The sequence below is a fragment of the Rhodococcus sp. P3_B8 genome, from assembly GCF_056402775.1.
Window position 1 is genome coordinate 56,512 of sequence record NZ_JBFUGT010000028.1, and the last position, 49,278, is coordinate 105,789.

Genomic DNA, 49,278 nt, shown 5'->3' on the forward strand with positions numbered 1-49,278 from the left:
GCGGGCGAACGGATCATGGACGTCGACGCGCCCGGATTCCGCGGCGCGTCGCTCGCCGGCGCCATCATCGGAGTGGTGCTGTTCCTCGGCGTCGCCGGAGTCAGCTTCACGTACCGCAAGCGCGGCGAGGATCTCGCCGAGATGCGAAGAGAAACGAAAGCGAAGGACGGACAGGTGGGCGACGGGCCGCCGACCGGACCGTCACCTGCCACGCCCTAGCGAATTCACCACACGAGCACGGGCTTGATCACCGTGCCCGCGGCCTGATCGGCGACGGCGCGGTTGATGTCGTCGAATCGATACTCGGTGACGAGACGGTCATACGGGAACTTCCCGTCCGCGTGCAGCGCCAGCAACTGCGGAATGAACTGCTGCACCGAAGAATCGCCCTCGACGCAGCCGCGGAGGGTCTTGCCGCTCAGCATCAGATCCTGAATGTTCACCGCCACTTCGGGTGCGCCGAGGCCGACGACCACCGCGCTGCCGCGCGCCCGCAGGGACGACAACGCCTGGCCGATGACGGCGGGGATCCCCGTGGTGTCCAGGATGTGGGTGGCGCCCCCACCGGTCGCCGCACGGATCGCGGCGACCACGTCCTGCGATCCGGGATCGATCGCAACCGCGCCGAACTCTTCCGCGAGCGCACGGCGTGCGGGGACCGGATCGACTGCGAGAAGCGTTGCGACGCCGGATGATCGGGCCGCGAGCAGGGCGGCGAACCCGACGCTGCCCGCGCCGAAGACGACCACACTCGATTCGCTGACCGGCCGGAGCACGTTCAGTACCGCGCCCGCACCCGTCTGGAAACCGCAGCCGAGCGGCGCCGCGGCGGTCAGGTCGACGGACTTGTCCACGACCACGACGTTGTCGGCAGTCGCGAGAACGTGTTCGGCGAAGCTGGACTGGCCGAAGAAGGCGGCGCGCACGGGTTCGCCGTTCTGGGTGACGGTGGCCGAACCGTCCGCGCGCCTGCCCGAACTGTTCAGCCGGTGCGCATCGACGCAGTATGCCGGACCAGCGCTTCGGCATTGGTCGCAGTTACCGCAGTGGCGGTAGCTGAGAATCACGTGATCACCGGGCGTCACCCCATTCACACGTGACCCGACGTGCACGACGATTCCGGCACCTTCGTGCCCGAGGACGGCGGGGCCGAGGGTGTGGGGGAGGGCCGCCTTGGTGAAGAGGTCCGTGTGGCACAGGCCGGTGGCGACGATGCGCACCAGTACCTCGTCCGCGCGGGGTTCGTCGAGTTCGACCGTCTCCAGCGTGAACGGGGAATCGGGTCCGCGTGAGAGCGCTGCTGTGACCTGCATTGGAACTCAGTCTCTTTCGAGCAGGAAGTAGTAGTGCCTGCCGTCGTCGAGGACCAGTGCGGACTTGCCGTTCATGATGCCCATCACAGTGGAGTCGTCCACCTTCTTGAAGTGATCGAAGATGGGTGCGCCGTCGTACACCATGGTCGCGGTGACCTCGCCTCGGAACTCGATGTTCCACAGGCTGGCTTCGCCGTTGCCGGCCTTGACGTCGGAATAGAGGTTGCCGTCCGCGTCACGGCAGATCAACGGCTTCGCATCCTCGAGGGAGTGGAACGTCTTTCCGTGCCAGCGGCTCGCGAACAGCTTCTCGTGGAGGCGGTGGCCGGTGGCGAAGTCGTCGCCCTTCCAGCTGCCGAGGATGTCTTCGGCCCTGACGGTGTCGAGCGCCGCCCACACGGTGTCGAGTTCGTCGGGGGAGACGCCGCTCTCGCGCCCCCGGAGCTCGTGGAACGTGCTGCGGGCCTGATCGATGTCCATGAAGAGTTCCTTGGGGTGAGGGGTGTGAGGTTTACGAACCAAACTGTTCGTCAACCGCGCACGCTACGCCGAACCAGATGGTTCGGCAACGGGCAATTTAGGATGTCGGAATGCGAACAGCGGGAGAAGCCACGCGAGAACGGATCCTCGCCGCGGCCAAGGGGGAGTTCGCTCACCACGGAGTCGCCGGGGCCCGGATCAACCGCATCGCAGAGACGGCCCGAGCGAGCAAGGACCGTCTGTACGCGTACTTCGACAGCAAGGAAGCGCTGTTCGACGCCGTCATCGCGCAGTGGATCGCCGAGACGACCGAGCAGACGGCGCTGCGGGGAGACGATCTGCCGGGCTACGCGGGCCGGTTGTTCGACGACTACGTGGCGCACCCCGAGAACGCGAGGCTGCAGAAGTGGGCCGACCTGGAGATGCGCGAGCAGATCGCCGACAGCGATGCGCGGACCCTCGCGCTGCGGCCCAAGATCGCCGAGATCCGGCGAGGGCAGCAGGAGGGGTTCGTCGATCCGTCGTGGAACGCGGGCGAGCTGCTGCTCGTGATCACCGACATCGCCCTGTCGCTGGCCACCGCGCGTGGTGGACGCAAGCCGGAGGGGAAGTCGGGGGAGCGCACGGTGGCACAGCGGCGGCAGAGCGCTGTCGAGGCGGTTCGTCGTCTGATCGGGGCGCCTCCGACATCGGAAGCGCCGAGACGTGGGTGAGTGCTCGTGCCCCTTACCCGGCATGTGCCGGGTAAGGGGAGAGTGCCCCCAGTAGGGCTCGAACCTACGACCTGCGGATTAAAAGTCCGTAGCTCTACCAACTGAGCTATAGGGGCGCGGGGCCAGAGTCTAGTGCGCAGACGGTGACCGAGAAAACAGGGCCCCCGGCACGGCGCGCCGCGCGGGGGTGAAATGCGTCGGCTCGGGTGCGCACCCCCTGCAGCGCACCCGTTGGTGTGTTTTCGGCAGCGGTCCGGTTTCAACTCCATAAAGGTCTTCGGGTTGGTTTCTGAGAAGTTTCCATGATCTACAGACTGCTCTGTCGGTTCTTTCAAAACGGGGATACTGTTATGTATGGCTCCACGCTCGTCCCGGAAGGGCGAAAAGCGGGGTTACTACATCTGGGAGAGGGATTCACCGTCATGGCACGTCAGCAGGAGCGTGCGCGACGCACTCGCGCTGCGCTGGTGGAGTCGGCCGCGATCGAGTTCGCGAAGCGCGGCTATGCGGCGGCGTCGGTCAACACGATCCTCGAGGGCTCGAACGCCACCAAGGGGGCGATGTACTTCCACTTCCAATCGAAGGAGGAACTCGCCCGTGCCGTCCTTCAATCCGGAGTGGAGCAATTCACCGCCCTGACCGACAGGTGGACGAGTCGCACGGACATCGGGCCGTTCGAAGCCCTCCACGGTTTCGTGATCGACCTGGCGAAGCTCTTCCATTCCAGCGTCATCGTGCGGGCCGAGTTCCGGCTGATCGTCGAACCCGAGTTCTATCCGGACGTGCAGTCCGGCGGCTCGCAGGTGTGGGGGCGCGCCGCGCACGAGTTCGCGATCCGCGCTCAGCGCGACGGTCTGCTGCGCGCCGACGCCGACCCCGAGAAGTTCACCCGGGTCCTGGCGGCGTCTCTCGCCGGCCAGCGGTACATGTCCGACATGACGGCACTGGAGGGTGACCTCGGCGAGCGGTTCGCGGAATCGCTCGAAGTGATCCTCGAAGCGATGGCTTCACCCGAATGGTGGGAGAAGTTCGCGAGGGAAGGATGGCCGGATTCCGGTTCGGAACTGCCCGATTCGTAGTCTGACCTGGCGATTTGGGAAATTCTCGATCCGTGTCCTAAGCTATCCAAGCTCCCAACGGAACGCCGTTGAGGTACTGGTTCGGAGAAATCCGGCGGGCCCCCTTCGTCTAGCGGCCTAGGACGCCGCCCTTTCAAGGCGGTAGCGCGGGTTCGAATCCCGTAGGGGGTACGTTTGACCGGTGTCGAGCATGCGGTATGGTTCGACGGCAGTAAAAGTGACACGCAGTAACGCTTTACACTTGTAAAGCACAGCAGGACAAGCAAGGCCCTGTGGCGCAGTTGGTTAGCGCGCCGCCCTGTCACGGCGGAGGTCGCGGGTTCGAGTCCCGTCAGGGTCGCAAGTGTGTTGCCGATACCGAGTATCGGCAACACAATGCGATAGGCATTCGGTTCGGGTGCCGTCCGGCCAGGTAGCTCAGTTGGTACGAGCGTCCGCCTGAAAAGCGGAAGGTCGCCGGTTCGATCCCGGCCCTGGCCACCACGATTCACCGAAGCTCCGTTGTCGAGAACGTCGACAGCGGAGTTTTTTCGTTGTCCCTTATGGCTAGGGCGCGATCCGCAGTGTGTCGACGAGGCCGTCGCTGAGAACGAACTCGTACTTCAGTTCCACCGGGCTTCCGGGGAAATTACCGTCCACCGTGGTGGTGACCACGTAGCTGTCGTCGGCGACCGTCTCCGTTCCGGTCACCTCGACCGTGTAGGTGAACTTCGATTCGAGGTCCCTGCGCCATTGCCGGATGCCGTCGCGCCCTCGGACGGTCCGGCCTTCGTCGGTCACGGCCCCGTTTTCGGTGAAGCAGGCTGTGAGCGCATCGAGATCTCCTGCGTCGGCTGCCCGAAAGTAGCGCGAGACGATCTCGGGTGTCGTGGTGGTACTCATGGGGTTCTCCCTGTCCCTGCCGGGTGAGGCAGTACGGCGTGTATAGCAACGCTATAGAAGTAGCATAGCGGTGTGACAACGAGGAGTGTGGCCGGTAACGCCCGGGACCGTCTGCTGAAGGCGGCGGCCGAACTGCTCGACGAGGCCAAAGGTAAGCCCGTGTCCACCCGGGCCGTCTGCGACCTCGCCGGCGTCCAGGCCCCGACGCTGTACCACCACTTCGGTAGCAAACAGGGCCTGTTCGACGCGGTCGTGGAGTACGGGTTCGGCCAGTACATCCGGGGCACGAATCGGCGAGAGGACGACCCGGTCGACGATCTGCGGCACGGCTGGGACGATCACGTCCGCTACGGGCTCGACAATCCCTCGTTCTACGTTCTGTTGTACGGCCGGATCGCCCCGGGGGAGCCGTGTGCGGTGACCTCCGTCGCCGCGGCGAAGCTCCTCGAGTTGCTGACCGAGATCGCGCAGCAGGGCCGCCTGCGGGTGACGCCGGCAGTCGCCGCCGGACAATTCGTGGCGGCGAACGTCGGCATGACCCTGCACCTCATCGCTCAGCCGGAGGGCCGGGCCGACCTCTCCCTGTCACGGGAACTGCGGGACAACGTGATCGCCGGGCTGATCCGGCCGGCACCCGACGCTGTGAGGTCGGAGGCCTCCCGAGAGGTGGTCGAGAAGGCGGACGCGCTCGCACGCGCCCTCGACGCCGACGCGGGGCGGTCCGGGTTGAGCGCCGGCGAACTCCTCGTGCTGCGGGAATGGCTCGACAAGCTGGCGGCAGCCACCTAGCCCTCCGAGCGCCGCCGAAGTGTGCCGAGGATCTCGCGGTAGTGCAGGTGAGCCATGAAATGGCCACCGGTGCGGATGTTCAGCGTGGCACCGGGAATTCGGCGGGCGAGCGCGGGCGGCCAGTGCGTGGGCACGAGTTCGTCGTCGCTTCCACCCCAGACGTCGACCGGCACGGTCAGATCCTCGGGCGCGAACCCCCACGGCCGCATCCACGCGCGGTAGTCCTCCACCATCCCGGGCGCCGTCCGGAGTGCCTCACCGGACATGAGCGAGAAATTCCGGACGGGCTCGGAGCGGAGAACGGCCGCGTCCGCAGCACCGAGGTCGCGGGCACCGAGCCGCCGGAACAGCCGCGGAGCACGCAGCGCGACGGCACCCATGACACGAAAGCAGCTCCGCGCCACCAGAGGGGCGTGCTGGGACAGCCGGGTGAACGCGCGGTCCCCGGCGGGAAGCTGGGCGAACACCCCGGATTCGGTGAGGGGCAGGGCACCCGCGATCACCGCGACACTGGTCACGCGCGACGCGACCCTAGAGCCCACCGCGAGCGCGTACTGTCCGCCCATCGACCACCCCATGACACCGAAACGGCCGACACCGAGGTGATTCGCGAGGTCTTCGACGTCCCGGGCCCAGTCGAGGACCGTCCGGCCCGGCTGCGGATCCGACAGTCCGATCCCGGGACGGTCGGGGGACAGGAGACGGATGCCCGCGTCGCGAGCACTCCGGTCGGCGGGCGCGACGTCGAGGCGGCCGGCGAGTCCGCCGTGCGCGTTCACGACGGTGAATCCACCGGGGTCGCCGTACTCCGCGAAACCCATCAGGCGTCCGTCGCGCAGCCGGATCACACGATCCTCGGGTCCGACATGAACTCTGGGCACGGGAAACCTCCGGCGGTCGAGGCGAGTCTATCCGGGGGAGGCCTCACGCAATCCGGACATCGTGACGACCGGAACCGGTGCCGTCGCCGGACGACACCGAGGTGACTGTCGCTAGGCTGACGTCCATGAGCAGTGCTGAAGAGCCGCTGACAGCGGGCCGCGACGGACTACTGTCGTTGCTTCGCAACGGGCAGCTGCCCTCGCGGGGGGCCAAGGCCCCGCAGCGGGAGCGTTACCAGCGGATCGTCGCCGCGGCGATGGAACTCGCCTCCGAGGGCGGGTACGACGCCGTGCAGATGCGGGCCATCGCCGATCGGGCCGGAGTCGCGCTGGGCACCGTGTACCGCTACTTCCCGTCGAAGAACCACATGCTGGTGATGGGCCTGTTGATGGTGTTCGAGGGGATGCGGTCCCGGTTCGAGGACGTCGCGATCCCGGGGGACACGCCGTCCGAGCGGATCCTGTTCGTCCTCCGGAAGAACACGGAAGTCCTCGAGAAGGACCGGCCCCGATACGAGGCGCTGGTGCGGGCGTTCATGTTCGCGGACGCGTCGGCTTCGGCCGAACTGGATGCGTTCGGCGCCCTGATGACCGAGATGTTCGCCAAGACCATCGGCGTCGAGCAGATCTCCGACGACCAGCTGAACGCCATCCGCGTGATCGGCGACGTCTGGATGTCGAGCCTGGTGTCCTGGGTCGCCGGCCGCATCTCGGTGGACGAGGTGATGGCTCACCTCGGGCTCGCGGTCCGTCTCGTGTTCCGGCGCCTCGGCGGCTAGTTCGCGAGCTCAGCGGAACGACTGCCGGATCACCGGTTCTCGCCGCTCGAGGATGGTGGCGGTGTGCTGGCGCACCATGGCGTCGAGGTGCTCACCCTGCGGTGCGAGCCAGAAGTCGCCCCGATCGATGCCTGCGAAGACCAACTCGGCGAACGTGTCGGTGTCGAGTCCGTCGGTGCCCAGCAGTTCGCGCATCTGGGCGACCATCCGGTCGACGGCCGGATGGGAGATTGCCCCGAACGGGTTGTCGAACACGGACGTGACGACGGGCCCCGGCGCGAGCACGCTCGCGGACACGGGGGCGCCCACCATGCTCAACTCCATCTGCAGGCACTCGGTGATCGCGACGACCGCGAATTTCGATGCGCTGTACGGCGACATCATCGGACCGGGCGCGAATCCACCGACCGACGCCGTGTTGACGACGCGGCCGCCGCCCTGGTCGATCATGCGCGGAACGAACGCCCGGATCCCATTGACGACACCCGTGACGTTGACACCGAGGGCGGCGTCCCAGTCGGATTCGCCGAGTTGCCACAGGAACCCGGCGCGCATGATTCCGGCGTTGTTGAACAGCAGGTCCACCCGGCCGAACGAGTCGAACGCGAGATCGGCCAGGGCGTGGACGGACCCGGAGTCCGCTACGTCCGTTGCGCAGGTGAGGGCGGCTCCGCCCAGGTCCGCGGCCAGACGGTCCAGTGCGGCCGTGTCGATGTCGGCGAGCACCACGGTCATACCGCGGGCGTGCGCGTGCCGGGCGATTCCCGCCCCGATTCCCGAGGCCGCGCCGGTGACGACGACAACCTGCTTCTCACGTGTTTCCGGTTCCGTCACGGCTCGACCGTAGGGCCGTAGCCGGCCGAGTCGGCCCGGGTTTCTCTCTCAGCGGGAGGTATTCACGTGCCGCGACGCCACAGCGGTTCGAGGTCCGGGCCCTCCTCGCCCTGCTGTTGCGCGCCCCGGAAACGTGCCGCGAAGACGATCCAGCCGATGGCGGCCATGAGCAGGAAGCTGACCAGCCGGTAGACGACGATCGCGGATACCGCTTCGGCACCGGTCATTCCGCTGGCGGTCAGTGCGGGGACGAGCACCGCGTCCATGACACCGAGTCCTGCGGGCAGGAGCGGGATGGCCGACCCCGCGGCGTTGCCCGCCGCGTACGCGACGGCGAGTCCGGCGAACCCGGGATGTGCGCCGACCGCGTAGCACGCGAAGGCGAGGCACGAGGCGTCGGCGATCCAGTTGAACAGCGACCACCCGAACGCGCGGGCCGTGTCGCGGCGATCCATCCGGACGGCGCTCATCTGGTTCACGATGTGCTTCCACTGGCGAACACCGTTCAGGGGAGGCTTCTTTCGAAGTCTGTTGAATCCGCGCAGCGCGGTGATGCCGACACCCTCGAGGGCGTCGGGTCGCGATGCGGCGTACTGGGCCACCACCAGGAACGCGCACAGGCCGCCGAACGTGAAGATCAGCGAGAACGGGTTGGTCTTCGCCCCGACGAGCAGTGCGCCCGCCAGTCCGACGAGCGCCAGGCCGATCGCCTGGAGGACGCCGGCCATCACCAGTTGCCACGTCGCGACCACCGGTGAGGCACCCCAGAGGCGCGTCTGCCGGTACGTGAACGTCGTCGCCAGAACGGGGCCGCCGGGCAGTGTCACGCTCATCGAATTGGAGGCGAACGTCACCGCGAGGGACTGCCGCTGTCTGACGTGCACATCCGCGACCCCCAGCAGGCAGCGCTGGACGCGGGCGAAACTGGACATCGACGCCAGCGACGCCACGACGGCGGCGGCCACCCATCCCCAGTGGAGGTCGCCGAGGTTCTGGACGCTCTCCGAGAGGTCCGGCCAGATGAGGACGATCTCCACCGTGAGCACGACGACGAGGAGGCCGCCGATCACCCATTCGACACGACGCCTGCGGGGCGTCGGGCGGGCGTCTTCGGCGTCAGTCATACGCGTCCATTACACATGGCCGGTGATCACACCGTGTATCCGCCGTCGACGTCGAGCTTCTGTCCGGTGACGAACCCGGCCCGGTCGCTCGCGAGGAAACAGACCGCCTCGGCGACATCGACGGCGGTGCCGAATCGGCGTAACGGTATCCGGCTCGTGGCGGCGTCGAGTGCGCGCTGATCGAGTTCTTCGGAGCTGATCAGCCGCTCGGCCATGCCGTCGGTGAGCATTCCCGGGCCGACCGAGTTGAAGCGGACGCCGTAGCGGCCCTCCTCGGCGGCGAATCCTTTGACCAGCTGTTCGATCGCGCCCTTCGTGCCAGGCGACAGTCCGTCGCGCACCGGGAATCGGCTGGTGGCCGCGGTCGTGACCGCGACGACGGATCCGGACGCCTCCCGCAGCGCGGGCAGGGCGGCCTTGACGACGGTGAAGAAGGCGACGGCCTCCTGTTCGAGGTGTTCGGCGTAGTCCCGGGGAGCGACCTCGGACAGGTGGATCATCGGAATGTGCGGTCCCGCGGCGTGAACGAGGATGCCGATGCCGCCGAAGTGCTCGACGGTCTGCTTGACGACACTCGCGACGCGGGGCTGGTCGGTGAGGTCGGCGGAGAACGCCTGCGCTCCGACGCCGCGGCCTTCCAGTTCGCCGACGAGGTCCGCGGCGACGTCGGCATTGGATCGGTAGGTGATGGCCACGTCGTGGCCGAGGGCTGCGAGTTGCCGTGCGATGGCGGAGCCGATGCCGCCGGTGCCGCCCGTGACGAGTGCGGCGCAACGACGTCGGGGGGTGCTGGTGGCGGGTGTCGCCATGAGGAACTCCAAGCGTGTGAGGGACGAGCGTCCCTAACCTAGCAACTGCTTGGTTTCGGTGTGCGGGGAAACGGTTCACCCCGGCCGAGCGCAGCCTAGCCTGGCTATCCGACCAGGCCTTTTCGCCTTAGCCTGAACGCATGTCAGCAGAGAACGCCGAGCGGGCCGAGCCCTCGGGGCATCCCGACGAGCCGCACGCGCCCAGTCTGGCGAGCCGCCTCAACTGGTTGCGGGCCGGTGTCCTCGGCGCCGACGACGGCATCGTGTCGACCGCCGGGCTGGTGGTCGGCGTGGCCGCGGCAACCACCGAGCGAGCGGCAATATTCACCGCCGGATTCGCGGGTCTCGCGGCCGGCGCGGTGTCGATGGCGCTGGGCGAATACGTCTCGGTGAGCACCCAGCGCGACACCGAACGCGCGCTGCTGTCGAAAGAACGGCGCGAACTCACCGAGACCCCCGACGCCGAATTCGAGGAACTCGTCGCGATGTACGAGGCCAAGGGGCTGAGTGACGACACCGCCCGGACGGTCGCGCGCGAACTCACCGATCACGATGCGTTCGCCGCCCACGTGGACGTCGAACTGGGCATCGACCCGGACGATCTGACCAGCCCCTGGCAGGCCGCCGGGTCCTCGGCGCTGTCCTTCACGCTCGGCGCCCTGATCCCGTTGCTGGCGATTCTCCTACCGCCTGTGCACCTGCGCATTCCGGTGGCGTTCGTCGCGGTGCTGGTCGCGCTGGCGCTCACGGGCACCGTGAGCGCGGCTCTCGGCGGCGCACAGCGCACCCGGGCAGTGCTCCGCGTCGTGCTGGGCGGGGCACTCGCGATGATCGTCACGTACGGAATCGGCCAGCTGGTGGGGACGAGCATCGCCTAGCTTCGGGCGACAGTCACTCGCTCCGGCAGATCATGACCGGACATTTCGCGTGGTGGAGCAGATTCTGGCTCGTCGAGCCCATCAATGCGCCGAGCCACGGTCCCCGGCCGTGGCTGCCGACGACGATCAGCTGAGCGTCCCCCGCATGCCGCAGGAGGACGTCGGCTGCGGCGCCCTGCTCGGCCACCCTGGTCACAGACACGTCCGGGTATCGTTCCGATTCGCCCGCGAGGGCCTCGGAGAGCAGCGCCTCCTCTTCCTGCTTCACGGCATCCCAGTCGACGAGCATGCCGGTGCCGCCCGCGCCGAGCGTGGGGGAGCCCTGCCACGTGTGGACGGCGGTCAGCGGCGCCTCGAAGAACGACGCGTACTCGAATGCGTGGGCCACCGCGTCGCGGCTGAGGTCGCTTCCGTCGACCCCGACGACCACCGGACGCTGGTCGGGTGTGGTGACTTCACCCCGGAGAACGGTCACCGGGCAGGGTGCGCGGTTGACGACGTGCAGCGCCGTCGAGCCGAGCAGCACCGATCGGATCGCTCCCGTTCCCGTGGATCCGAGCACGATCAACCGCGCCCAGTCGGCGGCCTCGAGCAGTGCGGTGCCCGCCGGACCGGGACTGATGGTCGTCTCGATTTCCAGACCGGGGAACTTCGGTCCCAGCAGCCGCTTCGCCGTCCCGATGATGGCCTCACCGTCCTCACGCAGCTGACTGAGGAACTGCGACTCCAGCATGATCGCAGCGGGGCTGTACAGCGGACCGTCCTGTGGCAGTGCGTGCACGAGCGACAGCGTGGCACCCCACTTCGACGCGACTGCGGCGCCCCACAGGGCGGCGGCGGTGGAGGCGTCGGATCCGTCCAGGCCGACGACGACGGAATGACTGGCGGGTGTGCTCACGTCTGGCTCCCTTCGCTCACGCTGTTGGGTACTCCCCGACTGTGCCCTACTTCCAGACTTTTCGGGCCGCCTTCCTCGCGGTCTTCCACTCGGGTTTCACCAGCGGCGTCAGGGTGTCGCCGCGATCGAGCTCACGTTGCAAGAGCATTCCGAGGCCCAGGCTCGACTCGGCGGAGTGCTGATCCTCCGCGACCATCGCGAGGATGTGGTCCCGTGCGACGACCGCGTCCTGGTACTCGCCGAGCACGTCCTGAAAGCCCTTGAACTTCGTCTGAGCGCGGTCGGAGGCTTTCGGTGCCAGCGACCTCGTCGCCTCGATCGCATAGCGCATTCGCTTGGCGCGCTTGCGCGCTCGGTGCGTCAGTTCATCGCGCTCGGCCCGGGTGGTCGCGGCCGCCGTCTTCCGCACGCGCTTACGGACGGACTTCGACAAGGTGCGCAGGGATTTCGTCACGGCCTTCTTCGACGGGCCGCCGTCCCCGGACGCCTCGACGGCGACGAGGAATGTGTCGAGCCCGGCGAGCAGGTCGAGGTAGCGCTGGGAGTTGAGGGCGGCCAGGGCCGCGGGCCGGGCCGTCGCGGCGAGTCCCGAGAAGTATTCGTCGAGGCGCGCCCGCACGACCTCGCGATCGGGTATTTCCTCGGCGCCGCCCAGCCGATCCACGAGCCGGCTCCACTGCACCTCGGTGTCCCGCGCCGAGCCGAGGGCCTGACCGACCCAGCGGAGTTCGACGATCAACTCGTCGACCGTTTCCTGGTCACGCAGGCTGGACCCGTACACCTGGAGGACACTCCGGATGCGCCGGGCCGAGACCCGGAGGTCGTGGACGGACTCCTCGAGGTTGCGCCGCACGCCGAGGTCGGCCGTCACGAGAGAATCCTTCTGCGCCGCCAGATACTCCAGTAGCAGTGTCCGGGGAGTGGACCCCTTCTTCCTGCGCGCGGGGCGCGGGGTGCCGGTCACCGCGTCGCCGAGCGCCCGCCGCAACTTCGACGGCGCGTCCGACCGGGCTATCCCGGCGTCCGTCAGCCGGGAGTCGATGGCGTCGAACAGGTTTCGGTCTCCGGCCCCGAGCTCCACTTCGATCTCGCGCCACACCCGCTCGTCGGATCCGGTCCCCGTCTCGGGGACGGCGGCGATCACGACGTCCGAGACGACCTCGGCGAGCGTCGTCCCCGCCGCGTCCACGAGCCGCTGCCGTTCGCGGTCGGTGCTGATGAGCGCAACCGGGTTCAGGGCGGCGCCGCGGGTGACGGCCGTGAGCAGTTCCGCGAATTCCCGGGGCACTTCCGTCTCGGGGAGCTCGGCGTCGGGCGCCAGCTGCAGCTCGGTCCGCTCGTCCGCACCTGCCGGGATCTTCAGGTGCCAGCCGGCGTCGTCGCCGCCCWCCCGGCGGCGGAGGGTGATTCCGGCGCGGAGCAGCAGGAGTTCGCCCGTGTCGTAGTACAGGGCGGACAGCTGGATCGAGTCGAGCAGAGGTTCGCCGTCCACACCGGGCAGTCCCGAGAGGCTGGGTATCTGCTGCTCCGAACCGGCCTCGTACTTGCGTTCCACTTCGGAGACGGACGTCGCGGTACTCATGTCACCATCCTTCCGGCTGAGCGGGCCGGGGGAAAGAATCCGAGGTCAGCTCGGCCAGTCGAGGCTCCGGACGCTCGCGAAGCGTCGCGTGACGCCGGAGTAGGGGTCGACGAACTCGACGGACCGGGCCAGCAGCCGCAGCGGCGTCGAATAGTCGTCGGCGGCAACGTCGTAGAAGTCGGGATAGAAGTTGTCGCCGTGGATCGGGATACCCAGCGAACTCATGTGCAGCCGTAACTGGTGCGTCTTGCCGGTGTGCGGCAGCAGCCGGTACCGGGCCGCGTCGCCGTGGACCTCGAGGAGTTCGATGCGGCTCTCGCTGTTGGCGGGACCGTCCACCTCGTACGCCTTCAGGACGCCCCGCTCCTTGACGATTCGACTGCGGACGGTGGCGGGTAGCGGGAGATCGGGGTCGTAACGCGCGACCGCCTCGTATTCCTTGACCACCCGGCGCTGGTCGAACAGCGACTGGTAGTCGCGCCGGACCTCCCGCCGCACCGTGAAGATCAGCACCCCGGCGGTCAACCGGTCGAGCCGGTGCGCGGGTGTCAGTTCCGGGAGGTCGAGGTCTCGGCGCAACCGGACCAGCGCCGACTCGGCGATGTACGCGCCGCGCGGGGTGCTGGCCAGGAAGTGAGGCTTGTCCACGACGAGGAGATCCTCGTCGCGGTGCAGGATCTCGATCTCGAACGGGACCCGCTTCTCGACCGGCGGATCCCGGTACAGGTACACGAATCTGCGGGGGGCGAACGGGGTGTCCTCGGTGATCGGCTGCCCGCGCTCGTCGACGACTTCCGCTGTGGCGACCTTCTCGCGGAGGCGGGTCTCGTCGTGCGGAAAACGTGCGACCAGGTACTCGAGCACGGTGGGCCACGCGCCGTCGTCCGGCATCCTCAGCCGCGTCGGGTTGAGGCCGTCGCGGACGGGAAGCGGGGCGTCGGGCACCTCGTCACGGTAGTCGACAGGCTGCGGAAATCCGCCGTTGACCGCCGGGGGACTCGAGGTTACTATCCGGTAAGTTTGTGACGCGGGCCACCCTGACTGGCCGCTGAGGCGCGTCATCGGGATTTCACGGGGGTTCGAAGTGATCGTGCGTCGATGGGCGTTTCGACCGGGTGCGGTGGCAGTCGCTCTGGCGATGGGGGTGGGGCTCGCGGTGGTGCCCACGGTGACGGCGTCGGCGGATCCGACGGGTGGGGCGGCCGGGGCCGCGTGGAACGCGGCGGTCGACGCGCCGCCCGAGTACCCGGTGATCGCGATCGACTGGGATGTCCCCATCACCATGAGCGACGGAACGGTGCTGAAGGCCAACGTCTATCGCCCCGCGGACGCCTCCGGCACGCCGATCGACACCAGGATGCCGTCGGTTCTCAATGTCACGCCGTACACGAAGCTGGTCGGCAACGTCGTCGATTCCGTGTTCGCGGTGCCGGGACTCGAGGACACCGTCGTCGACCTGGTGAACTCGTTCGATCTCGCCGGAACCCCGTTCGACGGTGTCGGCGAAGCGGCGAAGGTGCTCACCGGTGGCGGCATGCGCGTCTTCGGCATCAACCGCGACCTCGTCCGGAACGGGTACACCCAGGTGGTGGTCGATGCGCGGGGCACCGGCTTCTCCCAGGGGGAATGGCAGGCGCTCGGTCCGCTCGAGCAACAGGACTCCGTCGAGATCATCGACTGGATGAGCAAGCAGGGATGGTCCGACGGCACGGTCGGCATGGCGGGGGTGTCCTATTCGGGAATCAACTCGCTGCAGGCCGCGGGGCATCAGCCGCCGGCGTTGAAGGCCATCTTCCCGACCGAACCGGGCAACGATCTGCTCCGCGACATCGTCGGAACGGGCGGTGGTCTCGGCGTGGGATTCATGCCGCTGTGGCTGTCGCTGGTCAACGGTCTCAAGTTCGTTCCCGACGTCCAGGCCATCGCGCAGGGACGCTTCGACCAGCAGTGGCTGCAGGATCGGTTGCGGGATCCGCTGACACTGTTTCCCGCACTGATCGAGGCCATGACCGCGCCGGACATCAACGGTCTCGACCCCGGCACGCTGCGGGTGGCGCAGGACGGCCAGTTCTACGAGGAGCGGAAGGCGCAGGCCGCGAACATCGAGGTGCCGACGATGCTCTACGGCGCGTGGCACGACATCTTCACGAACAGCGAGCCGCGGGTCTACAACGACATCCCACTGCCTGCCGGTGAGAAGCAGCTGATCATGAGCGACGCCTACCACATCTCGTTCGGTGGCGGCTTCGGTGAACAGGGTGCGCCGCCACGACTCGACGTCCTCGAACGCGCCTGGTTCGACAAGTGGCTGAAGGGCATCGACAACGGCATCGACGAGTACGGCCCGGTCACGCTGTACCAGCAGGGCAACGGCTGGACCACCACCGATCAGTTTCCGCGGGCCGGTGTCGACTACCAGCGGATGTACCTGTCGGGTGCCCCCAGTGGCACCGCCGGGCACGCCGCCCACGACGGCAGCCTGGTGTCGGCGAAACCCGGCGACGCAGCACGACTCACCGTCGCACCCGGCCTTCGTGGGCTCTGTTCCCGCGACGGAGCACAGGGCACCGCAGGCGCGGCCGTCGTCTTCGGATCGGTGTGCAGCAAGGACTCCCGGTTCGCCGAGGCCGAGGGACTGACGTTCACCAGCGCCCCCGTCGCGCAGCCGACCGAGCTGTCGGGTCCGGTCAATCTGCACCTCGAAACGGTGCTCGACGCCCCGGACGGATTCTGGGCGGTGACACTGAACGACGTCGCACCGGACGGCACGTCGACCCCGCTCACCAATGGTGCGCTCACCGCTTCCATGCGGGCCGTGGACGATTCGAAGAGCACCAAGTCGGCGAACGGAGACTACACCGAACCGCACCACTATCTGACGGTGGACGCGCGTCAGCCGCTGGTGCCGGGTGAAGTGACGCCAGTGGACATCAACTTCGTGCCCACCGACGCCGTCCTCGCGCCGGGGCACCGGCTGCGCGTCGACGTGTACGCGGGCAGCGTCCCCCGGTACCTGCCGCTCGGACCGATTCTGGCCGACAGCCAACTGAAGCCGCAGCACGTCGCGTTGTCCCCGGATCGGCCGAGTTTCCTCAATCTGCCGCTGGTCGGAGCGCAGGCGTGGTGAAACGTTCACGCCAACTCCCGAGATCCGTAGGGTTGACGCCATGACCAAGTGGACAGCTTCGGACATCGTCGATCAGAGCGGCCGCACGTTCGTCGTCACGGGCGCCAACAGTGGTCTGGGGGAGGTGGCCGCGCGGGCCCTGGGCAAGGCGGGGGCGCACGTCGTGCTGGCCTGCCGTAACACCCACAAGGGGGAGGTCGTCGCACGGTCGATCGGTGACAACGCCGAGGTGCGCCGCCTCGATCTGTCCGCCCTCGCCTCGGTGCGCGAGTTCGCCGCCGGCGTCGAGTCCGTCGACGTGCTCGTGAACAACGCCGGCGTGATGGCGGTTCCGCAGCGCACGACCGCCGACGGATTCGAAATGCAGATCGGCACAAACCATCTCGGGCACTTCGCGTTGACCGGCCTGCTGCTCGACAAGATCACCGATCGGGTCGCCACGATGTCGAGTGCGGCACATCAGGCGGGAACGGTTCACCTCGACGACCTCAACTGGGAACGCCGCAAGTACAACCGCTGGAGCGCCTACGGGCAGTCGAAACTCGCGAATCTGCTGTTCACGTACGAATTGCAGCGCAGGCTGTCCGCGGCGGGGTCACCCGTCAAAGCGGTGGCCGCGCACCCCGGTTACGCATCGACCAATCTGCAGGCCCACACCGAGTCGGTGCAGGACAAGCTGATGGCCGTCGGCAACCGGATCTTCGCGCAGTCGGCGGAGATGGGGGCGCTGCCGATGCTGTACGCGGCAACGGCATCCGACGTGATCGGTGGCAGCTACATCGGGCCGGACGGCCTGTTCGAGCAGCGTGGCCATCCGAAGGTGGTGGGCTCCAACAAGAAGTCGCGGGACGAGCACACCGCGCGGGCGCTGTGGGCGCTGTCGGAGGACCTGACGGGCGTCGAGTTCACGTTCGGGTGACGCGACGCCCGTCAGGGTTGCTCAGTCTTCGGTGACCTCGAGGGTGACGTCGATGTTGCCGCGGGTGGCGTTGGAGTAGGGGCACACCTGGTGTGCCTTCTCGGTCAACTCGAGCGCCTCGGCGCGGGGCAGGTGGGGCAGGGAAACCTCGAGAGTGACGGCGAGACCGAATCCGCCGCTGTCCGTCGGGCCGATGCCGACGCGGGCGCCGACGGCCGAGTCGGCGACGTTCGCCTTCGCCTGACGGCCGACCAACTGGAGCGCGGAGTGGAAGCAGGCCGCGTATCCGGCGGCGAACAGCTGCTCGGGGTTGGTGCCGTCGCCGGACCCGCCCATCTCGGTGGGGATCGCGAGGTTCAGGTCGAGCTTGCCGTCGGACGTGCGAGCGTGGCCGTTGCGGCCTTCTCCGGTCGCGAGGGCTTCGGCGGTGTAGACGATCTTCATGGTTACTTCTCTCCTGTAGGGGTGGTGAAGCTGTGAAGTGACTCGGTGAGCCGCGACAGGGTGTCCCGGAGGGCGACGAGTTCGTCGATCTCCATTCCCGTCGAGTCGGCGAGTTCGGCGGGGATGCCCTCCGCGGCGGCGCGGAGGGCCGCACCCTTCTCGGTGAGATGGATCCCGACCCGGCGCTCGTCGGCCGAGGAGCGCCGGCGTTCGACCAGGCCCAGGGTTTCGAGCCGCTTGAGCAGTGGAGACAGCGTGCCGGTGTCGAGGTCGAGGGCGTCGCAGATCTCACGTACTCCGCGGCCGTCCCGTTCCCAGAGCACCAACAGCACGAGGTACTGCGGGTAGGTCACTCCCAGCGAGTCGAGCATCGACCGGTATCTCGCCGTCATGGCCCGGGAAGCCGAGTACAGGGCGAAGCACACCTGGCGGTCGAGGGTGAGGTTGTCGGTCACCACTGAATAGTTGCACACAACTAGGTTGTGCACAACCAAGAACTGGAATCGGTGATTGCGCTTACACTGTTGGCCAGTGACACGGGGTGCTGCCCGGCGACGAGCCGGACGGCTGAGAACAGACCCGTCGAACCTGAACTGGGTAATGCCGGCGAAGGGATGTCGCGGAGACGCCCGTATGCGCTCATCCGATGTCTCGTCGCCGACCGAACGGAAGGTGACAGCATGCAGCTCGACAAGCAGATCGTCCTGGTGACCGGCGGTGGGCGGGGCCTCGGCGCCGCCATCGTGCGGTCGTTCGCGGCGCAGAACGCGCGGGTGATCGTGAACTACCGGAACAGCCGGGACGCGGCCGAAGAACTCGCGGCCTCCCTGGGCGCGGACCGTGCGGTCGCGCTCCGGGCCGACGTCACCGATGCCGGACAGGTGGCCGCCCTGTTCTCCGCGGCGGCGGAGCACTTCGGCTCCCCGGTGACCACGGTGATCAACAACGCGCTCGCCGACTTCTCCTTCAACGGCGACGCACGCGACAAGGCGGACGTCATCACGTGGGAGTCCTTCGACTCGCAGCTGCGTGGCAGCGTGAAGGCGACGCTGCACACGACGCAGGCCGCGCTGCCGGGCATGCGTTCGCTCGGGTTCGGCCGGATCGTGAACATCGGCACCAACCTGTTCCAGAACCCCGTCGTCCCGTACCACGACTACACGGCCGCCAAGGCCGCCGCGCTGTCGCTGACCCGCACCCTCGCCGCCGACCTCGGTCCCGACGGCATCACCGTCAACATGGTCTCGGGCGGGCTGCTCCGCACCACCGACGCGAGCGCCGCCACTCCCGACGAGGTATTCGACCTCATCGCGGCGAGCACCCCGCTGCAGCGCGTCACCACCCCGGACGAATTCGCCGACGCGGTGCTGTTCTTCGCGTCCCCGTGGTCGCGGTCGGTGACCGGCCAGAACCTCGTCGTCGACGGCGGACTGGTCAAGGACTGACATGACCGACGTCCGGCAACTGCACTTCAACGCATTCCTCTACAGCTGCGGGCACCACGGCGCCGCGTGGCGGCACCCCTCGTCCCAGGTGGAGCGACTCTGCGACATCGCCTACTACGAGGAGTTGGCGCAGACCGCGGAGCGGGGCTGCCTCGACGCGGTGTTCTTCGCGGACGGGCATTCGGTGCGCGACCCCGCGTCCGGAGGCATGTGGTTCCTGGAACCGCTCACCGCGCTGTCCGCGATGGCGCGGGCGACGGAGCGGGTCGGACTGGTGACGACGGTGTCCACCACGTTCTACACACCGTTCCACGCCGCCCGGATGCTGGCGTCGCTCGACCACATCAGCGGCGGCCGCGCCGGCTGGAACGTGGTGACGTCGATGTTCGACGCCGAAGCGCGCAACCACGGGCTCGAGGAGATGCCGCCGCACGACGAACGCTATTCGCGTGCCGCAGAATTCGTCGACGTGGCACTCGCCCTGTGGGATTCGTGGGCGCCCGACGCGCTCGTGCTCGACCGGGACGGCATCTTCGCGGACCCGGCCAAGGTGAAGCCGGTCGAGCATCGGGGAAAGCATTTCCTCGTGGACGGTCCGCTGAACGTGCCGCACTCGCCGCAGGGTCGTCCCGTGCTGTTCCAGGCGGGCGCGTCCGATCAGGGCCGCGACCTGGCCGCCCGGTGCGCCGAGGGCATCTACGCCGTCGCCTACGACCTCACGGCCGCGCAGAGCTACTACGACGACGTGAAGCGGCGCATCCGCGCGGCGGGCCGCGACGCCGACGCGGTGACCGTGATGCCCGGTCTCGTGACCTATGTCGGTTCGACCACCGAGGAGGCCCGGCGGAAGAAGGCGGAACTCGACGCGCTCCTGCCCGTCGAACAGTCTCTGGCGCAGTTGTCGATGTTCGTCCAGCAGGACTGCAGTGTCTGGGAACTGGACGCTCCCGTTCCCGCGCTGCCGCCGCTGTCGGAGTTCACCGGGCCGCAGGGCCGGTACGACACGATCCTGCGGATCATCGAGAAGGACCGTCCCACCGTGCGGTCGCTGCTGGGCACGTTGGCGGCCGGCGGTGGCCACTGCACCATGATCGGAACCCCGGAATCGATCGCCGACGAGATCGAAACGTGGTTCCGCCGCGGCGGGGCCGACGGCTTCAACCTGATGCCGCCGCTCTACCCGAACGGCCTCGCAGACTTCGTCGACGAGGTGATCCCCGTCCTGCAGAAGCGTGGGCTGTTCCGCGCGGAGTATGAGACAGAGACTCTGCGCGACCATCTCCGGGGGCGCCCGTAGTTGCCACCACAAAGAACACAACCTTCTCTAAGTACGCAACAGTGACTGTGAGCGTCCCTCCCCCCGACACTGGCTGTTATCGCGATCACACCACGACGCGAGTTCGGACGAGGAGTGGCAATGCTGGTAGCACTCGGCTTTCTGATGGTGGCCGTGTTCATGTTCTTGATCATGTCCAAACGGGCCACTCCCGTGGTCGGGTTGATCGCCGTCCCAGTCGCATTCGGGATCGCGGCCGGAGCGGGCCTCGGCATCGGCGACATGATCACCGACGGAATCAAGGCGCTGGCACCGACGGCCGCGTTGCTGTTCTTCGCGATCATCTTCTTCGGAATCATGATCGACGTCGGCCTGTTCGACCCGCTGGTGAAACTCATCCTCCGGCTCGTCCGCAACGACCCCATGCGGCTCGTCGTCGGCACCGCGGTGCTCGCGATGGTGGTGTCGCTGGACGGTGACGGATCCACGACATTCATCATTGTGACGTCCGCGCTGTTGCCGCTGTACATGAAGCTGAAGGTCAGCCCCGTGGTCCTCACGGTGGTCGCCGGCCTGGCGAACGGCGCGATGAACATCGTCCCCTGGGGCGGACCGACGGTCCGAGCCGCCGCTGCGCTGGGTATCTCGCCGTCGGACGTGTTCGTCCCGATGATCCCGTCACTGGTGGTCGGACTGCTCGTCGTGCTGCTGTTCGCCGTGCAACTGGGCTACAGCGAACGCCGCCGCATCGGCACGCTCGAACTCACCGACGAGCGCCTCCTCGTCTCCGCGGGCTCCGGCCTCCGGCGGTCCGCGACCGGCTCCGGCTCCGGTGGCAACGGTGACGCACCCCGAACCGGTGGCGGCTCCGGCGACGCCGGATCGGACGACGGCCAGGGCTTCGTCGACGGTCTCGACCCCGAGCGGCCCACGCTGCGCCCGAAGCTGCTGTGGTTCAACGCGCTCGTGACCGTGGCGCTCCTCGTCGTGCTCGTGATGGACGTACTGCCGATTCCGGTCCTGTTCATGGTGGCCGCATCGATCGCGCTGACGGTGAACTTCCCGCGGGTCAAGGAACAGCAGGAAGCGATCACCCGCCACTCGTCGAGCATCGTCTCCGTGGTCGCGATGGTGTTCGCCGCGGCCGTGCTCACCGGCGTATTCCAGGGCACCGGAATGGTCGAGGCCATGGCGCAGTGGCTGCTCGAAATCATCCCGGCCTCGCTCGGACCGCACCTGGCCGTCATCACGGGCATCCTGAGCCTGCCGTTCACGTTCTTCATGAGCAACGACGCCTTCTACTTCGGCATCATGCCCGTGCTCGCCGAGACGGCGGCCACGTACGGCATCGAGCCGGTCGAGATGGCCCGCGCATCCATCACCGGCCAGACGTTCCACATGCAGAGCCCGCTCGTCCCGGCCATCCTCCTGCTCGTGACCCTGGCGGGTGTCCCGCTGGCGGACCATCACAAGAAGGTGCTGTGGCGCGCGGCGCTGGTGTCGCTGTCGATGCTGGTGATCGGTGTGGTCCTCGGACAGATCCCCTGGTGACCTAGTCCTCGGTGTCGGTGGCGGGCCCCTCAGGGGTCGCGCCGCCTTCGCCGCTCCAGTCGGCGCCCGAACTCTTGTCGTCCTCGGCCGGATCGGACACCACGTCCTTGTCCGCGCCCGGGGCGCCGCTGTCGGTGGTCGTGGTCTTCGGTCCGGATGCATCCTTCGGTGTCATGTCCGACGGATACCCCGACAGCGGGGTGCTCCAATCAGGCGGACCCGGGTCAGCAGTTCGAAAACTCCGTCGGGGATTGGCAGGTGAACAATACTTCGACGTAGTGTTCCCCGGGTTATCGACGATGAAGGAGTGGAACTGTGGCGCGCAAAGTTGTTGTCGAACGCATCGACGACATCGACGGAACTCCGATCAAGAACGGTAAGGGGGAGACCATTCCGTTCTCTGTCGACGGCGTCGACTACGAGATCGATCTGAAGGTCAAGAACGCCAGGGAATTCCACAAGACTCTCGACTACTACATCGAGCATGCAACGCGGGTCGGTGGAAGGAAGCGTCGGTCGACTCCTGCAGTGGCACCGTCGCAGGGGCGTAGCCAGGCGAAGGAAATTCGAGAATGGGCGACGTCGCAGGGCTACGAGTTGTCCACGCGTGGACGTATTCCTGCCGAGATCGAGGAAGCGTACAACGCCGCTCACTGAGTCCACGATGCCGCGGGTGGTCGCCTGGTCCGTCGTCAGTACCGGCGCGCTGCGTGAAATGACATGGAGCTCATCGCTACTCGCGTGACCGGGCGTCCCGGAGCGGGTGCGTGGACGACCATGCCGTTTCCCGCGTAGATCGCCGCGTGCCCGCCCCMGTAGAAGAGGACGACGTCGCCGGGCTGCAGGTCGCACTCGTCCACGGCGGTCCCGTGTCGGAGTTGCTCGTAGGTGGTGCGCGGAACCGATATGCCGGCCTGTTTGTATGCCCATTGAACGAGGCCGGAGCTGTCGAAGGCGCGGTGGTCACCGGCGCCGCGGGTGCACGGGATTCCGATTCTGGACGCGGCGGCGTGCAGTGCATGGCGTCCCGGCCGTACCGGAGGCGGGCGGAACGTGTGAACCAGGTGATATCCGTGGTTCCCGGTGTGTGGGTTCATGCCGTCGTTGCTCCAGTGCACTCGGTGGTGTCGCGTCGTGGGGGACGCCCGTCTACAGAGTGGTCCCGGTGCGGTCCGGACGCATCGGCCGAACTACCCGGGTACGTGCCTGTCTTCTCTGCCTCTGCCGCCCGGACTCGACGGCTGCCGGGTAAACCATTCGATCTGGTCGGTTTGGTACTCGCGAGTAGTGCACACCGCTCGTAACGTCGAGGAGTAATTGTCAGGTCAAAGGGAGTGGTCCGCTACATCCCGTGGACTGGGATGAAGGAGCGGACGATGACGATCCGAGAATCGGCGAACTGTGCTTTCGGTGTCGCACGCTTGGCGTTCGATGCGGGAGCTGCCCTCCTGTCCGTTGCCGTGGCGGTACCCGTTGCCTTCGCCGCGGGCGAGGCGCGATCGATGGCACACGCGGCACGGGGCGACATCACGCCGGCCACCGGGCCGTCGGACAGCGAGCATGTGCACGACCTGGGAACCGTCGTCGAACTGATCTAGCCGGCGACCCGCTCGTCACCCGGTGCCGGAGTGAGCTCCGGTCATCAGGGCGGCGAGGTCGTCCGGTTCGAGGAACGACGGGGGCGGCGGCGGCCCCCAGGCGTACAGACCTTGCAGGCCGTGCAGCACTTCCGGGCTCCAGAGTTCGTCCTTGGGGACGGTGTCCATGTCGGAGTAGTACTCGGAGAAGTTCCCCGCCGGGTCCTTGAGGTACCAGAAGAAGTTCGCACCGGCGTAGTGCCGTCCGAGACCCCAGATGTGGCGTTCGGGGTTGTTCTCCAGCATCGTGTGGGCGCCGCGGCCGACCTCGTCGATGTCGTCGACCTGCCAGCTGGTGTGATGCATGAAGCTCACCGGTGCGGCCATGACGAGGACGTTGTGGTGCTCGACGGAGCAGCGCAGGAACGCGGCCTTGTCACCCATGTAGTCGCTGACCTTGAATCCGAGACCGTCGGTGAAGAACTTCATCGTCGTCTGGAGGTCGGTGGACCCGAGCACCGCGTGCCCGAGTTTGCGGGGGCGCACCGGCTCGGTGCGGGTGAGGAACGGGGCCCGTCCCCAGCGGTCGATGCGCCCGGGCCCGTTGTAGGGGGTGGCCGCGACGGCGGGTTCGATGACGATCCGGGACCGGACCTGCACCCGCACCCGGGTGCCGGTGACCGGTTCCACGGCACTGACGGACGTGCCGTCCTGACGGGTCGCGACACCGAGCCCGGCCAGCCGCGCACTGATGGAGGCGATGTCGTCGGGGTCGTCGGCGGCGACCGTCAACTCGACCAGTCGACGCGCGGGCGCGTGGACGATCTCGAGTTGTTCGCCGCCGTTGCGGGTGGCGAACACCCCGCCTTCGCGGTGTTCGAGTCCGAATTCGACGTAGTAGGAGATGGTCTCGTCGACGTTGGGGACGCCGAGGGTGACCTTGCCCAGTCCGTGCAGTGCCATGATCGCGTCCTCTACTTCGCGCCGGGATCGGCGACGAAACACTGATGAAGTGTGCCGATGCCGTCGATCCAGCTGTCGAGCTTGTCACCGGCCTGCAGGAACCGCTGCGGATCGCGGCCGACGCCGACACCGGCCGGGGTGCCGGTGAAGATCACATCCCCGGGGTAGAGGGTGACGGTGCGGGAGAGGGCGGCGACCAGCTTCGAGACCGGGAAGATCAGGTCGCGGGTGCGGCCCTTCTGCACTTGTTCGCCGTCGACGGTGCAGCCGAGTTCGAGGTCGTCGGGGTCGGCGAACTCGTCCGGGGTCACCAGCCACGGACCTTGCGGGGAGAACCCGGCGAAGGACTTGCCGAGACCGAATTGCGGTGCGGGACCGCGTAGCTGGGAGACGCGTTCGGAGATGTCCTGTCCGGCGGTGAGACCGGCGATGTGGGACCAGGCGTCGGCCTCGTCGATGTTGCTTGTTTCGCGGCCGATGACAACGACGAGTTCGATCTCCCAGTCGACGTTGCCGCCGGCGGGAATCACGACGTCGGTGTCGGGGCCGGTGAAGCTGGACGCGTACTTGGTGAACACGGGCGGCAGGTGCGTGGGGGAGTCGAAGCCGGATTCGGCGGCGTGCGCGTGGTAGTTCAGCCCGACCGCGAACACCTGGCGGGGAGCCGGCGACGGTGCCCGGAGAAGGGACCGGTCGATCGGGACGCTGTTCCCCGTCAGCGCGTGGGTGTCCTGTTCCGCCACCCATCCGGTGATGTCGTCCCAAGCCTGGTAGACGGCGGGTAGTTCGGGGCCGAACCGGTCGCGGGAGGCGTGGGCGAGGTCGACGGCTCGTTCGGAACCCTCGTCTCCGAAGACGAGAGCGGCACGGTTGTCGATGTTGGCGATACGCATGAAAGTGGTTCTCCTGGAGCGTTGTCTGTGGTGTGGTCAGAGGTCTGCGTTGACGGTGGCGGGCGTGGGCCTCGTATCGGAAGGGCCGGGGGTTACCTGCCTCGGTCCTCGCGGGGACGGCAGGGCCACGAAGGCGACGGCGCACAGCACCGTCAGCGCGGCGACGAGGTAGAGGACTGCGGTGTAGCTTCCTGTTCGGTCCACCACGGCACCGACCCACAGGGGCGCGATGCCGCCGCCGAGGACGAACGCCATGTAGGGGCCTGCATAAGCTTTTCCGAAGGCGGCGAGCCCGAAGTAGCGGGACGTGAAGTAGCCCACCATATCCAGCTCGGCGCCGAGCATGCACCCCAGCGTGAAGGCCAGGACGGGGGCGAACCCGACTCCGCCGACCGCGAACAGCACGACGCCGGTGGCACACAGCACGCAGAGCGAGGCCGCGACCGCGGTCGGCCGGAGGACGTCGATGAGCAGTCCGATCACCAGTCGGCTCAGGATGACCGCGAGTCCCATGATCGATGCGATCGATGCCGCACCGCCGACACTCATCCCGTACTGCCGAAGCATCGGGACCAGGTAGGGGATGAGGCCGGTGAAGGCGACCGACATCAGGCCGAATGTGAGGACCAACCGCCAGTAGAGGGGGTTCCGGCGGATGGTGGCGAAGTCGTCACCGTCGTCGGCCGCCAGTCCGGGCGTGCCCAGCGTGCTTACGCTTCGGGGTGCGACCTTCAGGAGGAAGAGGGTGGGGAGGGTTCCGGCGAGCGCGATGCAGGCCAACGTGAGGTAGCCGAGCCGCCATCCTTCGAGTTCGATGACGCGGCCGATGGCGACCGGAATGATGGCGCCGGAGAGTCCCATCCCCATCATCGTGATGCCGAGCGCGAGGCCCCTGGCGCGGTCGAACCAGCTGCTCACCGCCCGGGTGAAGGCAATCGGTCCGGAACTTGCACCGAAGAATCCGATCAACGCCATCGCTGTCATGTAGGCCGGCACCGAGTGCACGACCGTTCCCAGTGCGGCGAATCCGGTTGCCAGGCACAGTGCTCCGGCAATCGTCGGGGCCTTCACTCCGAACTTGTCGACGGCGTAGCCGACGACGGGGGCGGCGAGCGCCATCCCGAAGGTCAGCAAGGTGATGGACAGCCCGTACATCGCAGCGCTGAGGCCGATCTCCCTTCCGAGATCGCTGGTGAACAGACCCGCCGAGTAGATGGCGAGCCCGGATACCCCAGTGCCGACACCCACGGCGGCCGCTGACAGAGTCGGCCACCCGCGCCGGAATTCGTCCCCGCGTGACATGGTCAATGCCTTGCTCCTTTGTTGCGGTGGTGATGACCATCACTGTTCCTGTTCTCGGGTTATCCGGGAAGCGGCAGTTCGTGATGGTGGGAATTCGTGCGGCGAATACACCCTGTTCGGGCGGGGTATGCGCCCACGAGTGCTAGCGGCCGGCGCGTCTTCCCAGAATCCGTCGTTGCGATGCCGCCGCCGCTTTCACGAGAGCGGACGGATCACACCCGAGCACGACTCCGCCGCGCTTGACGAATCGGCCGCCGATGAGCACCGAATCGACATTGCCCTCGTGGGCGGCGAGAACCACCGATGCCACCGGATCGAGTACGGGCACCAGGTTCAGGTCCGTTGCACGCACCAGGACGATATCGGCCTGCTTGCCGGGAGTGAGCGAGCCGATCCGGTCGTCGAGTCCGATCGCTCTCGCCCCCTCGATGGTGGCGAATGCCAGCACATCTTGCAGGAACAGCTGCGCACGGTCGGCCGCGACGGAGCTGTGCCCGCCGCCCATCCACGAACGGTGATAGCCGAAGAGCATTCGCATCTGCGTGAACATGTCTCCGCTGCATTTGGTCTCGGTATCCCCGCTGAGGCTCGGTCGTACACCCGCGGCGAGCATCCGGTCGAGCGGGATGTCGCCGATGCCTTGCGAGTTGAGTTCGCAGTGCACGCCGATCGACACGGTGGCACCGGCATCGGCGATCATCGCGAGTTCGGCGTCGGAGGAGCGGCAACAGTGCACGAACGTCAGGTCGTCGGCGAGGAGGCCCGCCTCGTCGTACTGGGCCACGGCGTGGACCGGTTCGTTGTGCGGGTACGCACCGGCATGCACCGACGTGCGGATGCCCAGGTCGCGCGCGAGGGCGAGGTCGGCCTGCCACACGCCGGGCGCCGCCATCTCGGGGCCCCTGGCCGCCATGGCCAACGTCACGAGTCCGCCCGGGTCGGAGAAGTGCTGCTTCTGCAGCCGTTCGATGTCGGCCGGGTGGGTGAGCATGCTGTTCTCGGTCCACCGGCCGTTGCCCTGCAGTGGCCATCCGTGGCCGAAGACGGCACGGATACCCGCCTCGCGCAGACCGGTGACCGCAGCGTCGGAATGCTCGGGTGAATTCTGGATGTGGGACCAATCGAAGAGGGTGGTCGTCCCGGCGCTCGACGCCGACACCGCGCCGAGGAGGTTTCCGATCCTGACGTCCTCGGGCTCGTACGCCGCTCCGATTCCCCTGAGCATTTCGTCGAAGTACTGGAGGGGATCGAGTTCGGCGTATCCGTGCCGCATGACGCTCTGCCAGGTATGGCGGTGAGTGTCGACGAATCCGGGAAGCGCGATCATTCCGTCGACGTCGACGACCTCGACGTCCGGCTCGACGTCGATCCGTGTGTCGATTCCTGCGATCAGATCGTCGCTGATCAAGATGTCGGCTCGGTCGAAGTTTCCGATGGCCGGATCGACGCTGACGACCGTTGCGCCCCGGAGCAGGGTGCGGCGTGGTGTGGCATGACTCGGGTCCATGAGTGTCCTGTTCGGAGAGAGGCAGAGTGTCTGCCTCAGTCTCATTTTCCCGCGGTTATTTGGGAACGCCGGGTTGCCTATAGTTTGTATCCATGAGCTCGATACAGCGGATCTCCGGCCATCGCGCCAAGCTGGACCTCAACCTCATCGTGTCTCTGGACGCGCTTCTGCGCGAGCGAAGCGTGAGCCGCGCGGCGATCGAAGTCGGTCTGAGTCAGCCGGCAATGAGTGCGGCGCTCGCGCGGCTTCGGAGGTACTTCGGCGACCCGCTACTGGCCCGGGTCGGCAACTCGTATCAGCTCACGCCGCTCGCCCGCAGCCTGGTCGAGCGCACGACGGTGGCGATCTCGGCGGTCGATCGAGTGCTCGACGCCGAGCCGGGTATCGAGATCGAACGGTCCAGCCGCGAGTTCACCCTGATCATGTCCGACTACATGCTCGCCGCCGTCGGGGACACGATCACCCGCGATCTGCTGGCGCAGGCTCCGCACCTGCGCATCAACTTCGTCCAGTTGCGACCGGAGATCGTCGACCGTGCATCGGACAGCCTCCGTACCGCTGATGCCCTGGTCGTACCCCGCGGCTTCGTCAGCGACCTGCCCTCGGTCGACCTCTTCTCCGACCGGTGGGTCTGTGTGGTGGCCGAGGACAACGAGCACATCGGGGACGCCGTACGGCTGGACCAGCTCACCGAATACCCGTGGGCTGTGTTTCAGACGCACCCCCACGCCGCGACGACACCGTTGCATCAGGTCCGGGCGCAGGGGGTCGAACCGTATGTGCAGGTTGTCGGCGAAAATTATCTGGCTCTGCCGTATTTCGTCGCCCACACCGATCGGATCGCGCTTCTGCCGGAGCGATTGGCGGCCCGGATGAGCGGCGGAATGGGAATTCGGTCGGTCGACTTCCCCTTGAATCTCGCCCCACTGAACCATGCCCTGTGGTGGCATCCGATGTACAACGCGGATCCCGAACACCGCTGGCTCCGAGCGCAACTCGTCAAGTCTCTGGAGTGAGTGCCGAACCCGGCGCGGGAGGGTCGTCTCGGGTACGCGCGAGACGACCCTCCCGGCACTTCAGTCGACGGCGAGGCACCGCTTGATCGCCAGCTGAGCATCTTCGCGCGCGGGGGCGTCGGCGCTGGCCCACGCGATGTATCCGTCGGGCCTGACCAGGAGGCTCGTGACCTCACCCAGCCCGGGGGGTGCGAGAACGATGTGGCCGGTGTGTGCGCGTACCGGCGCGCCCTGCAGTGCGAGGTCCGCGTAGGTGCCCGCCCCGGTGGCGTCGATGAGGACGAGTGCAGAATCGCGCAGCATTTCACCCATCCTGATCGGACCGGTCGCGGTGACGAGATCCAGGTCGGGGCAGCGGTATCCGACCATCGGATGGTGGTGTGACTCAGCAGGGTAGGGGAAGGACAGCCCGTTGAGTTCGAGCCCGATTCGGCGATTGACCTCCGGAATGGGCAACAGGTCGCGTTCGAACATCCGCTTGAATTCCACCCCCTCCGGTGTGAAGTCGAACTGGATCGAACACTGTGCCGCGACACTTCTCAGCAGCGCCTCGGCCACCGGGCGGCGTTCGGCCTCATAGGTTTCCAGGAGTGCCGGTCCCGCGTGTTCGTTGATCACCGCGGCGAGCTTCCACCCGAGGTTGAACGCATCCTGGATGCAGAAGTTCATCCCGACGCCGCTGGCAGGGTAGTGGATGCGCGCCGATTCACCGACGAGGAACACTCGGCCCTGCTGGAATTTCGTTGCGATTCTGAGCGAATCGGTGAAACGGGATGCCCACACCAGATCGTCGAACGGCAGGTCCTTCTCGAGGACATCGGTGAGGCATCGGCGAACCTCGTCGGCCGTGACCGGCTCCGCCGCAGGGGCGTGCCTGCGCTCGGCGTGCACGATGTTGAACCGGGTGATGGATTCGTTCTCGCCGAACGGAAACGAGGTGACCCACCCCTTGTCGTTGTCGATCATCCGCCGCGCTTCGGGCCAGGGCCGGTCCATCCTCAGGTCTGCCACGATTCCGGTGAATGTCGGCCCGTGGCCTTCGAAATCGAGACCGAGTTGCGATCGCACGATACTTCGCCCACCGTCGGCGCCGACCAGGTAGTCGGCTGACAGGCTCACGGGTCCGTCCTCGGCCGTCGCGGTCACGGTCACGGCGGTGGACTGCTGGACGACGGATTCGACGGTCACGCCGTGCCTGACGACGACTCCGAGACGGAGGGCTTCCTCGAGCAGCAGTTCCTCGGTGTGGTTCTGGGGAAGAACCAGCCGAAACCCGAACCTCGATTCGAGGTGGCGCCATTCGACGGGTTGCATCCCGGCCCAGATATGAACGGGAATCAGCGGATTGGAGCGAATCGTCGCGGCCCTGTCGATGAACTTCTGCGCAAGGCCCCGAGAATCGAGGAGCTCGAGAACTCTCGGCAGAACGGTCCCGGCTCGCGACTGTACCGGCTGCGTTCGACGTTCGAGGACGACGACGTCGACTCCGGCCCGGGCCAGTTCGGTCGCGACCGTCAGACCCGACGGTCCGCCGCCGACGACTATTACTCGAGCGGTCATTTCGAATCAATCTCCTTGTTGTACGGCATCGTGGGACGTGAGGTCGTGGGGCAGGACCGGTCCAGGTGTTCGTGCAGGAACGCGGCGACTTCGGCAATCGTGGTGTCCGTGTCGAACGCGGGGTCCTCGTGATTGGCACCTTCGAGAAGGCGCAGGCGCACCGTCTCCCCGCGGCGTCGAAGTTCCTGTGCCATCCGCCGGCTCTGCTGCACCGACGTGACCGAGTCGCGTGTTCCATGGAGCAGAAAGACCGGCACGTGGATGTCGTGCGCGTTCGCAAATGGGCTGATGGCGGCGAGGTCGCGATCGCTCACAGTCGACTCCTCGACTCCCAGCAATCGGGCCCTCAGGTAGCGAGACGGCGGCGGTGCGGGGACCCCTGGCGGCCAGTCCTGCTCGAGGATCTCACGCGGTATCGGCGAGCCGGCGTCCGGACGGTCGAGGTCGCCCCGTGCGGTGAGGTCGTAACAGCCGAAGTAGCCGACAGCGGCCTGCACGGCCGGACCGGGCAGATCGTGCGGTGTCCGTGAAACCGCCGGAGTGGCGGTGGCCAGAAGCGCGAGATGGGCACCTGCCGATGCTCCCCAGAGCGCGACCCGAGTCGCGTCGACACCGAAGCCTTGCCCGGGACCTTTCAGCCACGCGAGCGCGGTCGCGATGTCGATGATCTGGGCGGGGAGAGGAGCGGCGGTGGAGGGGCGGTAGTCGATGCTCGCGACGGCAAATCCGTGCCGCGCGAGCCGTTCCGCCCGCGCAGCATGACTCTTGCGAGAGCCGATCATCCAACCACCGCCGTGCAGGTAGAGGACGACGGCGGGGGCGGCAACGTCGATCGGCAGAGTCAGATCCAGGCGGAGGATGTGCCCCCCGGGACGCCCGAATTCGATGTCGGGACAGGATTGGATCTCGTAACGGGCGGGCTGCCCGACCGGGGTTCTCACGTTGACGTCACCTCTTCGCCTGGTCGCGGGTCCACTCGGCGATGTGGCCCGTGGCTCAAGGGTGGCGGATCAGGGAGTATTCGGGAATCGGCAGTTCGATATGGCGGGAATCCACCGGGCGAATAGCTTCAGGTCGGGGTGTGATTCGATGCTGGCGGAGGGCCACAGCGCCGGGCGCGGCATACTCTGACTCGTCACCGCGCCTCCCCGCGCCGAAATCGTTGAAAGATGGTACTTACATGGCAGATTCACGGATCGCGTCCCTGACACCCGCCGAGCTGGACGTCGAGCAGAAGGCGTTGTACGACAGCATCGTGACGGGGCCGCGGGCTCAGGGGCCTCAGCTGTTCGCGCTTCAGGATGACCACGGCAGGCTCAACGGGCCGTTCGGGTTGATGCTGCATGTGCCCGGGCTCGGCTCTGCGTTGCAAGAACTCGGAAGTGCGGTGCGCTATCGGACGGCGATGACCGCCCGGATCAGAGAAATCGCGATACTCGCTGTCGCGGCCGCAACGGAAAGCCAATTCGAACGTTACGCCCACGAACGGGTCGGACACGCCATCGGACTGAGCGACGAAGAGATGACGGCACTTCGGGGTGGCGACTTCGGTTCCGAAGACGCCACCGAACAGGCCGCGTACGACGTGTGCCGTCATCTGCTCGGGGGCGCCAACACCCTCGGAGACGAGGAATTCCGCCGATTCGAAGCCCGCCTCGGTCACTCGGCGCTGCTCGAACTCGTGGTGCTCGTGGGCTATTACCGGACCCTGTCTCAGATGATGAACGTCTTCGACGTCGGGGCACCTGCGGGTCTCGAAGCCGAGTAGAACACCGCAGCATCTGTTTCAGCGTCGGCGGGAACGGCGCAGCCGGAGCCGGCTGTAGGTGACGGCCGCGAGCACGCAACTGATGAGCACCAGCATGGCGATGCTGAGCAGCCACCACGATGCGGCATGCTGCCAGAGCGTATCGGGCTCGGTGCCCGTGGCGTTCGTGCGCAGGTCCACCGTCGAGGCGGCGGCCGCGAACCCCCAGCGGGACGGGAAGAGCCACGACACCTGTTCGAGCACGGCGCGTCCGGTGATCGTGATCAGTCCTCCGCACATCACCAACTGCACCATGATCGTGACCACCAGCATCGGCATCACCTGCTCGTTCGAGCGGGCCACCGACGACAACGCCAATCCGACCAGGACGCAGGAGCAGGTGGTGACGGCGATGTCCACGATCAATTCGACGGAGCCGGAGGGGATCGCACTGCCCCGGCCCGGAAAACCCTTGCCCACGAAGACGATCACCACCATGATCACCGACTGCACGATCGCGGCGGCGCAGAATACGACGATCTTCGCCGTCAGGTAGGCGGACGGGAGCAGGCCGGCGGCACGTTCGCGGTGATAGATCATGCGCTCTCCGACCAGATCGCGGATGGTCAGTGAGCAACCCATGAAGGCGGCGCCGAGGATCAGCACGACCAGGATCTGGGTGAGTTCGCCGGATTCGTCGAGGCCCGACGGGCCGAATCCGGTGTCGCCGGGCACGAGCACGGCCAGGCCGCCGAGCACGAACGGGAGAAGGGACAAGAAGATCAGGTACCCACGGTCGGCGCGGATCAGCCGCGCCTGGCGGCGGACGACGGTGCTCAGCTGCTTACGCCGCGACGTGTGCGCGGGACTGCCGAGAGGTCCGGGTGGGCTCGGTGGTGGCACCTCGACGGCGGGGCGGGTGGCGCGGTACTCGGCGAACACCCCGTCGGGGTCGGCCGCGACACGGGAGAAGATGTCGGCCCAATCGGTGCTGCCCAGCGCGGCCCCGACCCGGTCCGGCGGGCCCACGTAGGCGGTCTTGCCGCCCGGTGCGAGGAGCAGGACCTGATCGCACATCTCGAGATACGACAGCGAATGCGTGACGATGACGATGACGCGGCCAGAATCGGCGAGGCGGCGCAACGTCGCCATGATCTGCCGGTCGAGCGCAGGGTCGAGACCCGAGGTCGGTTCGTCGAGGATCAGCAGGGACGGGCCGGTGAGCAACTCCATTGCGACGGACGCGCGTTTGCGTTGTCCGCCGGACAACCGGTCGACCCTCGTGTCGGCGTGTTCGGACAGCTGCAGTTCCTCGAGGACCGTCGCTATCACCTCCTCGCGGTCGGCCCGGGTGGTGTCCGGCGGCAGCCTCAGCTCGGCGGCGTAGCCGAGCGCCTGCCGGATGGTCAGCTGCCGGTGCACGACGTCGTCCTGGGGGACCATCCCGATGCGGGAGCGGAGCACCTGGTATTCGGCGTGCACGCTGCGTCCCTCGAACTCGACCACACCTTCCGTGGGGCGTTCCGAACCGGAGATGATGGTGGCCACCGTGGTCTTTCCCGCGCCGGAGGGGCCGATCACCGCGGTGAGACTCCCCGGCTGGGCCGTGAACGTGACGTCCTCGAGCAGCCGCCGCCCGCCCTCGATGGTGAGCCCGACGCCGTCCACCCGCAGCCCGCCTGCGGTCGGAGCCACCGCCTGCCGTGGAACCAGCCGGCCGTCCTTCACACTGAGGTCGGTGTTCCCGATCGTGACGACGTCGCCGTCGGTCAGCTGCGCGCGCGACACCCGGGCGCCGCCGACGAACGTGCCGTTGACGCTCCCCAGGTCGTCGATCTCGAGGCCGGACGGCACGTTGTGGACGATCGCGTGATGGCGTGAGGCCAGCACGTCCCGGACGACGATGTCGTTGTCGGGTGACCGTCCCACCGTGAGTGATCCCGTCGGGACCGCCTCGTGCGGTGTCGGGGGTGGGGCGCTCGAGGCCCCCACCTCGATCGTCGACTCGTCCCATCGGCCGCCCACATCCTGTCGCGTCGCGTCGGGATCCTCGACCGAGATCCGCACGACCGGCCCCTCGACCGCGTCGCCCAGCCGGACGAGGACGGCGTTCGTGACGGGAATCTTTTCTCTGCGCTCGCCGTCGACGAAGATCCCGTTCTTGCTGTCGGAGTCGACGAGCTGCCATCCCTCGTCCCACGTCAGCCGTGCATGCTCGCGCGACACCACGGGATCGACGATCGTGATCTCCAATTGCGGATCCCGGCCGATGCGGACGGCCTTGCCCGCGCGGTAGCTCGCCCGGCCGTGTTCGGTCTCGACCACGACCCGCGGGTGCGCTGTGTTCGCCCGGTCGTCCATCGCCACGGCCTCCGGTCAGCGTCATCGGGCGTAGAGCGTCGACTCCATCAATGGTCGCATGCACGCCCCGGGATTCGTCGGCATAACGCTCACTCTCGGTACCCCCGGGGCCAGGATGTGAGGAACACTGAGCGGGGTGAGTACGTCCCTGGCGAATCCCGGTGTCGGACTGGCTGTGCTGTGCACCGTGATGGTCGTGTGCGCGGCGGTGGTCTACCGCTTCACCCACCTCGGTAGCCCACTGGTCGTGCCCGGTGCGGCGATTCGAGGTGCCGCCCAGCTCGCCGCGGTGTCCCTGATCCTGGCCGCGGCTCTCGCGCATCTGTGGTCGTCGATCCTCGTGCTCGTCGTGATGTTCGCGGCGGCGGTGGGAACGTCCGCTCGCCGTGCGAAAGCCGGGCGGTCCGCCGGGTGGCTGGCGCTGCCTCTCGCCGCGGGTGTCGGCATCGTGTTGCCGTTGATGCTGGTCAGCCAGGTGGTGCCGCTCGAAGGTGTCGCTCTCGTTCCCGTCGGCGGAATCGTGCTCGGTGGGGCGATGACGGCCACCTCACTCGCCGCGCGACGCGCGCTCGATGCGGTCGAACAACGGTGGGGTGAGGTGGAGGCGGGGCTCAGTCTCGGGCTCGACGTCCGTGATGCCCGCATGGAAGTGGTCCGGTCTGCCGCCTCGGACGCGTTGCTCCCAGGACTCGATCAGACCCGGACCGTCGGGCTGGTCACCCTGCCGGGGGCGTTCGTCGGGGTGCTGCTGGCAAGCGGTTCCGCCGTTCAGGCCGGGGCGGTCCAGATCCTCGTCCTGGTCGGGCTGCTGCTCGCGCAGACGTGTGCGGTGGCCGTCACGATCGAACTGGTGGCCCGGGAAGCGGTTCACCGGCCGAGACTCCACACCGCGCGGACATGAAGGATCCGGGTCTGGCCCGAACGCCGGTCAAGTGCATCGTCGGTCACGCATACTGGTCGTGGTCGGTCCCTGCTGACGAGGCGGTGTCTTGTGGTGCATCCCGAGGTATTGGTGGTCGGAGCTGGTCCGGTCGGGCTGACGGCGGCGATCGAACTGCGCAGGCGAGGCGTCGCCTGCCGCATCATCGATCCCCTGCTCGAGCCACCGCAGTACGCGAAGGCGGTGGGGATCCAACCGCGCAGCCTCGAGGTGTTCGAGAGCATGGGTGTGCTGCGGCACATCCTGGACGCGGCGATCCAGATGCGCGGGCAGATCGTGTACGTCAACGGCGACGAGGTGGCCCGCCTGGAATTGTCGCTACCGGCCGACGTCCCGTTCGAATTCATCGGGCTGCCGCAGTACGAGACCGAACGCATCCTCACCGAATACCTGGCCACGTTCGGCACCACGATCGAACGAGGAACGAGACTGACGGCGTTCGAACAGGACGACGACGGCGTCGTCGCCACGGTCACCGGCGCGGACGGCGACGAAACCGTCCGAACCCAGTACCTTTTCGGCTGCGACGGCGCCCACAGCGTGGTCCGCAAGGGACTCGGCCTCACCTTCGAGGGCGGTGCGTTCCTCGAGCAGTACATGCTCGGCGACGTCGAAGTCGACTGGTCGATGCCCCGCGGCTACGGGATCCGGTCGATGCATCAGACGGACGGCGAGACCGACGACCTGCTCGTGTGCATCCCGCTGCCCGGGCGCCGCCGCTACCGGATGTCGATGCTGGTGCCCAGCGACCTCGCCGGCACCGGCACCCCCGCGGCCGACAAGATCGCGCACGGTTTCGAGGCGGGACCGAAACCGGAGCTGAGCCACATCCAGGCCGTGCTCGACCGCCTGTCACCCGAGCCGACGCGGGCGTCGAACCTCCGCTGGTCGTCCATCTTCCGGATCAGCCACCGCATCGTCGACTCGTACGGGCGCGGGCGGGTGTTCGTCGCGGGCGACGCCGCCCACATTCATCCGCCGACCGGCGCGCAGGGTATGAACACCGGCATCCAGGACGCGCACAACCTGGCGTGGAAGGTCGCGCTGGCCGTGTCCGGCGCCGCGGCCCCCGACCTGCTGGACAGTTACGACGCCGAACGGCGACCCATCGGGGAGGAGGTGGTGGGACGCACCGTGCGCAGCGCCCGGGAGGGGATCGGGGCGGGGTCGTCGGATCCCGACTACGTGATCCGACGCGAGGCCCAACTCCTCATCAGCTACGCGGACAGTCCGATCGTCGCCCAACCGGAGTCGAATGCGGCGCTCGCGCCCGGCAGCCGGGCGCCGGACGCCCGCGGGCTGACCCGTGCCGCGGTCGCGTTTCCCCTCCGGCTGTTCACTCTCCTCGCGGGACGGAACCACACGTTGCTGCTGTACGCCGACGAATCGGTCGACGCGCGCGGGCTGGAACTGCTCGAGGCCGCGGCGACGTCGGTGGGCGCGGCGACCCGGGGACTCGTCGACACGTACCTCGTCGCGTCGCCTTCCGCCGAGGTCGGGGAAACGGTGCTTCCCCTCGTCCGAGACCGTGACGGCGAGTTCGCGCACGCGTACGGCGCGGAGGGTTCCGCCGCGTTCGTCGTCCGCCCGGACGGCTATCTGGGGTTCCGGCAGAGTCCGGTCGCGGTCGACGGTCTCACCGAGTACCTGAAGTCGACTTTCCGCTGAGCTCGGGAGTGGTGGGCAGGCCGCGCCGGATGTCACCCGGCGCGGGCTTGCCGAGCGGCGCCCCGACGCGGGTGGCCGAATCGAGCAGCCACGGCACACTCGTGACCATCACGCCGGACGTGAACAGCAACCTGCCCTTGAGGCGCAGCGCATTCTGGTTGTGCAGCAGGTGTTCCCACCAGCGACCGACCACGTACTCGGGGATGAAGATGGTGACGACGCCGTCCGGAATCCGTTTCCGGACGGATTTCACGTACCCCACGATGGGCCGGGTGACTTCACGGTAGGGCGATTCGAGGACTTTCAGCGGCACCGGAATTTCATACTTCTCCCACTCCCGCTGCAGTTTTCCGGTGTTGTCGCCCAGCACGGTGACGGCTTCCAGGGTCGTCGGATGGGTGGCGCGGGCGTAGGCCAGGGCCCGGGCGGTGGGTTTGTTGAGCACGGACACCAGCACGATGGTGTGCACCTGGGAGGGGAGGGTGAAGCTGTCCTCGTCGACGACGAGGAGGGCCGCGATCCGGTCGTAGTGCCGCCGCACCCCGCGCATCAGGAAGAACAGGATCGGCATGGCGATCACCACGAGGTAGGCGCCCTGGGTGAACTTCGTGATCGTGACGATGATCAGGACAGTGCCGGTGAGGACGGCGCCGGTGCCGTTGAGGGCCCGCCGGCCGTGGATTCGACGACGTTCTCGGGCGTCGGATTCGGTTGTCAGCACACGGTTCCAGTGCCGGACCATGCCCGCCTGGCTGAGGGTGAACGACGTGAACACGCCGAGGATGTACAGCTGGATGAGGTGGGTGACGGACGCGTCGAACAGGACGATCAATCCGCCCGCCGTCACGGCGAGGAGCACGATGCCGTTGCTGAACGCCAACCGGTCGCCGCGGGTGTTCAGCTGGACCGGGAGGTAGCGGTCACGGCCGAGCACCGAGGCGAGCAGCGGGAAACCGTTGTAGGCGGTGTTCGCGGCGAGCACGAGGATCAGCACGGTCGCGGCCTGGACATAGAAGAAGCCGATGTTGGTGGTGCCGCCGAACACGGCCGCCGAGATCTGGGCGATGACGGTGCGCTGCGGATCGGTCTCGCAGTTTCCGGCGAACCCGATCAGATCGCACGGGTTCACCGCGACGTGCACCTTGGCGACGATGGCCAGCGCGGTGATTCCCGCGAACATCACGATGGCCGTCGCGGCCATCGCCATGAGTGTCTTCGCGGCGTTGGCGCTCTTGGGTTTACGGAACGCAGGCACCCCGTTGGAGATCGCCTCGACACCCGTCAGCGCGGTACATCCGGAGGAGAACGCGCGCAGCGCGAAGAACACGAGGGCCAGACCGGTCAGCCCGGACAGTTCCGGTTCGATGGTGTACCCGGCGCTTTCGGCGACGGGTGTCGAACCGGCCGCGACGCGGACGAACCCCGTCACGATCAGGATCATCACCCCGGCGATGAACCCGTACGTCGGGAAGGCGAACATGGTCCCCGATTCGCGGATCCCGCGCAGGTTCATCACCGTCAGCAACACGACGAACGCCACGGCCAGCGCCACCCGGTGCGTGTTCAGCGCGGGCACGGCGGAGATGAGATTGTCGACGCCCGCCGACACCGACACCGCCACCGTCATGACGTAGTCGATGAGCAGTGCCGACGCCACCGTCAGACCCGCGGACGGACCGAGGTTCTTCGTCGCCACCTCGTACGAGCCGCCTCCGCTGGGGTAGGCGTACACCACCTGGCGGTACGACAGGGCGACCACGGCGAGAAGCACCACGACCCCGGCCGCCAGATACGGCGTCAGGTAGAAATAGGCGAGACCGCCCAGGGACAGGATCAGCAGGATCTCCTGCGTCGCGTATGCCACGGACGACAGAGGGTCGGAGGCGAAGATCGGCAGCGCCAGACGCTTGGTCAGCAACTGCTCCCCGAGGTCGTCACTGCGCAGCGGGCGTCCCAGAGCCAGCCGCCGGACCGCTCGAACGAGAGCCACCACCAGTTCAGCGTAGAACCAGGCGCTTCGCGCCCGTGCGCCTTTCCGGTTGTTCCCGCTACCGAAAAGGCGCACGGGTGCGGAGCGCCTGGTGCACCGTGGGATTGCTCCGGCTCGGCGCGTGGCGAACAGGCGGCGCCGCACGCGTTTCGGGAGGCCGGCCTGTCCGCGATGGTCGGCCGAGATGTCGGCGACGCCGCGACCGTGATCGACCGCACCGACCGGGACGAAGCGACGGGCGTGATTGCACTGTCCGAGACGGTGCGGGCCGCTCATGCGCTGGCGGACGATCTGGCGGTCGCGATGGCGGACCTGCCGGGCCGGCGACCGCTGGTGGTCGGCGGCGACTGCAGCATTCTGCTCGGGATCTTCCCGCGCTGCGCAGGCACCTGGGTTCGGCGGGACTGTGGTTCGTCGACGGGCATCCGGATTATCTCGACGGACGGTCCTCGGACACGGGCGAGACGGCGGACATGGAGCTCGCGGTGCGGTGACGTACCCCCAGCCGGGAGGCCTCGACTGGGATCAACTCGCCGACGTCGTCGCGCCACTGGCGCGGTCACCTCGACTCGTGGGGGTCAGCGTCGCCGACTTCCGCCCCGATCTCGATCCCACCGGCGACCAGGCGACCCGAGTGCTCGACTTTCTCGGACGCACCCTGCCGTGAGCGGGAAGATCCGGGTTCCTGTCGTCGTTGGACTGGGTCGGCACCTGCCGCGGGCCTTTGTGATCGAGCTCACATCCACTCCCTCCGGGAATTGATCGCAGGCTTGGCACGTTAGTTGAGTGAGTAACGCTCAACTTATAGGAGGCTGAGGAATGCCAGCATTCTTCGGGCCGGAGGGCCCAGGTCGCATCGACATCAGTCGGCTCATGAGTCGCTCCACCCAGGAGCTCATGGCTGCTGCTGCCCGCTTCGCCGCAGGTCGTGGCGACGCGGAACTCGATGCGCTCCACGTTCTGCGCGTCATGACAGAACACGAACCCGTCACCTCTCTGATGCGCCGCGCAGGCGCCGACACGTCGGCCGTCGCCGATGCCGTCGAACTGCGTCTGCCCCAGAGCCGTGACACGTCAGGCTTTGCAACACCCGCACTGAGCGGCGCGCTGAAGACGGCGCTGCTCGAGGCGCACCAACTCGCGCGCGCCCTCGGGTCCACCTACATCGATCCCGAGCACCTCTTCCTGGCGCTCGCCGCGGATCAGGACCACGCCGCCGGACGCCTGCTCGCGTCCGAGGGAATCACCCCGGAGCGCCTGCAGACCGCCGTGCAGGGTGGATCGGTGGAGGAGGAGTCCTCGAACTCGGGGACCCCCACGCTCGACAAGTACGGCTTCGACCTCACCGAACGCGCACGCGGCGGCGGAGTCGACCCGGTGATCGGGCGCGCCGACGAGATCGAGCAGACCATCGAAATTCTCTCGCGCCGCACCAAGAACAACCCCGTGCTGGTGGGTGAGGCCGGCGTCGGCAAGACGGCGGTCGTAGAGGGCCTCGCCCAGCGCATCGTCGACGGCGACGTTCCCGACCGCCTGACGGGTAAGCGCATCGTCCAGCTCGACCTGTCGAGCATGGTGTCGGGCACCCGGTACCGCGGCGACTTCGAGGAACGTCTCAACAAGGTGATCGACGAGATCTCGGCCCACTCGGACGAGCTGATCGTCTTCATCGACGAGGTCCACTCCATCGCCGGTGCCGGCGGCGGCGCCGACGGTGCGATGGATGCGGGCAACATCCTCAAGCCGAAGCTCGCCCGCGGTGAGCTGCACATCGTCGGTGCGACGACGCTCGACGAGTACCGCAAGCACATCGAGAAGGATCCGGCGCTCGAACGCAGGTTCCAGCCGGTGACGGTGGCGGAGCCGAGTGTGGAGGATGCGGTGGCGATCCTGTCCGGTCTGCGTGACCGGTACGAGGAGCATCACGGCGTCCGTTACACGGACGAGGCGATCACGGCGGCCGTYGAGCTGTCGGCCCGTTACATCGGTGACCGCTTCCTGCCGGACAAGGCGATCGACCTGATCGATCAGGCCGGGGCCCGGTTGCGGCTGCGGATGCCGAGCGTCGACGTCGAGGCTCTGCGGGCGAAGCTCGCGGAACTCGAGCAGGCCAAGGAACAGGCCGTCGCCGACGAGCAGTACGAGAAGGCGTCGCGACTGCGGGACGAGGCCATGGAGGTTCAGGCCCGGATCGAGGGGAAGGCGGTCGGCACGAACGACGTGACGCCCGAGGTGACTGCCGAGCAGATCGCGGAGGTCGTGTCGCGGGCCACTGGAATCCCGGCCAGCCAGATGACCGAGGAGGAGAAGGAACGCCTCCGCCGGCTCGAGGACGAACTGCATCGTCGTGTCATCGGCCAGGACGACGCCGTGCGGGCCATCGCCCGGGCGGTGCGCCGCAGCCGCACCGGCATGAACGATCCGGATCGTCCCGTGGGCAGCTTCCTGTTCCTCGGACCGACCGGTGTCGGCAAGACCGAACTGGCGAAGGCGCTGGCCGCCACGCTGTTCGGTGACGAGAACAAGATGCTGCGACTCGACATGAGCGAGTTCGGTGAACGTCACACGGTCAGCCGACTCGTCGGTGCCCCTCCCGGCTACGTCGGATACGGGGAGGCGGGACAGCTCACCGAGCAGGTCCGCCGGAACCCGTACTCGGTGATCCTGCTCGACGAAATCGAGAAGGCGCACCCCGACGTGTTCAACACGCTGCTGCAGGTGCTCGACGACGGCCGACTCACGGACGGTCAGGGCCGGACGGTGGATTTCAAGAACACCGTTCTGATCATGACCAGCAACCTGGGGTCCGACATCATCTCCAGCAAGTCGGGTGCGCTGGGCTTCAGCACCGGTGACGCGGAGGCTTCGGAGAAGCCGCTGCGGGATCGGGTGATGGGCCGGCTGCGTGAGTCGATGCGTCCGGAGTTCCTGAACCGGATCGACGAGATCGTGATCTTCCGCAAGCTCGACACCGAGCAGCTGCACCGGATCACCGACCTGCTGCTGGACGACAGCCGGAAGCGTCTGCAGTCCAAGGGCATCGAGATCTCGTTCAGCGAGGACGCGGTCGATTGGATTGCCGAGCACGGACACCAGCCCGAGTTCGGGGCGCGTCCGCTGCGCCGGTCGATCCAGCGGGCCGTCGACGATCGGATCGCCGATCTGCTGCTCGACGACGTCCTCGTCGAGGGTGGCAGCATCGCGGTCGGAGTGTCCGACGACGAGTTGGATCTCGTAGTCGGCTGATCCCCGACGTGAGTGGCAGAGTGTGCTTCGGCACGCTCTGCCACTCACGTGTGTGGGTAGCCCCTTGCCCGCCCTCGCCGTCTCGGATCAGCACCCGGTGATGAGGTGTGCGTCGTGCACCGTCACCTGTGCGGTGTGCAGGGCTGCAATGTGATCCGGGTGTGTGCCCGGAGCGTTGCCCTCCACGCCGGAGAAGAGCCGAATTACCGTCGACTCGCGGTGCGTGCTCGCCTCCGAAACGGTTACCTACTACCCAGCCTGTTCAGTCGAGCAACTCGACTTCCCAATTCTCCTTCTGCACTTGCAGATCGATTTCCCGGATCTTCCGGGCGAGATCGTCTGCCGTCCGCCGCAGATCCCGGACGGGCAACGCCGCGACGAAGACGAGTTCGGAGCGGAGTTGCCTGCCGTATCGGTCCTGCTCACGACCGGAGGCGGCATCCGCGGCGGCGGACACCACCCGGTGCCGGATGCGCAGCATGTCCCGGCGGGCCAGTGCGTCCGTGATGCTCGCGTCGCCCAGTGGTGCAGCGGTATTCGTCCGATTGATTCTTCGGATGAGGACCTCCAGGCGGTCCAGGACCTCCTCGAGTTCGACGAGGAGCGCCGCGGCGTCCTCCGCCGGCGACTCGCCCTCCTGGTGTCGTGCGTTCGTGAGGATGCGCGACTTCAGGTGCTCCACCCGACGCGTCAGATCGCCCCGTTCGGCCAGTGCCTCAGCCAACTTCACGGTTACCTCCTTTCTCGAAGTCGTTGTAGCACAGCGAAAATGGTGAATGGAGAAGTGTCCGCCCGGGGGCGGACGGGTCGCGGCACCGTGAAGGGAGCGATCGAAGCGCGTCGAACGCGCGGGTGAATTCCCCGAACCGTCGTGTCGGAGAGATATCTCGGTGGCGCTCATGCGCCTTTCGTCGAGTCGAATTCGAGCATCTTCAATAGGTACCACATTCGCGCCCGTGTGGCGACAGTCGATTCGCCCCAGGTGAGTGCCGAAGTGTGTTCCGCCGTTCGTTGGCACTCACGTGCTGGTGGGGGCGACTATCCTCGAGGGCATGCGAGCGGAAGACGGCGAATTGACCTCCAAGCACCAACCGTTGCTGGTGCTGAGCAAGATCACGGAGATCCTCGATGCCTTCAGCCTGACGCGTCCGTCGATGACGCTGGGCGAGATCCACCAGGCGACGGGACTGCCGACGTCGACGGTCCAACGGCTGGTCAGCAACCTCGTGGCGCAGGAATTCCTCGACCGGTCCGGCGACCAGATCCGGATCGGCGTGAAGATGGCGTTCTGGGCCGCGACGGCCACCAAGGGACTCGACATCCTGGCTGTCGTCACGCCGGTGTTGAAGGAGATCCGCGACGCCACCGGCGAGACCGCCAGCTTCTTCCGGGTCGAGCAGGGCTACCGCGTGTGCGTGGCCATCGCGGAGACCGAGCACGCGCTGCGTCGCAACATGTACGTCGGAAAGATCGTCCCCCTGCCCGCGGGATCGGCGGGCCGGGTGTTGCTCGCCTGGAACCAGGACCTCACCGAACAGGTCCTCGCCGGCCCCATCGAGCCGATGACCGAGGGCACCGTCACCGACACCGCGGTGCTGCGTGAACTGATCCACCAGGCCAAGGCCGACGGATACGCCATCACCGCGGGCGAGCGGGAGGACAGCGCCTCGGGACTGGCTGCGCCCGTGTTCGATTCGTCCGCCGACGTGATCGGTGCTCTGGCGATCAGCGGGCCGACACTGCGCATGCCACGCGAACAGTGCGAGCAGTGGGTGGATCTGCTCGTCGGCAGCGCCGAGCAGGTCACCCGGACGCTGGGTGGCCGCTACCCGTCATGAGTTGCGCCGCGATCGTGCGGCCGGCGTCGTGCATGGCCACGGCGTCCGTGGCGACGAGGACGCCGGCGAACCGGGACCGGTAGTCGCCGAGATCGTCGCCGACGGAGCCGACGACGGCGTACACCGGGGCGGTGCCCGCGCGGGCGAGGATCGCGGAGATGATCTTGCCCGCCTTCGTCTGTCCGTCGAGCCTGCCCTCGCCGACGACGATCGCCGACGGGTCCGCGGCCAGGGTGTCGAAGCCGATCACGTCGAGGATGTAATCGGCGCCCGAGCGCAGTTCGGCGCCGTACCGCGCCCACATCCCGCCGGAGAACCCGCCTGCCGCACCGGTCGCGTCGACACTCGACGGGTCGCGGGGCAGAGCCCGCGCCTTCGCCTCGAGCTGCCGCGTGAGGAGTTGCACGGCGCCCGCGTCGGCGCCCTTCTGCGGTCCGAACACCCTGGCCGCGTCGACGTACCGGGTGGTGACGTCGGTCAGGACGGTGACGGCGGCGCCCCGGAGTCCGCCGCCCGCCTCGATGGCGGCGACGGCCCCGGTGCCGCCGTCCGTGGTGGCGGACCCGCCGGCCGCGACGACGATGTGCCGGGCACCGCGCCGGGCGGCGTCGGCGACGAGCATCCCGGTGCCGTACGTGGTGGCGGTGACCGGGTCACGGGGGCCGTCGTGCGGCGTGGTGATCCCGGAGGCGGCGGCGATCTCGATGACCGCGGTCCCGTCGTCGGACAGTCCGTACGTYGGCCGGCACGGGCTGCCCCACGGGTTGCGGGACCGGGTGGTGACCGGGCGCAATCCGAGGGGGACGGTGAGAACGTCGAGGGTGCCCTCGCCGCCGTCGGCGACCGGCAACCTGATCGCGGTACCGCCGGACGACTCGACCCCCGTCGCGACCGCGTCGGCGACCTCGCGGGCGGTGTAGGTGCCCTTGAAACTGTCGGGGGCGATCAGAACCGTCATGAGTTCCACGCTTCCGGGTTGACCGGATGCGGGGGAATCCGGTTCTGCGCCATGGCCACAGCGTTCTCGGCGCACAGCCTCGCCATCTCGGCGCGCACCGACACCGTGGCACTGCCGAGGTGGGGGAGCAGGACCGTGTTCGACAGTTCCGCGAGTCCCGGGGCGAGCGCGGGTTCGTCCTCGTAGACGTCCAGCCCGGCCCCGGTGATCTCCCCGGACTTCAGGGCGGCGACGAGGGCGGTTTCGTCGACGACGGGACCGCGGGCGGTGTTGATCAGGATCGCGGAGGGCTTCATCGCCGTCAGCACGCCCGCATCGACCAGGTGGCGGGTCTGCGCGTTGAGGGGCACGTGCAGCGACAGGTAGTCGCTGGTGGTGACGAGGGTGTCCCAGTCGGTGTGGGTGACGAGTCCGGCGAATTCGCCGAGTTCCTCGTCCGAGACCGGCCGGTCGCCGGGCGGCCGCGGGCAGAACAGCACCTGCATCCCGAAGGCCAGTGCCCGTTTCGCGGTCGCCCGCGCGATCCGGCCGAATCCGGCGAGACCGAGCGTGCGCCCCGAAACATCCTGGCCGAGGAGCAGATTCGGTTCCCATCCGGTGAACTGTCCGGCGCGGACGAACGTGTCGGCCTCCACGGCGCGGCGGGCGGTGGCCATGATCAGCAGCATCGCGACGTCGGCGGTGGCGTCGGTGAGCACACCGGGTGTGTTGCCGACGAGTATCGAGTTCGCGGTCGCCGCCCCGATGTCGACGTTGTTGAACCCGACCGCGTAGTTGGAGATACCGCGGATCTTCGCGGCGGCCAGGAGGTCGGCGTCGAACGTGTCGCGAAGCTGGGACACCACCACGTCGTAGTCGCCGGACACGCAGACCTCCCGCAGCCGGGCGGCGTCCGGAAGCTCGTCGGGAACGTCGACGCTGCCCGCGGCGCGCAGCAGCGTGAGGGCGGGTTCGGGGATCGGGGTGGTGACGTAGAACCGCGCGGCGCTCATCGGCCGCCTCCGATGACCCACTCGAACGCGGTGGCATTGGAGCGTGCGCCCTGCGCGGCCTTGGACCGATTGGCTTCGCCGAGTTCGGCGAGGGTCTTCTCGGACAGTTCCACGAGGGAGCCGAACGTGGTGGGGTTCAGCCAGTCCGGGCGGGTGGCGAACAGCAGGTCCTCGCTGGCGGTGTTGCCGCTGGCGCCGGGTGCGAACGGGCAGCCACCGAGTCCGCCGAGGGCGCCGTCGACGGTCATCGCGCCGGCCGCGACCGCGGCGAGACTGTTCGCGACCCCGAGACCCCAGGTGTCGTGGCCGTGGAAGACGATGCCGCGCTGCGGGGTTTCGAGCCGTACCCGGGAGACGAGCGAGTACACCTCGGCGGGGACGGCCTGGCCGAGGGTGTCGCAGACGACGACGTCGACGGCGCCGTGGGCGCGCGGGTCGTTGGCGATGTCGATGACCCGCTGCTCGGGCACCCGGCCCTCGAACGGGCAGGTGAACGACGTCGCGATGCACAGCTGGATGCTGCCGCCGACCTGCTGGGCGAGTTCGATCGCGGCGGGCATCGCGGCGAGGCTGTCCTCGGTGGAGCGACCGATGTTCGCCTGGTTGTGGGAATCGGAGGCGGAGAAGCAGTACTGGAAATGTCGTGCGCCGGCCGCGGCGGCCTTCTCCATGTGCCGGGGCGTCGCCACCCACACCCAGCAGTGATCGAGTTCCTCCGGGGTCAGCTCCGAGATCACCTCGACGGTGTTCGCCATCGGCGGGACCAGGTCGGGGCGGGCCATCGACCCGATCTCGAGCGCGGGCACGCCGAGTTCGAGGAGCCGGCGGGCGATCTCGAGCTTCCGGGCGGTGGGCAGCATCTTGCCCGTCAACTGCAACCCGTCACGCAGGGTGACGTCGCGGAGCAGGGTGCGTGATTCGAAGGACTGCGTCATGAGAGGCCACCTACCGTGTCGTTGACGATGGAGTCGATCTGTTCCGGGGTCTTGCCGAGCACCGTTTCCAGGACCTCCCGGGTGTGCTCGCCGAGGTCCGGTCCGACGTTGCGGATGGGCAGCGACTTGCCGCCGATCACCGGGACGATGCCGGGGAACCCGACCTGCTTCGGCTCGGCCTCACCGGTGTCGACGGTGAACTGCTGAATCATGTTGCGGGCCGCGTACTGCTCGTCGCTGCAGATGTCGGCGGCGGTGTTGATCGGACCCGACGGCACCCCGGCCGCATCGAGGATCTTCAGCGCCTCGTCGCGCGAGTACTGGATCGTCCACTGGCCGATCGCGGTGTCGAGTTCGTCGCGGCGCGCCCACCGTCCGGCGTTGGTGGACAGGTCCGGGTCGGCGCCGAGGTCGGGACGGCCGATGGTGTCCATGTAGCGCTGGAAGATGGCGTCACCGTTGCCGGCGATGATGATGCTGTCACCGTCGCTGCAGATGTACGCGTTCGACGGGGCGATGCCCTCCATTCGACCGCCGACGCGTTCGCGTTTGATGCCGTACGCGAGGTAGTCGGGGATCAGCGACTCCATCATCGACAGGATCGATTCGTTGAGGGCGACGTCGATGATCCGATGCGGCAGGGACGGACCCGGGGTTCCGGCGACCTTCGCGGCTTCGCGCTGGAACAGGGCCATCACCGCACCGAACGCTGCGTAGAGGCCGGCGATCGAGTCGCCGATCGACACCCCCACCCGCACCGGTGGCCGGTCCGGGTCGCCGACGAGTTCACGGAATCCGCCCGCGGCCTCCGCGACCGCGGCGAACCCCGGCCTCTGCGACATCGGCCCGGTCTGCCCGAACGCCGAGATGCGGGTGATCACCAGGTCCGGATTGGCCGCGTTCAACGCGTCCGGTCCGATGCCCCACTTCTCCAGGGTGCCGGGCCGGAAGTTCTCCAGCAGGATGTCGCACTTGGCGGCGAGATCCAGGACGAGCTGCCTGCCTTCCTCGGTGCGCAGGTCCAGCACGATCGACTTCTTGTTGCGGTTGATCGTGCGGTACAGCATTGAGGTGTCGCCGGAGTACAGCCGCCAGTTGCGCAGTTCGTCGCCGGTCTTCGGGCGCTCCACCTTGATGACCTCGGCCCCGAAGTCGGCGAGCATCCGGCCCGCGGTCGGTGCGGCGATGTAGTTACCGAGCTCGAGTACCCGAACCCCGTCGAGGGGCCGAATGGTGTTGTCGGAGAACATGGTGATCCTTAACTGATAGTGACGCTCAGAGAACGAGGCTCATGGGCAGGACGAGCAGTATTGCGACGACCGATGCCACCGATACTCCCACCGAACACGTCTTCAGCGTGCCTCGTGTGGTCTGACCCATCAAGGACTGCAGCAGCCAGAACGTGTTGCTGGTGACGTGGACCGCGAACAGGGAGCCGGCGCCGGCCGCGAGGGCGATGAGGACGGGGTCGAGGCCGAGGGTCGGTGCGATGGGGGCGAGGACGCCCGCGGCGGTGATCGCGGAGATGGTCACCGAGCCGACGGCGACGTGCAGGACGGCGGCGATCACCCACACCATCAGCAGCGGAGCGGCGTGATTGGCAGTGAAGTACTTGCCGAGGATGTCACCGAGACCGGCCGCTGCGATCGTCGCGGCGAGGGACCCGCCGACGCCGGTGAGGATGAGGATCTGGCCGCTCTCGCTGAAACCGCTGGCGATCGCCTTCTGGACGCGGTGCTGGCCGACGGTGAGGCGTCCGACGAAGCTGGTGCCGATCAGTCCGATCAACAACGCGATGAGCGGTTCGGACACGAACGCGACGACCGGATTGCTGATCTCGGCGATGTCCAGGATCGCGCCGGTCGCGATGAGCAGGAGGGAAACGAGCAGCGGAGCGAGGAGCAGGATGAGGGGGCGGTCGTGCGCCGCGCGCCCGGCCGTGACCTCGGTGACGGTCGCGGCGCGCTGCGCCTGGGCGACGC

48 protein-coding genes, 4 tRNA genes and 1 riboswitch (1 of these 53 only partly in view) are annotated in these 49,278 nt (G+C 67.6%); of the genes, 23 read left to right on the plus strand and 29 right to left on the minus strand.

Annotation, left to right across the window (positions count from 1 at the left end):
* Positions 1 to 219, plus strand: partial view of a hypothetical protein gene (locus tag AC1D1G_RS13490; RefSeq protein ID WP_477952477.1) — the 3' end only. It extends 384 nt beyond the left edge of the window; only the last 219 of its 603 coding nucleotides appear in the window; its start codon lies beyond the left edge, outside the window; the stop codon is at positions 217 to 219.
* A gap of 5 nt (positions 220 to 224) precedes the next feature.
* Here AC1D1G_RS13490 and AC1D1G_RS13495 read toward each other — a convergent pair whose 3' ends face one another.
* Together AC1D1G_RS13495 and AC1D1G_RS13500 are read right to left on the minus strand one after the other, a co-directional pair.
* The gene (locus tag AC1D1G_RS13495) at positions 225 to 1,313 is read right to left on the minus strand and encodes an NAD(P)-dependent alcohol dehydrogenase (RefSeq protein WP_477952478.1); all 1,089 of its coding nucleotides are present in this window, start codon (positions 1,311 to 1,313) and stop codon (positions 225 to 227) included.
* Between the two features lie 6 nt (positions 1,314 to 1,319).
* Positions 1,320 to 1,793: a DUF4334 domain-containing protein gene (locus AC1D1G_RS13500; RefSeq protein ID WP_477952479.1), complete on the minus strand. Its 474-nt coding sequence runs from the start codon at positions 1,791 to 1,793 to the stop codon at positions 1,320 to 1,322.
* A 110-nt stretch (positions 1,794 to 1,903) separates the two neighbouring features.
* Here AC1D1G_RS13500 and AC1D1G_RS13505 point away from each other — a divergent pair, with 110 nt between their 5' ends.
* A complete protein-coding gene (locus tag AC1D1G_RS13505) occupies positions 1,904 to 2,506 on the plus strand; it encodes a TetR family transcriptional regulator (protein WP_477952481.1) in 603 nt (200 codons plus the stop codon).
* A gap of 43 nt (positions 2,507 to 2,549) precedes the next feature.
* Here AC1D1G_RS13505 and AC1D1G_RS13510 read toward each other — a convergent pair.
* Positions 2,550 to 2,622: transfer RNA gene (locus tag AC1D1G_RS13510), tRNA-Lys, on the minus strand.
* Positions 2,623 to 2,928: 306 nt separating this feature from the next.
* On the opposite strand from AC1D1G_RS13510, the gene AC1D1G_RS13515 reads away from it, so the two are divergent.
* The 4 genes from AC1D1G_RS13515 (at position 2,929) to AC1D1G_RS13530 (ending at position 4,068) form a co-directional block, all read left to right on the plus strand.
* Positions 2,929 to 3,585, plus strand: a complete 657-nt coding sequence (locus tag AC1D1G_RS13515) for a TetR/AcrR family transcriptional regulator (RefSeq protein ID WP_280778691.1) — start codon at positions 2,929 to 2,931, stop codon at positions 3,583 to 3,585.
* 98 nt (positions 3,586 to 3,683) lie between these two features.
* A tRNA-Glu gene (locus AC1D1G_RS13520) sits at positions 3,684 to 3,756 on the plus strand.
* Between the two features lie 95 nt (positions 3,757 to 3,851).
* A tRNA-Asp gene (locus AC1D1G_RS13525) sits at positions 3,852 to 3,925 on the plus strand.
* A gap of 66 nt (positions 3,926 to 3,991) precedes the next feature.
* A tRNA-Phe gene (locus AC1D1G_RS13530) sits at positions 3,992 to 4,068 on the plus strand.
* 63 nt (positions 4,069 to 4,131) lie between these two features.
* Here the strand turns inward: AC1D1G_RS13530 and AC1D1G_RS13535 are convergent.
* Entirely contained in the window at positions 4,132 to 4,467 is a 336-nt protein-coding gene (locus AC1D1G_RS13535; RefSeq protein WP_280778690.1) for a nuclear transport factor 2 family protein, read from the minus strand.
* Between the two features lie 72 nt (positions 4,468 to 4,539).
* On the opposite strand from AC1D1G_RS13535, the gene AC1D1G_RS13540 reads away from it, so the two are divergent.
* Positions 4,540 to 5,256, plus strand: coding sequence for a TetR/AcrR family transcriptional regulator (locus tag AC1D1G_RS13540; RefSeq protein ID WP_477952482.1), 717 nt, complete (start codon positions 4,540 to 4,542; stop codon positions 5,254 to 5,256).
* Here the strand turns inward: AC1D1G_RS13540 and AC1D1G_RS13545 are convergent.
* A complete protein-coding gene (locus AC1D1G_RS13545; RefSeq protein ID WP_477952511.1) occupies positions 5,253 to 6,104 on the minus strand; it encodes an alpha/beta fold hydrolase in 852 nt (283 codons plus the stop codon). The two genes, AC1D1G_RS13540 and AC1D1G_RS13545, sit on opposite strands and share 4 nt — an antisense overlap.
* A gap of 158 nt (positions 6,105 to 6,262) precedes the next feature.
* Here AC1D1G_RS13545 and AC1D1G_RS13550 point away from each other — a divergent pair, with 158 nt between their 5' ends.
* Entirely contained in the window at positions 6,263 to 6,916 is a 654-nt protein-coding gene (locus AC1D1G_RS13550; RefSeq protein WP_128970053.1) for a TetR family transcriptional regulator, read from the plus strand.
* Between the two features lie 9 nt (positions 6,917 to 6,925).
* Here AC1D1G_RS13550 and AC1D1G_RS13555 read toward each other — a convergent pair whose 3' ends face one another.
* The 3 genes from AC1D1G_RS13555 to AC1D1G_RS13565 all read right to left on the minus strand — a co-directional run bounded on the left by AC1D1G_RS13555 (position 6,926) and on the right by AC1D1G_RS13565 (position 9,683).
* Positions 6,926 to 7,750 carry an SDR family oxidoreductase gene (locus tag AC1D1G_RS13555; RefSeq protein ID WP_280778687.1) on the minus strand — a complete coding sequence of 275 codons (825 nt, stop codon included), beginning with the start codon at positions 7,748 to 7,750 and terminating at the stop codon, positions 6,926 to 6,928.
* A gap of 62 nt (positions 7,751 to 7,812) precedes the next feature.
* Entirely contained in the window at positions 7,813 to 8,874 is a 1,062-nt protein-coding gene (locus AC1D1G_RS13560; RefSeq protein WP_283330681.1) for a lysylphosphatidylglycerol synthase transmembrane domain-containing protein, read from the minus strand.
* Positions 8,875 to 8,900: 26 nt separating this feature from the next.
* The gene (locus AC1D1G_RS13565) at positions 8,901 to 9,683 is read right to left on the minus strand and encodes an SDR family NAD(P)-dependent oxidoreductase (RefSeq protein ID WP_280778684.1); all 783 of its coding nucleotides are present in this window, start codon (positions 9,681 to 9,683) and stop codon (positions 8,901 to 8,903) included.
* 140 nt (positions 9,684 to 9,823) lie between these two features.
* Between AC1D1G_RS13565 and AC1D1G_RS13570 the strand changes: the two genes are divergently transcribed.
* A complete protein-coding gene (locus tag AC1D1G_RS13570; RefSeq protein ID WP_283330682.1) occupies positions 9,824 to 10,561 on the plus strand; it encodes a VIT1/CCC1 transporter family protein in 738 nt (245 codons plus the stop codon).
* Positions 10,562 to 10,574: 13 nt separating this feature from the next.
* Here AC1D1G_RS13570 and AC1D1G_RS13575 read toward each other — a convergent pair whose 3' ends face one another.
* From AC1D1G_RS13575 to AC1D1G_RS13585, 3 genes are read right to left on the minus strand one after another with little or no spacing between them, the layout of a single operon-like run.
* Positions 10,575 to 11,459: a universal stress protein gene (locus AC1D1G_RS13575; RefSeq protein ID WP_283354422.1), complete on the minus strand. Its 885-nt coding sequence runs from the start codon at positions 11,457 to 11,459 to the stop codon at positions 10,575 to 10,577.
* 46 nt (positions 11,460 to 11,505) lie between these two features.
* Complete coding sequence (locus tag AC1D1G_RS13580; RefSeq protein WP_477952484.1) at positions 11,506 to 13,041, minus strand: CYTH and CHAD domain-containing protein; 1,536 nt, start codon at positions 13,039 to 13,041, stop codon at positions 11,506 to 11,508.
* Positions 13,042 to 13,086: 45 nt separating this feature from the next.
* On the minus strand, positions 13,087 to 13,986 hold the full coding sequence (locus tag AC1D1G_RS13585; RefSeq protein WP_283330684.1) for a pseudouridine synthase: 900 nt from the start codon (positions 13,984 to 13,986) through the stop codon (positions 13,087 to 13,089).
* A gap of 193 nt (positions 13,987 to 14,179) precedes the next feature.
* Between AC1D1G_RS13585 and AC1D1G_RS13590 the strand changes: the two genes are divergently transcribed.
* Entirely contained in the window at positions 14,180 to 16,168 is a 1,989-nt protein-coding gene (locus AC1D1G_RS13590; RefSeq protein WP_477952513.1) for a CocE/NonD family hydrolase, read from the plus strand.
* Positions 16,169 to 16,208: 40 nt separating this feature from the next.
* The gene (locus AC1D1G_RS13595; protein ID WP_477952487.1) at positions 16,209 to 17,087 is read left to right on the plus strand and encodes an oxidoreductase; all 879 of its coding nucleotides are present in this window, start codon (positions 16,209 to 16,211) and stop codon (positions 17,085 to 17,087) included.
* 21 nt (positions 17,088 to 17,108) lie between these two features.
* On the opposite strand, the gene AC1D1G_RS13600 is transcribed toward AC1D1G_RS13595, so the two are convergent.
* The gene (locus tag AC1D1G_RS13600) at positions 17,109 to 17,531 is read right to left on the minus strand and encodes an organic hydroperoxide resistance protein (RefSeq protein ID WP_005255157.1); all 423 of its coding nucleotides are present in this window, start codon (positions 17,529 to 17,531) and stop codon (positions 17,109 to 17,111) included.
* 2 nt (positions 17,532 to 17,533) lie between these two features.
* Positions 17,534 to 17,986, minus strand: coding sequence for a MarR family winged helix-turn-helix transcriptional regulator (locus tag AC1D1G_RS13605; RefSeq protein ID WP_007301081.1), 453 nt, complete (start codon positions 17,984 to 17,986; stop codon positions 17,534 to 17,536).
* A gap of 72 nt (positions 17,987 to 18,058) precedes the next feature.
* Positions 18,059 to 18,163: riboswitch (TPP riboswitch) on the plus strand.
* A gap of 48 nt (positions 18,164 to 18,211) precedes the next feature.
* On the opposite strand from AC1D1G_RS13605, the gene AC1D1G_RS13610 reads away from it, so the two are divergent.
* From AC1D1G_RS13610 to AC1D1G_RS13620, 3 genes are all read left to right on the plus strand, one after another.
* Positions 18,212 to 18,976: a 3-oxoacyl-ACP reductase gene (locus AC1D1G_RS13610; protein ID WP_317570988.1), complete on the plus strand. Its 765-nt coding sequence runs from the start codon at positions 18,212 to 18,214 to the stop codon at positions 18,974 to 18,976.
* 1 nt (position 18,977) lies between these two features.
* Positions 18,978 to 20,273, plus strand: a complete 1,296-nt coding sequence (locus tag AC1D1G_RS13615; RefSeq protein WP_477952489.1) for an LLM class flavin-dependent oxidoreductase — start codon at positions 18,978 to 18,980, stop codon at positions 20,271 to 20,273.
* Positions 20,274 to 20,393: 120 nt separating this feature from the next.
* A complete protein-coding gene (locus AC1D1G_RS13620; protein WP_283354425.1) occupies positions 20,394 to 21,803 on the plus strand; it encodes a CitMHS family transporter in 1,410 nt (469 codons plus the stop codon).
* Position 21,804: 1 nt separating this feature from the next.
* Here the strand turns inward: AC1D1G_RS13620 and AC1D1G_RS13625 are convergent, their stop codons facing one another.
* On the minus strand, positions 21,805 to 21,978 hold the full coding sequence (locus AC1D1G_RS13625) for a hypothetical protein (protein ID WP_477952491.1): 174 nt from the start codon (positions 21,976 to 21,978) through the stop codon (positions 21,805 to 21,807).
* A 140-nt stretch (positions 21,979 to 22,118) separates the two neighbouring features.
* On the opposite strand from AC1D1G_RS13625, the gene AC1D1G_RS13630 reads away from it, so the two are divergent.
* On the plus strand, positions 22,119 to 22,460 hold the full coding sequence (locus AC1D1G_RS13630) for a histone-like nucleoid-structuring protein Lsr2 (RefSeq protein WP_005255167.1): 342 nt from the start codon (positions 22,119 to 22,121) through the stop codon (positions 22,458 to 22,460).
* Between the two features lie 35 nt (positions 22,461 to 22,495).
* On the opposite strand, the gene AC1D1G_RS13635 is transcribed toward AC1D1G_RS13630, so the two are convergent.
* Positions 22,496 to 22,900 carry a C40 family peptidase gene (locus AC1D1G_RS13635; RefSeq protein ID WP_477952494.1) on the minus strand — a complete coding sequence of 135 codons (405 nt, stop codon included), beginning with the start codon at positions 22,898 to 22,900 and terminating at the stop codon, positions 22,496 to 22,498.
* Positions 22,901 to 23,179: 279 nt separating this feature from the next.
* Here AC1D1G_RS13635 and AC1D1G_RS13640 point away from each other — a divergent pair, with 279 nt between their 5' ends.
* Positions 23,180 to 23,401: a hypothetical protein gene (locus tag AC1D1G_RS13640; protein ID WP_105413018.1), complete on the plus strand. Its 222-nt coding sequence runs from the start codon at positions 23,180 to 23,182 to the stop codon at positions 23,399 to 23,401.
* Positions 23,402 to 23,416: 15 nt separating this feature from the next.
* Here the strand turns inward: AC1D1G_RS13640 and AC1D1G_RS13645 are convergent, their stop codons facing one another.
* The 4 genes from AC1D1G_RS13645 to AC1D1G_RS13660 form a co-directional block, all read right to left on the minus strand.
* Positions 23,417 to 24,343 carry a VOC family protein gene (locus AC1D1G_RS13645; RefSeq protein ID WP_477952496.1) on the minus strand — a complete coding sequence of 309 codons (927 nt, stop codon included), beginning with the start codon at positions 24,341 to 24,343 and terminating at the stop codon, positions 23,417 to 23,419.
* 11 nt (positions 24,344 to 24,354) lie between these two features.
* Complete coding sequence (locus tag AC1D1G_RS13650) at positions 24,355 to 25,236, minus strand: fumarylacetoacetate hydrolase family protein (protein ID WP_477952498.1); 882 nt, start codon at positions 25,234 to 25,236, stop codon at positions 24,355 to 24,357.
* Positions 25,237 to 25,272: 36 nt separating this feature from the next.
* On the minus strand, positions 25,273 to 26,538 hold the full coding sequence (locus AC1D1G_RS13655; RefSeq protein ID WP_283330960.1) for an MFS transporter: 1,266 nt from the start codon (positions 26,536 to 26,538) through the stop codon (positions 25,273 to 25,275).
* Between the two features lie 142 nt (positions 26,539 to 26,680).
* Positions 26,681 to 28,045 carry an amidohydrolase family protein gene (locus AC1D1G_RS13660; protein ID WP_283330691.1) on the minus strand — a complete coding sequence of 455 codons (1,365 nt, stop codon included), beginning with the start codon at positions 28,043 to 28,045 and terminating at the stop codon, positions 26,681 to 26,683.
* Between the two features lie 92 nt (positions 28,046 to 28,137).
* On the opposite strand from AC1D1G_RS13660, the gene AC1D1G_RS13665 reads away from it, so the two are divergent.
* Positions 28,138 to 29,061 (plus strand): LysR family transcriptional regulator, encoded by a 924-nt coding sequence (locus AC1D1G_RS13665; protein WP_280778669.1) that lies wholly within the window; start codon positions 28,138 to 28,140, stop codon positions 29,059 to 29,061.
* Between the two features lie 60 nt (positions 29,062 to 29,121).
* Here AC1D1G_RS13665 and AC1D1G_RS13670 read toward each other — a convergent pair whose 3' ends face one another.
* A complete protein-coding gene (locus tag AC1D1G_RS13670; protein WP_477952500.1) occupies positions 29,122 to 30,621 on the minus strand; it encodes an FAD-dependent oxidoreductase in 1,500 nt (499 codons plus the stop codon).
* Entirely contained in the window at positions 30,618 to 31,562 is a 945-nt protein-coding gene (locus AC1D1G_RS13675) for an alpha/beta hydrolase (RefSeq protein WP_477952501.1), read from the minus strand. The genes AC1D1G_RS13670 and AC1D1G_RS13675 overlap by 4 nt, the downstream gene beginning before the upstream one ends.
* Before the next feature lie 239 nt (positions 31,563 to 31,801).
* Between AC1D1G_RS13675 and AC1D1G_RS13680 the strand changes: the two genes are divergently transcribed.
* The gene (locus tag AC1D1G_RS13680; RefSeq protein ID WP_283330694.1) at positions 31,802 to 32,389 is read left to right on the plus strand and encodes a carboxymuconolactone decarboxylase family protein; all 588 of its coding nucleotides are present in this window, start codon (positions 31,802 to 31,804) and stop codon (positions 32,387 to 32,389) included.
* Positions 32,390 to 32,407: 18 nt separating this feature from the next.
* On the opposite strand, the gene AC1D1G_RS13685 is transcribed toward AC1D1G_RS13680, so the two are convergent.
* Positions 32,408 to 34,729, minus strand: coding sequence for an ATP-binding cassette domain-containing protein (locus AC1D1G_RS13685; protein ID WP_283330695.1), 2,322 nt, complete (start codon positions 34,727 to 34,729; stop codon positions 32,408 to 32,410).
* Between the two features lie 136 nt (positions 34,730 to 34,865).
* On the opposite strand from AC1D1G_RS13685, the gene AC1D1G_RS13690 reads away from it, so the two are divergent.
* Positions 34,866 to 35,630, plus strand: a complete 765-nt coding sequence (locus tag AC1D1G_RS13690; protein ID WP_283330696.1) for an ABC transporter permease — start codon at positions 34,866 to 34,868, stop codon at positions 35,628 to 35,630.
* A 90-nt stretch (positions 35,631 to 35,720) separates the two neighbouring features.
* Positions 35,721 to 37,337, plus strand: coding sequence for an FAD-dependent monooxygenase (locus AC1D1G_RS13695; protein WP_283330697.1), 1,617 nt, complete (start codon positions 35,721 to 35,723; stop codon positions 37,335 to 37,337).
* Here AC1D1G_RS13695 and AC1D1G_RS13700 read toward each other — a convergent pair.
* Positions 37,306 to 39,330 carry an APC family permease gene (locus tag AC1D1G_RS13700; protein ID WP_477952503.1) on the minus strand — a complete coding sequence of 675 codons (2,025 nt, stop codon included), beginning with the start codon at positions 39,328 to 39,330 and terminating at the stop codon, positions 37,306 to 37,308. The genes AC1D1G_RS13695 and AC1D1G_RS13700 overlap by 32 nt on opposite strands.
* 487 nt (positions 39,331 to 39,817) lie before the next feature.
* Between AC1D1G_RS13700 and AC1D1G_RS13705 the strand changes: the two genes are divergently transcribed.
* Positions 39,818 to 39,994: a hypothetical protein gene (locus tag AC1D1G_RS13705; protein ID WP_283330699.1), complete on the plus strand. Its 177-nt coding sequence runs from the start codon at positions 39,818 to 39,820 to the stop codon at positions 39,992 to 39,994.
* Between the two features lie 152 nt (positions 39,995 to 40,146).
* Entirely contained in the window at positions 40,147 to 42,573 is a 2,427-nt protein-coding gene (locus tag AC1D1G_RS13710) for an ATP-dependent Clp protease ATP-binding subunit (RefSeq protein WP_283354432.1), read from the plus strand.
* 262 nt (positions 42,574 to 42,835) lie between these two features.
* Here the strand turns inward: AC1D1G_RS13710 and AC1D1G_RS13715 are convergent, their stop codons facing one another.
* Positions 42,836 to 43,303: a DIP1984 family protein gene (locus tag AC1D1G_RS13715; protein ID WP_477952505.1), complete on the minus strand. Its 468-nt coding sequence runs from the start codon at positions 43,301 to 43,303 to the stop codon at positions 42,836 to 42,838.
* Between the two features lie 322 nt (positions 43,304 to 43,625).
* On the opposite strand from AC1D1G_RS13715, the gene AC1D1G_RS13720 reads away from it, so the two are divergent.
* On the plus strand, positions 43,626 to 44,411 hold the full coding sequence (locus AC1D1G_RS13720) for an IclR family transcriptional regulator (protein WP_477952506.1): 786 nt from the start codon (positions 43,626 to 43,628) through the stop codon (positions 44,409 to 44,411).
* On the opposite strand, the gene AC1D1G_RS13725 is transcribed toward AC1D1G_RS13720, so the two are convergent.
* The 5 genes from AC1D1G_RS13725 to AC1D1G_RS13745 all read right to left on the minus strand — a co-directional run.
* A complete protein-coding gene (locus AC1D1G_RS13725; protein WP_283354434.1) occupies positions 44,377 to 45,369 on the minus strand; it encodes a glycerate kinase in 993 nt (330 codons plus the stop codon). The genes AC1D1G_RS13720 and AC1D1G_RS13725 overlap by 35 nt on opposite strands.
* The gene (locus tag AC1D1G_RS13730; RefSeq protein WP_283354435.1) at positions 45,366 to 46,361 is read right to left on the minus strand and encodes a 2-hydroxyacid dehydrogenase; all 996 of its coding nucleotides are present in this window, start codon (positions 46,359 to 46,361) and stop codon (positions 45,366 to 45,368) included. The genes AC1D1G_RS13725 and AC1D1G_RS13730 overlap by 4 nt, the downstream gene beginning before the upstream one ends.
* A complete protein-coding gene (locus AC1D1G_RS13735; protein WP_283354436.1) occupies positions 46,358 to 47,296 on the minus strand; it encodes a hydroxymethylglutaryl-CoA lyase in 939 nt (312 codons plus the stop codon). Before AC1D1G_RS13735 ends, AC1D1G_RS13730 begins: the two co-directional genes overlap by 4 nt.
* Positions 47,293 to 48,546, minus strand: coding sequence for a CaiB/BaiF CoA transferase family protein (locus AC1D1G_RS13740; protein WP_009477976.1), 1,254 nt, complete (start codon positions 48,544 to 48,546; stop codon positions 47,293 to 47,295). Before AC1D1G_RS13740 ends, AC1D1G_RS13735 begins: the two co-directional genes overlap by 4 nt.
* A gap of 25 nt (positions 48,547 to 48,571) precedes the next feature.
* Positions 48,572 to 49,278, minus strand: a 707-nt coding sequence (locus AC1D1G_RS13745; protein ID WP_477952507.1) for a GntT/GntP/DsdX family permease, incomplete at its 5' end; no start/stop codon positions are given.

What these genes read in the sequence shown, in the direction of transcription:
- AC1D1G_RS13570 (WP_283330682.1), top strand. Translation starts at nt 9,824, where the DNA reads ATGTCAGCAGAGAACGCCGAGCGGGCCGAGCCCTCGGGGCATCCCGAC.
- AC1D1G_RS13625 (WP_477952491.1), bottom strand. Translation starts at nt 21,978, where the DNA reads ATGACACCGAAGGATGCATCCGGACCGAAGACCACGACCACCGACAGC.
- AC1D1G_RS13560 (WP_283330681.1), bottom strand. Translation starts at nt 8,874, where the DNA reads ATGACTGACGCCGAAGACGCCCGCCCGACGCCCCGCAGGCGTCGTGTC.
- AC1D1G_RS13740 (WP_009477976.1), bottom strand. Translation starts at nt 48,546, where the DNA reads ATGTTCTCCGACAACACCATTCGGCCCCTCGACGGGGTTCGGGTACTC.
- AC1D1G_RS13735 (WP_283354436.1), bottom strand. Translation starts at nt 47,296, where the DNA reads ATGACGCAGTCCTTCGAATCACGCACCCTGCTCCGCGACGTCACCCTG.
- AC1D1G_RS13535 (WP_280778690.1), bottom strand. Translation starts at nt 4,467, where the DNA reads ATGAGTACCACCACGACACCCGAGATCGTCTCGCGCTACTTTCGGGCA.
- AC1D1G_RS13610 (WP_317570988.1), top strand. Translation starts at nt 18,212, where the DNA reads ATGCAGCTCGACAAGCAGATCGTCCTGGTGACCGGCGGTGGGCGGGGC.
- AC1D1G_RS13655 (WP_283330960.1), bottom strand. Translation starts at nt 26,538, where the DNA reads ATGTCACGCGGGGACGAATTCCGGCGCGGGTGGCCGACTCTGTCAGCG.
- AC1D1G_RS13500 (WP_477952479.1), bottom strand. Translation starts at nt 1,793, where the DNA reads ATGGACATCGATCAGGCCCGCAGCACGTTCCACGAGCTCCGGGGGCGC.
- AC1D1G_RS13590 (WP_477952513.1), top strand. Translation starts at nt 14,180, where the DNA reads ATGGGGGTGGGGCTCGCGGTGGTGCCCACGGTGACGGCGTCGGCGGAT.
- AC1D1G_RS13565 (WP_280778684.1), bottom strand. Translation starts at nt 9,683, where the DNA reads ATGGCGACACCCGCCACCAGCACCCCCCGACGTCGTTGCGCCGCACTC.
- AC1D1G_RS13505 (WP_477952481.1), top strand. Translation starts at nt 1,904, where the DNA reads ATGCGAACAGCGGGAGAAGCCACGCGAGAACGGATCCTCGCCGCGGCC.
- AC1D1G_RS13600 (WP_005255157.1), bottom strand. Translation starts at nt 17,531, where the DNA reads ATGAAGATCGTCTACACCGCCGAAGCCCTCGCGACCGGAGAAGGCCGC.
- AC1D1G_RS13665 (WP_280778669.1), top strand. Translation starts at nt 28,138, where the DNA reads ATGAGCTCGATACAGCGGATCTCCGGCCATCGCGCCAAGCTGGACCTC.
- AC1D1G_RS13685 (WP_283330695.1), bottom strand. Translation starts at nt 34,729, where the DNA reads ATGGACGACCGGGCGAACACAGCGCACCCGCGGGTCGTGGTCGAGACC.
- AC1D1G_RS13615 (WP_477952489.1), top strand. Translation starts at nt 18,978, where the DNA reads ATGACCGACGTCCGGCAACTGCACTTCAACGCATTCCTCTACAGCTGC.
- AC1D1G_RS13645 (WP_477952496.1), bottom strand. Translation starts at nt 24,343, where the DNA reads ATGGCACTGCACGGACTGGGCAAGGTCACCCTCGGCGTCCCCAACGTC.
- AC1D1G_RS13595 (WP_477952487.1), top strand. Translation starts at nt 16,209, where the DNA reads ATGACCAAGTGGACAGCTTCGGACATCGTCGATCAGAGCGGCCGCACG.
- AC1D1G_RS13680 (WP_283330694.1), top strand. Translation starts at nt 31,802, where the DNA reads ATGGCAGATTCACGGATCGCGTCCCTGACACCCGCCGAGCTGGACGTC.
- AC1D1G_RS13620 (WP_283354425.1), top strand. Translation starts at nt 20,394, where the DNA reads ATGCTGGTAGCACTCGGCTTTCTGATGGTGGCCGTGTTCATGTTCTTG.
- AC1D1G_RS13495 (WP_477952478.1), bottom strand. Translation starts at nt 1,313, where the DNA reads ATGCAGGTCACAGCAGCGCTCTCACGCGGACCCGATTCCCCGTTCACG.
- AC1D1G_RS13515 (WP_280778691.1), top strand. Translation starts at nt 2,929, where the DNA reads ATGGCACGTCAGCAGGAGCGTGCGCGACGCACTCGCGCTGCGCTGGTG.
- AC1D1G_RS13720 (WP_477952506.1), top strand. Translation starts at nt 43,626, where the DNA reads ATGCGAGCGGAAGACGGCGAATTGACCTCCAAGCACCAACCGTTGCTG.
- AC1D1G_RS13660 (WP_283330691.1), bottom strand. Translation starts at nt 28,045, where the DNA reads ATGGACCCGAGTCATGCCACACCACGCCGCACCCTGCTCCGGGGCGCA.
- AC1D1G_RS13730 (WP_283354435.1), bottom strand. Translation starts at nt 46,361, where the DNA reads ATGAGCGCCGCGCGGTTCTACGTCACCACCCCGATCCCCGAACCCGCC.
- AC1D1G_RS13650 (WP_477952498.1), bottom strand. Translation starts at nt 25,236, where the DNA reads ATGCGTATCGCCAACATCGACAACCGTGCCGCTCTCGTCTTCGGAGAC.
- AC1D1G_RS13670 (WP_477952500.1), bottom strand. Translation starts at nt 30,621, where the DNA reads ATGACCGCTCGAGTAATAGTCGTCGGCGGCGGACCGTCGGGTCTGACG.
- AC1D1G_RS13640 (WP_105413018.1), top strand. Translation starts at nt 23,180, where the DNA reads ATGACGATCCGAGAATCGGCGAACTGTGCTTTCGGTGTCGCACGCTTG.
- AC1D1G_RS13550 (WP_128970053.1), top strand. Translation starts at nt 6,263, where the DNA reads ATGAGCAGTGCTGAAGAGCCGCTGACAGCGGGCCGCGACGGACTACTG.